The 57,017-nt window shown below is 71.6% G+C and carries 47 protein-coding genes and 3 pseudogenes (2 of these 50 running past the window's edge); 19 read left to right on the top strand and 31 right to left on the bottom strand.

Features of this window, described 5'->3' with window-relative positions; all coding sequences use genetic code 11:
* A protein-coding gene (locus ACZ4TR_RS27065; protein WP_465289561.1) for a hypothetical protein crosses the window boundary here: on the top strand, positions 1–91 show its 3' portion. Its footprint begins 125 nt before the window's first position; only the last 91 of its 216 coding nucleotides appear in the window; its start codon lies beyond the left edge, outside the window; it ends in the stop codon at positions 89–91.
* 230 nt (positions 92–321) lie between these two features.
* Here the strand turns inward: ACZ4TR_RS27065 and ACZ4TR_RS27060 are convergent, their stop codons facing one another.
* From ACZ4TR_RS27060 to ACZ4TR_RS27015, 10 genes and pseudogenes are all read right to left on the bottom strand, one after another.
* Entirely contained in the window at positions 322–1,122 is an 801-nt protein-coding gene (locus ACZ4TR_RS27060; protein WP_465289560.1) for an alpha/beta fold hydrolase, read from the bottom strand.
* A 16-nt stretch (positions 1,123–1,138) separates the two neighbouring features.
* Positions 1,139–1,789 (bottom strand): annotated as a pseudogene (locus ACZ4TR_RS27055) (alpha/beta fold hydrolase); the annotation flags it as partial.
* Between the two features lie 89 nt (positions 1,790–1,878).
* A complete protein-coding gene (locus tag ACZ4TR_RS27050) occupies positions 1,879–2,403 on the bottom strand; it encodes a YbhB/YbcL family Raf kinase inhibitor-like protein (RefSeq protein ID WP_465289559.1) in 525 nt (174 codons plus the stop codon).
* Positions 2,404–2,426: 23 nt separating this feature from the next.
* Positions 2,427–3,539, bottom strand: a complete 1,113-nt coding sequence (locus tag ACZ4TR_RS27045) for an enolase C-terminal domain-like protein (RefSeq protein ID WP_465289558.1) — start codon at positions 3,537–3,539, stop codon at positions 2,427–2,429.
* Positions 3,536–4,621, bottom strand: a complete 1,086-nt coding sequence (locus ACZ4TR_RS27040) for an L-dopachrome tautomerase-related protein (RefSeq protein ID WP_465289557.1) — start codon at positions 4,619–4,621, stop codon at positions 3,536–3,538. Before ACZ4TR_RS27040 ends, ACZ4TR_RS27045 begins: the two co-directional genes overlap by 4 nt.
* Before the next feature lie 16 nt (positions 4,622–4,637).
* Entirely contained in the window at positions 4,638–6,371 is a 1,734-nt protein-coding gene (gene poxB / locus ACZ4TR_RS27035) for a ubiquinone-dependent pyruvate dehydrogenase (RefSeq protein ID WP_465289556.1), read from the bottom strand.
* 106 nt (positions 6,372–6,477) lie between these two features.
* Complete coding sequence (locus ACZ4TR_RS27030) at positions 6,478–6,978, bottom strand: Dps family protein (RefSeq protein WP_465289555.1); 501 nt, start codon at positions 6,976–6,978, stop codon at positions 6,478–6,480.
* Between the two features lie 29 nt (positions 6,979–7,007).
* Positions 7,008–7,940 (bottom strand): NADP-dependent oxidoreductase, encoded by a 933-nt coding sequence (locus ACZ4TR_RS27025; protein ID WP_465289554.1) that lies wholly within the window; start codon positions 7,938–7,940, stop codon positions 7,008–7,010.
* Between the two features lie 3 nt (positions 7,941–7,943).
* On the bottom strand, positions 7,944–9,179 hold the full coding sequence (locus ACZ4TR_RS27020) for an LVIVD repeat-containing protein (RefSeq protein ID WP_465289553.1): 1,236 nt from the start codon (positions 9,177–9,179) through the stop codon (positions 7,944–7,946).
* A gap of 7 nt (positions 9,180–9,186) precedes the next feature.
* Complete coding sequence (locus ACZ4TR_RS27015) at positions 9,187–9,582, bottom strand: GlcG/HbpS family heme-binding protein (protein WP_465289552.1); 396 nt, start codon at positions 9,580–9,582, stop codon at positions 9,187–9,189.
* 198 nt (positions 9,583–9,780) lie between these two features.
* Here ACZ4TR_RS27015 and ACZ4TR_RS27010 point away from each other — a divergent pair, with 198 nt between their 5' ends.
* The gene (locus ACZ4TR_RS27010) at positions 9,781–11,418 is read left to right on the top strand and encodes an FUSC family protein (RefSeq protein ID WP_465289551.1); all 1,638 of its coding nucleotides are present in this window, start codon (positions 9,781–9,783) and stop codon (positions 11,416–11,418) included.
* Here the strand turns inward: ACZ4TR_RS27010 and ACZ4TR_RS27005 are convergent.
* The 5 genes from ACZ4TR_RS27005 to ACZ4TR_RS26985 all read right to left on the bottom strand — a co-directional run bounded on the left by ACZ4TR_RS27005 (position 11,390) and on the right by ACZ4TR_RS26985 (position 19,934).
* Positions 11,390–12,430, bottom strand: coding sequence for an NADPH:quinone reductase (locus ACZ4TR_RS27005; RefSeq protein ID WP_465289792.1), 1,041 nt, complete (start codon positions 12,428–12,430; stop codon positions 11,390–11,392). The two genes, ACZ4TR_RS27010 and ACZ4TR_RS27005, sit on opposite strands and share 29 nt — an antisense overlap.
* Positions 12,431–12,513: 83 nt before the next feature.
* On the bottom strand, positions 12,514–15,156 hold the full coding sequence (locus ACZ4TR_RS27000) for a LuxR C-terminal-related transcriptional regulator (RefSeq protein ID WP_465289550.1): 2,643 nt from the start codon (positions 15,154–15,156) through the stop codon (positions 12,514–12,516).
* A complete protein-coding gene (locus ACZ4TR_RS26995; RefSeq protein WP_465289549.1) occupies positions 15,153–17,852 on the bottom strand; it encodes a helix-turn-helix transcriptional regulator in 2,700 nt (899 codons plus the stop codon). The genes ACZ4TR_RS27000 and ACZ4TR_RS26995 overlap by 4 nt, the downstream gene beginning before the upstream one ends.
* A 314-nt stretch (positions 17,853–18,166) precedes the next feature.
* Positions 18,167–19,147, bottom strand: a complete 981-nt coding sequence (locus tag ACZ4TR_RS26990; protein WP_465289548.1) for a zinc-dependent alcohol dehydrogenase family protein — start codon at positions 19,145–19,147, stop codon at positions 18,167–18,169.
* Between the two features lie 193 nt (positions 19,148–19,340).
* Complete coding sequence (locus ACZ4TR_RS26985; protein ID WP_465289547.1) at positions 19,341–19,934, bottom strand: TetR/AcrR family transcriptional regulator; 594 nt, start codon at positions 19,932–19,934, stop codon at positions 19,341–19,343.
* Positions 19,935–20,033: 99 nt separating this feature from the next.
* On the opposite strand from ACZ4TR_RS26985, the gene ACZ4TR_RS26980 reads away from it, so the two are divergent.
* Together ACZ4TR_RS26980 and ACZ4TR_RS26975 are read left to right on the top strand one after the other, a co-directional pair.
* On the top strand, positions 20,034–21,692 hold the full coding sequence (locus ACZ4TR_RS26980; RefSeq protein ID WP_465289546.1) for a helix-turn-helix domain-containing protein: 1,659 nt from the start codon (positions 20,034–20,036) through the stop codon (positions 21,690–21,692).
* 10 nt (positions 21,693–21,702) lie between these two features.
* A pseudogene (locus ACZ4TR_RS26975) lies at positions 21,703–22,078 on the top strand (transposase family protein); the annotation flags it as partial.
* Positions 22,079–22,207: 129 nt separating this feature from the next.
* Here the strand turns inward: ACZ4TR_RS26975 and ACZ4TR_RS26970 are convergent.
* The gene (locus tag ACZ4TR_RS26970; RefSeq protein WP_465289545.1) at positions 22,208–23,020 is read right to left on the bottom strand and encodes a helix-turn-helix transcriptional regulator; all 813 of its coding nucleotides are present in this window, start codon (positions 23,018–23,020) and stop codon (positions 22,208–22,210) included.
* A gap of 118 nt (positions 23,021–23,138) precedes the next feature.
* Between ACZ4TR_RS26970 and ACZ4TR_RS26965 the strand changes: the two genes are divergently transcribed.
* The 4 genes from ACZ4TR_RS26965 to ACZ4TR_RS26950 all read left to right on the top strand — a co-directional run bounded on the left by ACZ4TR_RS26965 (position 23,139) and on the right by ACZ4TR_RS26950 (position 27,570).
* Positions 23,139–24,530: an aldehyde dehydrogenase family protein gene (locus tag ACZ4TR_RS26965; protein WP_465289544.1), complete on the top strand. Its 1,392-nt coding sequence runs from the start codon at positions 23,139–23,141 to the stop codon at positions 24,528–24,530.
* A gap of 68 nt (positions 24,531–24,598) precedes the next feature.
* A complete protein-coding gene (locus tag ACZ4TR_RS26960; protein ID WP_465289543.1) occupies positions 24,599–25,003 on the top strand; it encodes a nuclear transport factor 2 family protein in 405 nt (134 codons plus the stop codon).
* Between the two features lie 720 nt (positions 25,004–25,723).
* Positions 25,724–26,356, top strand: a complete 633-nt coding sequence (locus ACZ4TR_RS26955; RefSeq protein ID WP_465289542.1) for a TetR/AcrR family transcriptional regulator — start codon at positions 25,724–25,726, stop codon at positions 26,354–26,356.
* 134 nt (positions 26,357–26,490) lie between these two features.
* Positions 26,491–27,570, top strand: coding sequence for a winged helix DNA-binding domain-containing protein (locus tag ACZ4TR_RS26950; RefSeq protein ID WP_465289790.1), 1,080 nt, complete (start codon positions 26,491–26,493; stop codon positions 27,568–27,570).
* Between the two features lie 9 nt (positions 27,571–27,579).
* Here the strand turns inward: ACZ4TR_RS26950 and ACZ4TR_RS26945 are convergent, their stop codons facing one another.
* Positions 27,580–28,536 carry a helix-turn-helix transcriptional regulator gene (locus tag ACZ4TR_RS26945; RefSeq protein WP_465289541.1) on the bottom strand — a complete coding sequence of 319 codons (957 nt, stop codon included), beginning with the start codon at positions 28,534–28,536 and terminating at the stop codon, positions 27,580–27,582.
* Positions 28,537–28,636: 100 nt separating this feature from the next.
* Here ACZ4TR_RS26945 and ACZ4TR_RS26940 point away from each other — a divergent pair, with 100 nt between their 5' ends.
* Positions 28,637–29,095, top strand: coding sequence for a nucleoside deaminase (locus ACZ4TR_RS26940; protein ID WP_465289540.1), 459 nt, complete (start codon positions 28,637–28,639; stop codon positions 29,093–29,095).
* A 25-nt stretch (positions 29,096–29,120) separates the two neighbouring features.
* Positions 29,121–30,083 carry an isopenicillin N synthase family dioxygenase gene (locus ACZ4TR_RS26935; protein ID WP_465289539.1) on the top strand — a complete coding sequence of 321 codons (963 nt, stop codon included), beginning with the start codon at positions 29,121–29,123 and terminating at the stop codon, positions 30,081–30,083.
* Here ACZ4TR_RS26935 and ACZ4TR_RS26930 read toward each other — a convergent pair.
* A complete protein-coding gene (locus tag ACZ4TR_RS26930; RefSeq protein ID WP_465289538.1) occupies positions 30,076–31,371 on the bottom strand; it encodes a GGDEF domain-containing protein in 1,296 nt (431 codons plus the stop codon). The genes ACZ4TR_RS26935 and ACZ4TR_RS26930 overlap by 8 nt on opposite strands.
* A gap of 225 nt (positions 31,372–31,596) precedes the next feature.
* On the opposite strand from ACZ4TR_RS26930, the gene ACZ4TR_RS26925 reads away from it, so the two are divergent.
* On the top strand, positions 31,597–32,589 hold the full coding sequence (locus ACZ4TR_RS26925; protein WP_465289537.1) for a chitinase: 993 nt from the start codon (positions 31,597–31,599) through the stop codon (positions 32,587–32,589).
* Positions 32,590–32,789: 200 nt separating this feature from the next.
* Here the strand turns inward: ACZ4TR_RS26925 and ACZ4TR_RS26920 are convergent, their stop codons facing one another.
* The 4 genes from ACZ4TR_RS26920 to ACZ4TR_RS26905 all read right to left on the bottom strand — a co-directional run bounded on the left by ACZ4TR_RS26920 (position 32,790) and on the right by ACZ4TR_RS26905 (position 36,744).
* The gene (locus ACZ4TR_RS26920; RefSeq protein ID WP_465289536.1) at positions 32,790–33,284 is read right to left on the bottom strand and encodes a hypothetical protein; all 495 of its coding nucleotides are present in this window, start codon (positions 33,282–33,284) and stop codon (positions 32,790–32,792) included.
* A 126-nt stretch (positions 33,285–33,410) separates the two neighbouring features.
* Positions 33,411–35,192, bottom strand: coding sequence for a murein biosynthesis integral membrane protein MurJ (gene murJ / locus ACZ4TR_RS26915; protein WP_465289535.1), 1,782 nt, complete (start codon positions 35,190–35,192; stop codon positions 33,411–33,413).
* Between the two features lie 86 nt (positions 35,193–35,278).
* Complete coding sequence (locus tag ACZ4TR_RS26910) at positions 35,279–35,536, bottom strand: hypothetical protein (RefSeq protein ID WP_364517618.1); 258 nt, start codon at positions 35,534–35,536, stop codon at positions 35,279–35,281.
* Positions 35,537–35,700: 164 nt separating this feature from the next.
* Positions 35,701–36,744 (bottom strand): aldo/keto reductase, encoded by a 1,044-nt coding sequence (locus tag ACZ4TR_RS26905; protein WP_465289534.1) that lies wholly within the window; start codon positions 36,742–36,744, stop codon positions 35,701–35,703.
* Between the two features lie 111 nt (positions 36,745–36,855).
* Here ACZ4TR_RS26905 and ACZ4TR_RS26900 point away from each other — a divergent pair.
* A pseudogene (locus ACZ4TR_RS26900) lies at positions 36,856–37,672 on the top strand (helix-turn-helix transcriptional regulator).
* 8 nt (positions 37,673–37,680) lie between these two features.
* Here ACZ4TR_RS26900 and ACZ4TR_RS26895 read toward each other — a convergent pair.
* Genes ACZ4TR_RS26895 through ACZ4TR_RS26860 form a run of 8 tightly spaced genes read right to left on the bottom strand, consistent with a single transcriptional unit; the run spans position 37,681 to position 47,513 of the window.
* On the bottom strand, positions 37,681–38,283 hold the full coding sequence (locus tag ACZ4TR_RS26895; RefSeq protein WP_465289533.1) for a TetR/AcrR family transcriptional regulator: 603 nt from the start codon (positions 38,281–38,283) through the stop codon (positions 37,681–37,683).
* Entirely contained in the window at positions 38,280–39,116 is an 837-nt protein-coding gene (locus ACZ4TR_RS26890) for an SDR family oxidoreductase (RefSeq protein ID WP_465289532.1), read from the bottom strand. Before ACZ4TR_RS26890 ends, ACZ4TR_RS26895 begins: the two co-directional genes overlap by 4 nt.
* Before the next feature lie 60 nt (positions 39,117–39,176).
* Entirely contained in the window at positions 39,177–40,343 is a 1,167-nt protein-coding gene (locus ACZ4TR_RS26885; RefSeq protein ID WP_465289531.1) for an acyl-CoA dehydrogenase family protein, read from the bottom strand.
* Positions 40,340–42,289 (bottom strand): acetyl/propionyl/methylcrotonyl-CoA carboxylase subunit alpha, encoded by a 1,950-nt coding sequence (locus tag ACZ4TR_RS26880; RefSeq protein ID WP_465289530.1) that lies wholly within the window; start codon positions 42,287–42,289, stop codon positions 40,340–40,342. The genes ACZ4TR_RS26885 and ACZ4TR_RS26880 overlap by 4 nt, the downstream gene beginning before the upstream one ends.
* A gap of 7 nt (positions 42,290–42,296) precedes the next feature.
* Entirely contained in the window at positions 42,297–43,895 is a 1,599-nt protein-coding gene (locus tag ACZ4TR_RS26875; protein ID WP_465289529.1) for an acyl-CoA carboxylase subunit beta, read from the bottom strand.
* Positions 43,892–45,040, bottom strand: a complete 1,149-nt coding sequence (locus ACZ4TR_RS26870; protein WP_465289528.1) for an acyl-CoA dehydrogenase family protein — start codon at positions 45,038–45,040, stop codon at positions 43,892–43,894. Before ACZ4TR_RS26870 ends, ACZ4TR_RS26875 begins: the two co-directional genes overlap by 4 nt.
* A complete protein-coding gene (locus ACZ4TR_RS26865; protein ID WP_465289527.1) occupies positions 45,037–46,725 on the bottom strand; it encodes an acyclic terpene utilization AtuA family protein in 1,689 nt (562 codons plus the stop codon). Before ACZ4TR_RS26865 ends, ACZ4TR_RS26870 begins: the two co-directional genes overlap by 4 nt.
* Positions 46,722–47,513, bottom strand: coding sequence for a TIGR03084 family metal-binding protein (locus tag ACZ4TR_RS26860; RefSeq protein ID WP_465289526.1), 792 nt, complete (start codon positions 47,511–47,513; stop codon positions 46,722–46,724). The genes ACZ4TR_RS26865 and ACZ4TR_RS26860 overlap by 4 nt, the downstream gene beginning before the upstream one ends.
* Positions 47,514–47,670: 157 nt before the next feature.
* Between ACZ4TR_RS26860 and ACZ4TR_RS26855 the strand changes: the two genes are divergently transcribed.
* From ACZ4TR_RS26855 to ACZ4TR_RS26835, 5 genes are all read left to right on the top strand, one after another.
* On the top strand, positions 47,671–48,510 hold the full coding sequence (locus tag ACZ4TR_RS26855) for an enoyl-CoA hydratase-related protein (RefSeq protein WP_465289788.1): 840 nt from the start codon (positions 47,671–47,673) through the stop codon (positions 48,508–48,510).
* Positions 48,507–49,112, top strand: coding sequence for an acetoacetate decarboxylase family protein (locus tag ACZ4TR_RS26850; RefSeq protein ID WP_465289525.1), 606 nt, complete (start codon positions 48,507–48,509; stop codon positions 49,110–49,112). Before ACZ4TR_RS26855 ends, ACZ4TR_RS26850 begins: the two co-directional genes overlap by 4 nt.
* A 267-nt stretch (positions 49,113–49,379) precedes the next feature.
* A complete protein-coding gene (locus ACZ4TR_RS26845; RefSeq protein ID WP_465289524.1) occupies positions 49,380–52,316 on the top strand; it encodes a ribonucleoside-diphosphate reductase subunit alpha in 2,937 nt (978 codons plus the stop codon).
* Positions 52,317–52,330: 14 nt separating this feature from the next.
* Positions 52,331–53,404 (top strand): ribonucleotide-diphosphate reductase subunit beta, encoded by a 1,074-nt coding sequence (locus ACZ4TR_RS26840; RefSeq protein WP_364517590.1) that lies wholly within the window; start codon positions 52,331–52,333, stop codon positions 53,402–53,404.
* A 90-nt stretch (positions 53,405–53,494) separates the two neighbouring features.
* Positions 53,495–54,409, top strand: coding sequence for an alpha/beta hydrolase (locus ACZ4TR_RS26835; RefSeq protein WP_465289523.1), 915 nt, complete (start codon positions 53,495–53,497; stop codon positions 54,407–54,409).
* Positions 54,410–54,462: 53 nt separating this feature from the next.
* Here ACZ4TR_RS26835 and ACZ4TR_RS26830 read toward each other — a convergent pair whose 3' ends face one another.
* Positions 54,463–54,867 carry a pyridoxamine 5'-phosphate oxidase family protein gene (locus tag ACZ4TR_RS26830; RefSeq protein WP_465289522.1) on the bottom strand — a complete coding sequence of 135 codons (405 nt, stop codon included), beginning with the start codon at positions 54,865–54,867 and terminating at the stop codon, positions 54,463–54,465.
* A gap of 82 nt (positions 54,868–54,949) precedes the next feature.
* On the opposite strand from ACZ4TR_RS26830, the gene ACZ4TR_RS26825 reads away from it, so the two are divergent.
* Complete coding sequence (locus ACZ4TR_RS26825) at positions 54,950–55,861, top strand: AraC family transcriptional regulator (RefSeq protein ID WP_465289521.1); 912 nt, start codon at positions 54,950–54,952, stop codon at positions 55,859–55,861.
* Positions 55,862–55,949: 88 nt separating this feature from the next.
* On the top strand, positions 55,950–57,017 hold the 5' portion of the coding sequence (locus tag ACZ4TR_RS26820; protein WP_465289786.1) for a cytochrome P450. Its footprint extends 393 nt past the window's final position; 1,068 of the gene's 1,461 nt are visible here — the first part of the coding sequence; its start codon is at positions 55,950–55,952; its stop codon lies off the right edge, out of view.

The following is a 57,017-nucleotide window of genomic DNA, read 5'->3' as shown; positions in this document are numbered from 1 at the left end:
GGCCATGGCCAACACCGTCGTGCACGCCTACCCCACGGTCCCGGCACGTTCGCCCTGTACGCCTGCGCCCGCGATGGATCGTTCGCCGTGACGGTGACCGATCACGGCCAGTGGCAACCCGCCCCGCGCCGCCCAGCCTGCTGGGTGGGCGCGGGCGGCAGGTGACTGATCGACGTCCGGCCGGCCGGGCGGACCGCACCGCGGGATGAGGACGCCTTCGCCGGGACCGCCGAACTCTCGCCGCAGTGGGGCGGCCGGGCGCTGCGCCGTGAATGCGTGCGGTGGTCGTTCCGGCCCTGCGACCGGAACGACCACCTGCGGTCAGTGCCGGGAAGCGGCGCGTTCGACTACGTCCGCGACCGCGTCAGGGTGTGACGTGGGCAGGTCGTGGGATGAGCGCACCTCTACCGTCCACGCCCCGGCGCGGCGGGCCATGAATCGCTCGGCCGCCGGCGGGATCGCGTGGTCCTGGGTCGCGACCAGCACGTACTTCGGAATGGCCGCGGGGGCGGCCACGGTGGCCGGCTCGGTCGTCGCCGCCGCCGCGATGGGGCGTTGGGCGGCCGCGCTCAGCGCGACCTCGGCGGCCGGGCGGTCGTCGGCGAACACGGCGCGGAAGTCCGCCGGCTTGACGTAGACGTCCGTGCCGCCGGGGTAGTCGACCGTCTGGGTCGTCGCCGGGCCGAACAGCGATCCCGGGTACTGCGACACGAGTCCCTGCAGGCTCTCTCCCGGCTGAGGAAGCAGGGCGGCGGCGTACACCAGGCCGATGACGTCCGGCACCTGCGCGGCGACCTGGCTGATGATCATGCCGCCGTAGGAGTGGCCAACCAGCACCTTGGGGCCGGGTATCGTCTTCAGCAGGCTCGCGACGTACGCGGTGTCCGAAGCCACGCCGCGCAGCGGGAGCGCGGGCGCCACCACGGTGTATCCCGCCCGCTGCAGCCGGGCGGTCACCCCGTTCCACGCCGACCCGTCCTCCAGTGCGCCGTGCACCAGGACGACCGTGGCCTTCGCCGGGTGGCTGGTCGAGGGCGTCGGTGCCGCGGACGCGGCGGTCGTGGCGGCCACCGCGAGGGAAAGGGCCGCGACGGCGGCGGCGATGACTCTCGTCAACTTCACTTGAGGTCCTCCTGGTTCAGTGCGGTGGTGATGATGCGGGTGACCTCGTCCGGGTGCGCCACGGGCGCGAGGGGGCAGGACTCGGCTTCGACGACGGTCGAGCTGGCCCGTGCGGCCATGCCGCGCTGCGCCTCGGGGAAATGGCCTGGTCCCGGGTGCACACGAGGAACCAGCTCGGCAGCCGGCGCCACGCTGCGGCCCCGGCCTCCTCCGCGAACGCCGAGGCGAGGATCGGACGCTGCGAAACGGCGGCGGCCGCGGCGGTCGCGGCGGGCAGCTCGCCGGCGACGACCTCCGGGAACCGCGCCCGGTCCACCGACCGCCAGGTCTCCTCGGCTCCGCCGGTGCCGGGCAGCTGCTGCGGTCGCAACGGTTCGCCGAAGCCGTTGTCGGGGTAGCCGCCGAGCAGCCCCAGCGGGCTTTCGCCCTTCTCGAGGGCGAACGCCGTCACGTAGACCAGCCCCACGACGTTGTCGGCCTGTTCGGCGGCTTCGGTCAGCACGACACCGCCGTAGGAGTGGCCCACGAGGAGCACCGGTCCGCCGATCCGCCGGACCCGGGCGGCGAGGCGCGCGCCGTCCCAGGCGCCGCCGCGCAGCTCGACGGCCACCGCCGGCACCGGCACGTCCTGCCCCGCAGCCGGGCGGTCACTCCTGACCAGCTGGACGCGACGGCGAACGCGCCGTGCACGAGCACGACCGTCGTTCGGTCACCAGGCATGGTGTCTCTTCATTGTCTCGTTGTCGTCCCCGGCCGCTACAACGCGAACCGGGCGGTGATCACGGCACGCGCGAGCGTGTGCCCTGAGAGGGTGAAGCCCAGGAACGCCGGCGTGGCGGACCTTTCGAGGTCGAGCGTTTCGACATCGACCGCGTGTACGGCGATGTAGTACGTGTGGTCTCCGCTGCCCGGCGGCGGCGCGGCGCCCAGGTAGCGCTTCAGGCCCGCATCGTTGGCCAGCTGCCACGCCGGTTCCGGTAGACCAGCCCCGGCATCGTCGCCCGCGCCGGTGGGCAGTTCTGTCAGCGACGCCGGGAGGTCGGCGACCGCCCAGTGCCAGAACCCGCTCGCCGTCGGCGCGGTCGGGTCGTACATGGTGACGGCGAAGCTCTTCGTCTCCGCGGGGAAGCCCGACCAGCTCAGCTGCGGGGAGGTGTCGGTGCCGCCGGCACCGAAGATGCCGCTCGCCTGGGCGGTCGGGAGCACGCCGCCGTCCGGCACGTCCGTGCTGGTCAACGTGAAGGCGGGAACCTTGGCGATCAGGTCGTAGGGAGTTTCCACGGTGGTGCCTTTCGGGGTAGGGGTCAGAACGTGACGGAGTACTTGCGCACGGCGGCTTCGTCCCAGGCGACACCCGTGCCGGGGGTGTCCGGGGCGGTGAGGTGCCCGTCGGACGGCTGGATCGGCTCGGCGAGGACCGGAGCGGCCCAGTCGACCCATTCCAGCCAGTGCGCGGTCGGGGTCACCCGCATCAGGTGCGCCGAGATCTCGGGGTAGAGGTGGTTCGACAGCTGGGTGCCCGCGGCGGCGGCGAGCCCGGCCGTCTGCAGCCAGCCGCTGACCCCGCCGATGCGCATGAGATCGGCCATCGCGTACGGCACGCCACCCGCCCGCAGGAAGGTGAACAGGTCCCGCGGGCCGTAGTAGTTCTCACCCAGCTGCACCGGGGTCCGGATGCGCTGGGCGAGGCGGGTGTAGCCCTCGACGTTGTCGTAGCGGATCGGTTCTTCGAACCAGTACAGACCCTGCTCGTCGAGCTCGTGGCACCGGCGGATCGCGTCGCCGTACCCGAGGGCCTGGTTGAAGTCGACCATCAGGTCCACCTCGCCCACGCCGTCCCGGACCGCCTTGATCGCGTCCAGGTCGTGGCGCAGCGACGGGTCGCCGAGCCGCAGCTTCATCGCCGTGAAGCCACCTTCGTCCCGCAGCTGCGCGGCTTCCTCGGCGAGCGTGCCGATCTCGTGGCGCCACAGGCCGTTGCTGTTGTAGGCGCGCACCGGGCCTGGGGTGCCGCCCAGCAGCCGGACGAGCGGCAGGCCCGCGGCCTTCGCGTGCGCGTCCCACAGCGCCATGTCCACCGCGGACCGGGCGATCATCGAGATCCCCGCGATGCCGACGACGTTGAGCGCGCCGCCGAACTCGCCGAACGCGTCCAGCGGCGCGACCGGCTTGCCCCGCCACACCGCCGCCAAGTCGTTGATCTCCGCGACGATGGCGGGCATCGCCGCCGCCCGGTAGGGCGCGATGTACCCGCTGCCCACCACACCCGCGCTGGTTTCGACGTCGACCAGCACCATCGGCCACCGGTCGAACCGGCCGATGCCCGCGATGACCGGCCGCCGCAACGGCACGAGCACCGGCCGGGCCCGCACGGCACGCAGCGTCGCCGGCTCGACCACCACCTGCGCGGCGGTCACCGGCCCGGCTCCGTTCCGGTCAGCCGGATCGGCCGCGCGCCGACCCGGACCCGCACGATCCGGTACGGCGGCACGCGGTCGTCGGTGCCGCCGTTGAACAACGGGGTGCGCGGCAGCTGGTTCACGCTGACGTAGAGGTGGCCGTCCGCCGCGAGGGCCAGGGTGTCCGGCCAGAGCAGGTCCGGCCCGTGCAGCACGGTCGACCAGGTGCCGTCCGCGGCGAGCTTGAGCACGGCGCTGTGCTCGTAGGCGGTGGCGTAGAGGTTGCCGTCGGTGTCGGACTCCAGGCCGTCCGAAGCCCCCTTGTCCCCGTGGTCCACTATGGACTCGGCTACTTCGTCGTCGTTCAGCGAGCGGTCGACGAGCGCGGCGGTGTCCACACTGTACAGACGGCGGCCGGACAGCGGGCAGTAGTACAGCCGCGTTCCGTCGGCGCTGATGGCGATGCCGTCCGCGCCGACCTCGTAACCCTCCCGCACGACACCCTGGACCACCGCGCGGAAACCCTCGGTCGCGTGGGTGCTCTCGTGTCCGCGCAGTCTCGCCCAGCTCTCCCCCGACGCGAGGTCGATCACGATCAGCGCGCCCTCGGCCTGGGAATCGGTGACGTAGGCGTAGCCGCCCCGGCCGCGGGAGAAGTCGAACCGGATGTCGTTGAGGTAGGTCGTGGGCGTGACCGCGGCCGGATCGAGCCGGATGGTCCGCACCACCCGGTCGGTGGCGGGATCCACCTCCACCACCTTCGGGCCGTTCTCCAGCCAGGGTTCGAAGGAAAGACTCCCGGTGTCGAGCAGCCACACGTGACCGGCGGGGTCGGTGATCACACTCTGCACGGACACGAGGTGATCCGGCGTGCGCTCGGCGCGCCAGGCGTTGATCTCCGCGCTGGGGTACGGGACGGCCTTGCCATCCACCACCTCGGCCACGGTATACGGGACTTCGTCCCCCCAGCGGGGGAACGAGACGAAGACCCGGCTTTCGTCGGTGACGGTCAGGCCGGTCGGCATGAGGTCGTCGAACTCGGCGACGATCTCATAGCGGTCGGCGACCCAGCTGCCCAGCGGGGCGGCGCTTCCGGACATGGCGTTTCTCCTTCGGTTACCGCAGGATGCGGCGGGCGACGTTGGTGGTGACCAGATCGAGCAGTTCCTCCCCGCGGCCGGACAGGATGGTCCGGATCGCGTAGAGGGTGAACCCCTTCGCCTGCTCCAGCGTGATCGCGGGCGGCACGGACAGTTCCTGACGTGCGGTGAGCACCTCGACCAGCGCGGGCCCGTCGTGGGCGAAAGCCTCCTTGAGCGCCGGCTCCAGCTCACCGGGACGCTCGACCCGCCGCGCCCACAGGCCCGTCGCCGCGGCGACGTCCGCCAGGGGCGGGTTCTCCAGGTCGGTGCCGTAGTTGACGATGCCCGCCGCCTTCATCTCCAGCTCGACGAAGTTCAGCGAGAAGTTGTTGAACACCACCACCTTGACCGGCAGCCGGTTCTGCTTGAGCGTGAGCAGCTCGCCCAGCGACATGGTGAGCCCGCCGTCGCCGGCCAGCGCGACGACCTGGCGGCCCGCGGCCGCCGCCTGCGCGCCGACCGCGTGCGGCAGCGCGCAGCCCATCGAGCCGTGGTTGAACGACCCGAGCAGCCGGCGACGGCCGTTGAACCGCAGGTACCGCGCGGCCCACACCACCGGGGACCCCACGTCGGTGGTGAACACGGCGTCGTCGGCGGCGAGCTCGCTGACGGTGCGCGCGACGAACTGCGGGTGGATCGGCGTCCGCCCGTGGTCGTCGACCGCGAGCGAGTCCAGCGATTTCCGCGTCTTCGCGTAGTGCTCACGCGCGCGCTCGAGGTGGGTGCTGTCGCTCTTGGCGCGCAGCAGGGGCAGCAGAGCGGGGATCGTGTCCCGAACCGACCCGACCAGCCCGAGGTCGAGGCGGGTGCGGCGGCCGAGCTGACTGCCGCGCAGGTCGAGCTGGACGATCTTGGCGTGCGCCGGGTAGAACTGCCGGTACGGGAAGTCGGTTCCCAGCATCAGCAGGGTGTCCGCTTCTTCGATGGCCTTGTAGCCGGAGGCGAACCCGAGCAACCCGGTGAGCCCGACGTCGTAGGGGTTGTCGTAGGCGATGTGCTCCATGCCCCGCAGGGCGTGCACGATCGGGGCCCGCAGCTTCGCGGCGAGCCCGACCAGTTGGTCGTGCGCACCCGCGGCACCGGCGCCCGCGAGGATGGTGACCCGCTCCCCCGCGTTCAGCAGCCCGGCCGCCTCGTCCAACGCAACGGCGTCCGGGCGCACGACCGAACGCGCCGCCCGCACCACGGTGGGCGGCAGGTCCCGGGCGACCTTGCCGAGGAAGACTTCACCGGGGACGACGACCACGGCGACGCCACGCTGCTCGACCGCGGCCCGCATGGCCAGCTCGAGGATCCGGGGCGCGGACTCGGCCGTGCTCGCCAGCTCGCAGTAGACGCTGCACTCGGCGAACAGGTTCTGCGGGTGCGTTTCCTGGAAGTAGCCGGAGCCGATCTCGCCGCCCGGGATGTGCGCGGCGATGGCGAGCACCGGCACCCGGCTGCGGTGGGCGTCGAACAGCCCGTTGATCAGGTGCAGGTTCCCGGGTCCACAGCTGCCGGCGCAGACCGCGAGTTCCCCGGTCACCGCCGCCTCCGCCGAGGCGGCGTAGGCACCGGTTTCCTCGTGCCGCACGTGCACCCAGTCGATGCCGCCGTTGCGGCGCATCGCGTCCGTCAACCCGTTCAACGAGTCTCCCGAAAGCCCGTAGACCCGGTCCACGCCGCTGGCTTTCAGCGAATCGATGAGGTGATCGGCGATCGTGGCCATGGTTACCTCGCCTTCCTTCGGTGGTGAGCGGGCGACCGAAGTCCCGCCGCTCCGGCCCGCAGACCGCATCGGGTGAATGACTGCGGATGTTCTCCGCCGGCGGCCTTCACGGCCGTACCGTTCCGTTTTCCGCACCGACGAGCCAGGAGTACTGCTCCAGCTTCTGGATGGCCCCGTGCAGGAGGTCCGCGGTCGGCGGATCCTCCGCGTCGACCGCGTCGTGCACTTCACGCATGGTCGCCACCGTCGCGTGGAGCATGCCGGTCACCAGCTCCACCGTGCGGCGGGTTCCCTGCTCCCCCGGCGGATACGCGGGCAGACCGGTCGTCGCCGCCACCGTGTCGCTCCGGCCGTCGGGGACCGCGGCCAGTGCCCGCATCCGCTCGGCGATCGTGTCGGCGTACTCCCGCGCCACCACCACGATCTCGTCGATCTGCAGGTGCAGGTCCCGGAAGTTGCCACCCACGAGGGTCCAGTGCGCCTGCTTGCCCTGCAGGTGCAGCTCCACCAGGTCCGCCAAAACCCGCTGGAGGTGTCCGGCCAGCGCGGTGGAGGCGTGGAACCCGGCGGGCGCGGTGGCCCGGCGGGCGGAGTCCACAATGGTCATATCGGCCTTCCTGTCGTGGTTCGCCGGGGTCAGCCGCACCGCAGCACGAGCTTGCCCGTCGTGGCTCGCTTCTCACCGTGTTCGTGGGCCGCGGCCGCGTCGGCGAGGTCGAACGTGGAATCGAGCGCGATGTCCAGCCGCCCGTCCCCGGCAAGCGACGCCAGCTCGCGCAGCGCGCGCCCGTCCGGCTTGACGAGCATGGTGGTGACCCGCACCTCCGAGCCCGCCCCCAGTCCGCGGCCTCCCCCGTGCGCGACGTCGACCAGCACCCCGCCCGGGCGCAAGACGGCGAGCGACCGGGCGGCGTTGTCGCCGCCCGCCAGTTCGACGACGACATCCACATCGGACACCGCGTCCTCGAACCGGCGGGCCCGGTAGTCGATCACCTCGTCCGCGCCCAGCGCCCGGAGGAAGTCGTGCTTGCCGGCGCTCGCCGTGCCGATGACGTACGCGCCCTTGGCTTTCGCGATCTGCACAGCCAGGTGCCCGACACCGCCGGCGGCGGCGTGCACGAGAACCCGTTGCCCCGGCCGGAGCCGGGCCCGGCCGGTCAGCGCCTGCCACGCGGTGAGACCCGCCAGCGGAAGAGCGGCGGCCCGGGTGTGGTCCAACGCCGGCGGTTTCGGAGCCAGCTCGTCCGCGGGGGCGGTGACGAATTCGGCGTACGCGGCCGCCTGCGCGGGGAACCGCGGCATCCCGAACACCTCGTCGCCCACCGCGAACCCGGTGATCGCCGACCCCGTCCGCACGACCTCGCCGGACACGTCCCACCCGACGGTGAACGGCAGCGGTCCCATCCGCCGGGCCACCCCGCGACCGGCCCGGGTCTGCCAGTCCACCGGGTTGATCCCGGCCGCCCGCACCCGGACCAGAACCTCGTGCGGGCCGGGCTCGGGCACCGGCAGTTCGGCCGGTGTCAGGACGTCCGGAGCGCCGAAACGGTGTTGGACGACAGCGCGCATCGCTCACAGCTCCTCGTACTGGACGGCGTGCAAGCCGGCGTTGTAATCGGTGATGAACGCCAGCCCCGAGCCGGTGACCGTCACGTCCGCGGTCTGGATCACCCGTGGCCGGCCCGGACGCGGGTCGACGAGACGCTCGGGCGCGGCGGGAACGAAAGCGCCGGCCGCGACCGGGCGGTACGGATCGGTGATGTCGACCGCTCGCAGCCCGGCGTTCTGGTAGGTCGCGAAGATCAAGGATTCCGACACGAACGTGCCCGGCCGGTTTTCGTGCAGGTTGTGCGGCCCGAAGTGCCCGCCCTTGGCGCCGTAGGCGTCCTCCGAGGGGGTCGGGAAGGTCGCGATGCTCACCGGGTTGGCCGGCTCGCGGATGTCGAACACCCACACGTGCTTGAGCCCGTCGGCGAGTTCGTCGGCCACTGCCTCGTCGGCGACCACCAGCAGTTCCCGACCCGGCAGCGGCAGCGCGGTGTGCGTACCGCCGCCGAAGGGAGGCGACCAGTTGCGGTGCGCGATCAGGTGCGGCGCTTCACGGTCGCTGATGTCGAGCAGGGTCAGTCCGCCGTCGCGCCAGGAGGCGTAGGCGGTGTCCCCGTCGATGATGGCGTGGTGCAGGGCGTAGCGCCATTTTCCCGTGTCCCAGCCGGGCACTTCGCCCGCGGCGCTGTGCATGCCCGGCAGGTGCCAGGTGCCCGCCCACCTCGGGCGAGCGGGATCCGCGAGATCGACGACGGCGAACACGTAATCGGTGTACCCGTCGAACAGCACCGACGCGTACGCCCATCGGCCGCCGGGGTACCAGAGCCGGTGCACCCCGATCCCTTCGGCCGGCAGGAACGAGATCTGTTTCGGCGCCGCGGGAGAACTGATGTCGTAGATCGCGACGCCGGCACTCCAAGTCCGTTCGGCGCCCGCGAGGCGGGTACCGACGGAGCCGCCGTAGTAGGCCGACTCGTCCCGGAACTCCGCCCACAGGTCCTTCGCGTGGATGACCAGCAACAGGTCGTCCGCGGCCTGCAGGTGGATGTTCCAGGTGTCCGGCGGCGCGGGCTCGAAGTGCCGCACCGGCATCGACCGCGGGTCCCGCACGTCGAGCACGGAGAACCCGCCCGAGAACAGGTGCCCGACGTAGACGTGATCACGGTGGTACTGCAGCTGCATGGCGTCGGGACGCCCACCCTGGTCGGAGTGTCCGACGAGGGTGAACCCCTTGGCGTAAGCCGGCTTTCCGACGTTCACGGCGGACTCACAGCGCCGCGACGGCCGCGGCGGCGACCTCGTGGTCCTGGTCGGGAGTGCCGCCGCCGGCGCCGATCGCACCCACCAACGTCCCGTTCTCGAAGACCGGGATACCGCCGGGCACGAACGCCAGGGGGTCGCGGGTGCCTGCCTCGATCCCGAACAGCGGTGCCCCCGGCTGCACGGCCGGCACGAGGTCCTTCGTGGACTGGGCGAACAGGACGGCCGTGCGTGCCTTGGTGTGGCTCGTTTCCACCGCGGCGAGCGCCGCGCCGTCCACCCGGGCCGCCGCGATCAGGTGAGCACCCGCGTCGACCACGGTGACGGTGAACGCGACGCCCAGCTCGGCGCCCTTCTTCTTGCCGCTTTCGATGGCTTTTTCCGCAGCCGCCAACGTGATCACTTTCGTCCCCTTTTCCTGCGTTCCGCCGGTCAGTCCGCAGTCTTCCCGCGAGGGTCCGGTCGCTCCATCCGTCAGATGACTGTCCATCCACGCCGCCATCGGCGTCGGGGACCTGTCGCGCGGCCACCGGCGCTGTTCCTTCTGCTACACAGAATCGAGAGCACGGCACGAGGACACCTGCACGCGCGGAGGAGGCCCATGTCCCCGAAGACCACCCGGCGACGTGTGGTCCTGCCGCACTGGTTCACCGGGTCGGTGGCGTTCGCGCGGACCCCGGTGCCCTGGCGGGACGCTGTCCGCTCCGCGCTCACCCTCCCTTCCGTCGCGGGCGTGAGCTACGCGATCGCCGGTCCGGCGGTCGCGCTCTACGCGTCGTTGTCGGCGTTGCTCATCGTGTTGAGCGAGCGCGGGGGAACCACGGGGCAACGCACGCTCAGGTCGGGCTGCGGCCTGGCCGCGGGCACGCTCGCAATGGTTGCCGGTCCGCTCACCAGCGGCACCGGCGCTCGCCCCCTCGCCGCCGTGGTGGCTTTCGGGGTGCTGTCGGGACTGTTGAGCTGCCTGGGCTCGAGTCCGTCGTGGGCCGCCATGCAGTTGCTGGTCCAGATGGCGATCGCCGGTGGGATCCCGGTGGACCTCGGTTTGGGCGGCAAGCTCGCCGCCTACGTCGTCGGCGGTCTTGCCGCGCTCGCCGGGATGTGGCTGCAGAGCGGATTCGAGCGCACCGACCGGCTTTACGCCCTCGCGCTGGCCGGCGCCGTCCGCGCGCTCGCCGGCCAGTCCGGCGCCCCGGACGACCGCGAAGCCGGGCGGACCGCCGATGTCGCGCTCGGCACGGCCGCGGAGCTCGTCCTCACCGCCCGGCCGGTCCGGCCCGGACGCCGGCGGAGACTCGTGGTGTACCGCTCGATCCTGGGCACGACCGCCCTGCTGGCCACGGTCGTGCGCGCGCGAGGCGCTTCGGCTCAGGTCGCGCCCGCGCTGGCCGAGTATGCCGATCGCATCGCCGCACTCCCCCTCCGCGCACCCCGTCTCCCGCCGGTGCCTCCGGCGCTGGGCGAATTGCTGCCCTTGACGTCGCCGGGACCGCCACGGCCGGTCTCGCTGGGGCACCTGATGGCCGGCCGTCTGCGGGACGGGCGCTCCTGGTCGTTCACGGGACGGTTGTCGCTCTGCCTGCTCGTCGCCGAGGTCCTGCGGCAGCTCACCCCGTTCGGGCACGGGTACTGGATCGTCCTGACCGTCGCGCTGTGCCTCAAGCCCGACTTCGCGTCGGTGTTCTCGCGGACGCTGCAACGCGGCGCCGGCACCGTGCTGGGCGTCGTCCTCGGCTGGGTGGCGACGTTTTTCACGGCGGGCTACGGGATGCTGCCTGTCCTGGGGCTGCTGTGCGGGTGGATCCCGTGGGCGGTCCGCCGGAACTACTGGGCGTTCTCGGTGCTCATCACCCCACTGGTGCTGTTGCTGCTGGACTACGGCGGCCCAGTCGGCGTGAACGTCCTGCCGCAACGACTCGTGCACACCGTCACCGGCTGCCTGGCCGTCCTGGTGGTCGGCTATGCCCTGGTGCCCGGCACCTGGTTCCCCCGGTACGCGGGGGAGGCCCGGCGGCTGACCGAGGCAATGGAACGGCTGCCGCACATGGAGTCTCTTGTGGACGCTGCTCTGCAGCGCGCGGCGCTCGCGATCGAACTCGCCGCGCTGCGTGGCCGGGCGCGGCAGGCCGCTGCGGAGCCGAAGCCGCTGCGGGCCAGAGCGGGCGGTTGGGATCGAATCGCCGACGGGCTCGAAGAAAGACTGGCCGAGCTCACCGCCCGGATGGCGACGCGGACCTGACCGGGGCGACGTCGATCAGCACCTTGCCGACGGCGTGGTGCTCGACGGCGTCGTGCGCTTCCGCGGTGGCTTCGAGCGGGAACCTCGTCAGCGGCAGGCCGTGGTCCTCCCCCACACCGAAAGCACCGTCCCGCACCGCGGCGGCCACCGCGGCCACGGCATCGTCCTTGTGCCGCTTCGCCGTGGTGTAGGTGAGGATGAACGCGAGCTGGACATTCTTGACCATGCTCGGAACGGCGGGCACCGCGAGCGCCGGGTCGGGCCCGGGAGTGTAGACGGCGATGGTGCCGCCGGGGGCGAGCATCTCCAGATCGAGCCCGAGATTGGCGGCCGCCGCCACTTCGACGACGAGATCCGGGCCGTCCTCGGTCGCGCGGCGCACTGCGTCCGCGACATCGGTGGCTCGCCGGTTGACGACCTCGTCGGCGCCGGCGCGCGTCGCCAGGGCCGCCTTCGCCGCGCTGCCGACCGTCGCGAGCACCTGGGCGCCGGCCCACTTCGCGAGCTGGATCGCCGCGTTGCCGACTGCCCCGGCACCCCCGGCGACCAGCACGACTTTGCCCGCGAGCGCTCCAGGCCCCAGTTTCGCGGGTCCCCCGGCGGCACAGGTCAGCGCGCGGTGCGCGGTGAGCGCGGGGATGCCAAGGGCGGCGCCGACGTCGAACGAGACGCCGTCGGGCAGCCGGACCACCTGCCGGTGTGGGAGCACGAGGTACTCCTGCGCGGTGCCGTCCGAGCGCAGCCACGCCGCTTCCCAGACCCAGACGCGGTCACCGACGGCGAGGCCGGCGACGTCCGCGCCGACCGCGTCGACGTAGCCGGCGCCGTCCTGGTTGGGGACGTGCGGGCCGGCGATGCCGTCCGGCAGCCCGCGCCCGGACCGGGCGTCGACGTCGGTGGGGTTCACCGCCGACACGGTGACCCGGACGCGTACCTCCCCGGGGCCGACCACGGGCACCTCACGCTCGACGAGCCGCAGCACACTGGCCGGACCGGGTTCGGTGAACACCATCGCACGCACCGGAAGTCCTTTCCTCGCCGGACGGGTGGAGTGCTCGATCTTCGCGCGCCGGAGCAGCCGGGCCATCCGCCGTTCTACTGGTGCTGCCCGGCCTCCCGGTCTTGTGCGGGCAGCACCAGGCGGAGTTCGTCCCGGCGGCTGATGCCGAGCCGCAGGAAGACGTTGCGCAGGTGGCTGCTGACCGTACGCGGGGAAAGCTGCAGCCGGTCGGCGATCTCGTTGTTGCGCAGGCCCTGGACGGCAAGCCCCGCGATGTGCAGCTGCTGGGCCGAAAGGAGCGCCGCAGGTCCCCGCGCTTCGCCGAGGCTCTCCCCGCTCGCCTGCAGCTCGACGCGGGCGGCAAGGGTGAACGGACCGGCGCCGAGCTGGTCGAACACGGTCATCGCCGCGGTCAGCTCCGAGCGCGCCTCGGAAGGGCGCCGCCGGCGCCGCAGCCACGCCCCGTAGTGCAGGCGTGCCAGCGCCCGCTCCACCGGCCACTTTTCCGCGCCGGGACCGGAGATCGCGGCCCGGAACAGCTCCTCCGCCGAATCGTCGTCGCACAGCAGCGCGCCGGCGTGGCTGAAGGCCAGGCTCATCCGCGCGGAAAGCCGGGCTCCGGCCCGGTCCTGGATCCGCGCCAGGACGGGCCGGACTTCCCCGGTCCGCCCCGCGCGGGAGGCGGCGATCGCCAATCCCAGCGGATCCAGCCCACGGGGCGAGAACACCCCGGTCTGTTCCCCCAGCGCGTTCATCTCGAGGAAGTTGCGGGTCGCCGCCTCGTGGTCGCCCCCGGCGAGGGCGGCGAACCCCAGCGCACGCAGCAACCTCAGGTGAGCGTCGTGGTTGGTGCCGAGGTCGAGCAGCGGCCACGCCCCTTCCGCGAGCGAACGCGCGCCCGCGGGGTCGCCGCGGAAGGCGAGCAGCACCGCCCGCAGCGCGACGACCTTGACCCGCAGCAAGGTCAGTTCGTGCGTGTCGGCCAGCTCCGCGGCGCGGTCCAGGACCCGATCGGCCTCCGGCCATCGGCCGGCGGTGATCAGGTCACCCGCCAGCAGCGGCCACTCCTCGGGGAACGTGGGGGTTTCCTGCCCGGCGGCGGGCCCCATCAGCACACCCCACCGGAGTTCGACCGCCGTCTCGGGCGCGGCCGTCCCGTCCGCGAGCTCGGCGAGCGCGAGCCGATCGGCCGCGCCGCTCCCGGCCGCGCCGGCGGCCGAGCCGGGCACCAGGTGCCGGTAGACCGAGGCGCGGGCGGGGTCGAGCCGGGCCGCGGCCGCGGCCGCCTGCACCGCGGGAGCGGCGTGCGCGAGGACGGGCGCCGACGGCGACCCGAGCGGCAGGGTGTCGGCGCGGCGCAGCAGCCGGCCGGCGGTCGCCCGGTGCTCGCGGAGGCCGGACTCGGCGGCCACCATGGTCGCGCAGACCGCCAGTCCGAGCGCGGTCACCCGGTCGGCGGGCGGATGGCTGCGCGCGGCCCCGGCCAGGACCTCCATGGCTTCCCTCTGCAGTCCCTTGCGCGACAGGGCGAAGGCAGCCGGGATCGCGGTCGCGGCGCGCACGGCAACGCACTCGGTCCGTCGCAACGCCAGCCTGGTGACCTCGTCGACCCAATCCCCGTCCCCCGCCCCGGTCGCGGCGAGACCGGCCAGCAGATACGAGCGGGCGGCCTCGTGCCCGCCGGACCACAGCTCGGCGGCCCGGTGCGCGGCGAGCCCGGCCTGCCGCATCGATCGGCCGGCGAGGGCGCGGCCGCTCGCCGCTTCGAGCTCGGCCGCCGTCCGCGGGTCCGGACCCAGCGGGACCATGCCCTGGTGCATGGCCCGCTCGAAGGAGGGCCTGTCGATCGCCGCGGCGAAGTCGGCGTGCACCTGCCTGCGCACGACGGCGGGCGCCGAGTGGTACGCCGCCACCCCGGCGAGGGGATCCGGGAACGTCACGTCCTCGTCCACCGCCACGAGGGAGTCCGACACCGCGGGCGCCCAGAGCTCCGGTCCCGCGCCCGGCCGGCCGAGTGCCCGCAGCAGAACGTCCGGTCCCTCGTCACCCATCCGGGCCGACGCGTAGAGCAGCGCCCGGCCAGTGGCCTCGGGAAGGGCGGCCAGCCGCGCGCCGTACATGGCTCGGATCCGCTGGGTGTCCGGTCCGGCGTCGGTGGCGTAGGCGCGGCCCAGCTCGATCACGGCGCGTGGGTTGCCCCGGGCCCGCCACAGAATCTCGGCGGCCCGGCGGCCGGTCACCGGCGTGGTGAGCCCCCTGAGCAGCTCGGCGGCCTCCGCGGGAGAAAGGGGCGGGAGCCTGGTGTGCTCCGGTGCGCGGTCGTCCGGGCCGACGGCCACCGGGCCATCGGCGGTCAGCAAGAAGACCACCGGCCGGCCGCGCAGCACTTCCGTCATGCCGAGGAGCGTCGTCACGCACGCCGGATCGATCCGGTCCACGTCGTCGACGGTGTAGAGGACCGGCTGGACACGGGCCATCCGGTTCAGCCACCGGGTGGTCGCGGCGGTGCCGGGGTCGCCCACCTGACCGGCGAGCGGCGCCGCCGGTTGTGCCGGCTTCCCGTCGGAAGCCGACGCCTGCATGATCGCGTACCCGGCCGCGCGAGCCCGGGACACGGTCTCGCGCACCAGCCGGGTCTTGCCCATGCCGGGTCCGGCGGTCACGAGCAGCGCCCGGCCGTCCCGCCGACCGGGGACGACCAGGTCGGTGACCAGCCGATCCAGGCGCGCCGGGATCACGGCGCACCCGGGATGACGCCGTGCAGCTGGCGACGGCTGACGACGCCCAGCTTGGGATAGATCTGGTACAGGTGCGAGCCAACCGTGCGCGGAGAGAGCGCCAGCCGATCGGCGATCGCCCGGTTCGTCAGCCCTTCGGCCGCCAGCCTTGCGATGAACTGCTGCTGGGCGGTGAGCAACGCGAAGGCTTGCTCGTCCGGCGCGTCCCCCGATACTCCGGCGGCACGCAACCGCAGTTGGGCGTCCTGGGCGTCGCGCGCGGCGCCCAGGCGGACGAAGACGTCGCGCGCCGCGGACAGCAAGGGGCGCGCGTCGCGGAACCGCCGCCGGGCCCGCAACCAGTCCGCGTAGTCGACCAGCGCGAGGGCGTGCTCGTAGGGCCGTTCCCGGCCCTCCGGCGCGGTGGCCGCCGCCCGCAGCGCGGACTCGGCGTCCCGGTTCCCGTGCCCGGTCACGAGAGCCGCGGCCTGCTGGAACAGCGCGGCCCGCCGAGGTGAGCAGCCGGTCGTGGGTCTCATCTTGGCCAGCACGCGGAACACGGCCTCGTGCCGGTCCGCGCGCGCCGCGGACCGGGCGAACTCGGTGACGGCCCGGTACGACCACGCGAAGTGGAGCGGCTCGCCGCCAGGCTCGAACGTCGCCTCGAAGTGCTCACAGGCGGACACGTGGTCACCTGCCGCCGCGTGGGCCCGAGCCCACGCCTGGTGCACGAGGCAGTCGGTCATCCGCCCACCGGCCCCCTCCGGTTCCGGGCCCGATGCGGCCAGCCGCGCCAGCGCGGCCGACTCCTCGCCGCGGCGGATGAGCAGCGAAAGCGCTTGGGCCCGCACAGCGCGGCCGAGCACGGGAAGGCCGTTCGCCGCCGCCACGGCCTCCGCCTCCTCGGCCAGCTCGCCGGCCTCCCGCCACAACCCGCACTCGACAAGGGCGTCCACCAGCACCACGTAGGCGAACGGATGTGCGGTCACGGCGTTGGTCCCCCGGAGCACCTGCCTGACCCACCTGAGCTGGTTCATCGCCGCCGACGGCCGGTCCCGCAGCCATTCGCCGACGCCGAGCACCAACGGCCGGGCGAGGAAAACGTCGTCGGGGGCTGGTTCGAAGCTCGGGACGCCCGCGCTACCCGGCAGTTCGCCGGGTGGACAGGCGGCCCCGGCGGTTCGGAACACCGCTTCCTCGATTCCCGGAGCGCACAGTACCTCCGCGGAACGAGCGGAACGCAGGTCCGCGGCGGCGACGATCGCCCCCAGCCCGGCCCGGTGCGCCGGGTCGCCGCTGACGAGCACGTCCACTTCCGCGGCGAAGGCCAGTGCGAAAGCGACGTCGCGCGTGGCCAAGCCGCCGTCGAGCAGTGCGCGGATCTTCGCCGACGTGTCCGATCGGGAGTCGTGGAGCGGGCGGTGCGCGGCTTCGACCGCCAGCGCCGCGCCAAGGACGTCCGGATCTTCGGTGGCCGCTTCGACCCGGCTGCTCAGCGAGCGGCACCAGGCGTAGTCACCGGCCAGGGCGGCCTGCCGGGCCGCTAACGCGTACCGGTGGCCGGCTCGCGCGCCGCCGGACTGGGCCGCGCGCTCGAGCGCCGCGGCCGCGGCGGAATGGCCGCCCCTCGCGGCCGCCGCGGCCGCCGTGGTCTCCAGCGCGGCCACCACCTCGTCGTCCGGCCGCTCGGCCGCGAGCGCGAGGTGCCAGGCGCGCCGCTCCGCACCGGGCGGCAAGGCTTCGGCCAGCGCCCGGTGAGCTCGCGACCGGTCACCGGGCTCGGCACCGAAGTAGCAGGTGAGACGTACCGTCGGGTCCGGGAACCCGGCCCGTCCGCCGGTCACCGACAGCAGCCCGGCACGTTCGGCGGGAGCGCAGTCGGCCAGCTCGGCACCGGCGGCCGCCAGCACGGTCGCGAGGTCGTCGGCCCCTTCGGCCGCTGCCGCGCAGAGCAGGACCCGCCGGGTCACCTCGGGCAGCGCGGCAAGGTGCCCGGCGTGGGCCCGGCGCAGACGCGCCGGCACGGTCAGCCGGTCTCCGCCGGCGGCGGCCGCGGCGAGTTCGATCAGGACGAGCGGGTTGCCGCCCGCGTGCCGCACGACCTCGCCGCGCCACCATCCCGCCGGGACAGCGGACTGCCGGTCGAGCAGGATCGCCGCCTCCGATGTCCGGAGGGGGCCGACGTGCCAGGCCGGGACGTCGGCGTCGAGCCGGCTGGGCGGCAACGGCCCGCGGGCCGCGAACAGCAGCAGCACGCGCTCGTCGGCAAGCGCCCGGCTGAGCACGCTGAGCGTGTCCAGCGCGGCCGGGCCCGCCCTGTCCAGGTCGTCGGCGAGAATCGCCAGCGGCCGGTCCCGGGCGATGCGCCGCGCCACGGCCAGGAGCGCGGTGCCCCCGGCGACGGGGTCGGCGGTGCCGGCGACCAGTTCGGCCACCCGGTTCCGCAGTGGCTCGGGCAGCCCTCCCGGTACCGACAGCAGGGGACTCACCAGGCGGCGGACGATGCTGACGGAAGAGGCGGGCGCCGCGGCGCCCGAGCCGGTGACGACCCGGAAACCCTGCCGCCCGGCCAGCTCGGCGGCCACCGTGAGGAGGCGTGTCTTGCCGATCCCGGCGTCACCGAGCAGCAGCAGCTTCGCCGGGCCCCGCACGGCCTGCGAGACGAGCACGGCCAGGCGTTCGCGTTCCGCCGCCCGCCCCACGAGATCCGTGACCATCGCCCACCACCTCCCTTCCGCTCGTCCACCACCCAACCTCAGCGGGATGGCTTCGCACCATGCGGAATACAGGCAGGAGCGCGGTGACCAGTCATCCGACGGAAGGGCGGCGGCCCACGTGGCGGGCCGGCGGCGGGACTGTGCCGCCGCGCGCGAAGTGCTGGTAGGCGGACGGTGGGCCCGAGAACAGGCCCCCTGCCGGGATGATGACGGGGCACCGTCCGGAGTGGATCCGGGACACTCCGTTCACCGCACCTCGGCCACCGGCGAGCCGTACCCCGACCGTCCTTTCCGGACCGGTCGGGGCAACCGGCTCAAGCGACGTCGATGACCACCTTGCCCTCGGCGGTGCGTCCCGCCACGAGGGCGTGGGCGTCGGCGACCGTCTCCAGCGTGAACCGGCGCGGGTCGACCAGGGGCTTCAGCGCGCCGCCGTCGACCAGCGCGGCGGCCGCCCGGAGGATTTCGCCGTGGTGTTCCCGGCCACGGCCGGTCAACATCGGCAGCAGCGTGAACACCCCCGAATAGCTGGCGCCACGGAACGACAGCGGCGCCAGCGCGTGCGTGCCCCAGCCGAGGGAGCTGACCACGTGACCGGTGTAGTAGCGCGCCGCGGCGAAGGAGGCATCGAGCACGGGACCACCGACAGTGTCGTAGACGACGTCGAAGCCTTCGCCGCCGGTGTGCTTTTCGACGTACTCCTCGACCGGCACCGTGTAGTCGATGCCCGTCGCGCCGAGCCTCCCGATCGTGGCGAGCCGGTGCGGGGCGCCGGTCGCGAAGACCTCGGCGCCGCGCGCCCGCGCGATCTGGATGGCGACGTGCCCGACCCCGCCGGCGCCGCCGTGCACGAGCACCTTCTGCCCCGTCTCGACACGGGCCCGGTCGACCAGGCCCTCCCACGCGGTGATGACGACCAGCGGCAGCGCCACGGCTTCACGGAAGCTCAGCGACTTCGGCTTGGTTGCCAGCAGCTTCGCGTCCACCGCGGCGGCCTCGGCGAGCGAACCTTGAAGCGATCCGACCCCACCGGTGAGGCCGTAGACCTCGTCACCGGGCGCGAACCCGGTCACTCCCTCGCCGACAGCGTCGACGACGCCGGCGAGGTCCATGCCGAGGACCGCGGGCAGCGTCCGCTGCGCGTGCGCCGCCTGACCCAGCGCGATCTTCAGGTCGAGCGGGTTGACGCCGCTGGCCCGCACCCGCACGCGCACCTGCCCGGGGCCGGCCTCCGGCGTCTCGATCTCCCGCAGCCGCAACGGAGCACCGAACTCGTCCAACACCACCGCACGCATGATGATCACTCTTCCGTTCTGACGTTCTTCCCGCTTAATCGAACAGATTCGTTCGATTAATTAAGCCCGGCCGTGGTCGACGTCACACCGCCGGTCGCCGGCAACCCGCAGGAACGATCGCCCGCGCAAGCCGCGCTGCCGGATTCGAGCGTGCGGGAACGCCGGTCCCACGCCATCGGTCACATGACTGCGATCAGCGGACCCGGGACACAGGGCTGAGGTGACTGTCGACCAGTTGCCTGGCCGCCACCTTGGCATCGTCGACGACGCTGCGGTCCTGCAGGAGCCGCCCGGAAGCGAGCGCGCCGTCGATCAGCAGGCCGACATGGCGCGCGAGCCCGCGGGGATCCGGCGCGCCGGCTTTCCCGGCGAGTTCGGTGAGCCACGCCTGCCGAAGCCGTGTGTGCTCGATCGTGATGGCGCGCGCCTCGGAGTCCAGGTCCGTCTCCACCGCGGCGCTGATGAACGGGCATCCGAAGAAGCCGTGCCGTTCGTACGCGTCCAGGAGTGCGTCGAAGACGCCGACCAGCTGATCGGCCGGTTGCGGTCCGGCCGCCTCGGCCGCGGCCCGCAGGCGCCCCCGCCACGACACGTCCGTCCGGCGCAGGTACTCCCCCACCAGCTCTTCCTTGGTGCGGAAGTGCACGTAGAGCGTCGACTTGGCCACACCGGACCGCTCGATCACCTGCTCGATGCCGACGCCTCGCAACCCGCGCAGGTAGAACAGCTCGGCCGCGGCGGCGAGGATCCTGTCGACGGTTTTCGTCTTGCGCACCTGCGTCACCACGGCACAGCTCCCCGCCAGTCAGGCTCGAGCGCCAAATCGAACAGAACAGTCTGTACGATATCAGCGCAGCGCCGGAGCGACGGGAAAGGAGAGAGCACCATGACGCAGCCTGTGGAGCTGGGTCGGCTGGTGCGCGGATTCCGCCACGACTCCGGCCTGACGCTCGAAGACCTGGCCCACCATTCCGGGGTGAGCGTCCGGACGATCAGTGACATCGAACGCGGGCGCAGCCGGACTCCGCACGCGCGGACCCTGACGGCACTCGCCGACGCGCTTCGCCTGACCGATGCCGACCGGCAGCGTCTCCTTCGCGCTTCCCCGGGCGACCGGCCGGCACCAGCCCCCCTGTGCGAGCTCCCGCCGGACATCCCGGACTTCACCGGCCGGGCGGTGGAACTGGCCCGAGTGGTCTCCTGGCTGGCCGAATCCCTCGACACCGGAGTTCCGGTGGTGATTTCCGGTGCCGGCGGGCTGGGCAAGACCGCGCTCGCCGTGCACGCCGCCCACCTCCAGTGCGACGGCTTCCCCGACGGCAGGCTGTTCGTCGACCTCGGCGGCACCGGTGCCGAGCCGCTCGACTCCCATCTGGTCCAGTTCCGGTTGCTGCGCGCCCTCGGCGTCGACGTGGACGCCATTCCCGGCGGATACCCGGATCGCGGTCAGCTGCTGCGCCACGTGCTGACCCGGAGGCGCTCGCTGCTGATCCTCGACAACGCCGCCGACGAAGCCCAGGTGCGCGGGCTGCTGCCCGGCCGCGGGGCGACCTCCGTCCTGGTCACCAGCCGCCGGGCGCTGGCCGGCCTCGAACACCCGCGCCGCATCGCGCTGGGACCGATGACCGACGGCGACGGTGAAGACATGCTGCGCGCGGTGATCGAAGCCGGGGGCGCCACGGTCACCGACCCGGACCGGCTGGGGCCGGTGGCGAGGCTGTGCGGCAACCATCCCCTTGCCCTGCGGATCGCGGGGAACCGGGTGTCCAGCCGGCCGGGCTGGAACCTGCGCGAACTCCTGGCGCGCCTGACCGACGAGCAGAGCAGGCTCGACGAGCTGACCGCCGGGGACCTACGGGTCAGGTCCGCGTTCACGACGTCGTACCAGCAGCTCGATCCGGTCGCCCGGTTGGTTTTCCGGAGACTCGCCCTGGTCCCGGACACCGCCGACCCGCAGCTGGCCTCGCTCGTCAGCCGGTTGCCCGTGCGCGACGCCGCCCGCCGGCTCGACGAACTGGTCGAGCTCGGCCTGCTGGTCCCGGCTACCGAACAGCGCGCTGGGTTCCATGACCTGGTCCGTCTCTTCGCTTGGGAACAACTCCGGGCCGACGATGCGGCCACCACGATCGAAGACGCCACCGACCGGCTGATGTCCTGGCTGCTGGAGACGGCTCGCTCCGCCGGCCTCGCCTGCGCCACCGATGGCCACGCAAGGCCGGATCCGGATTTCGCCGATCCGGAGTCCGCGCGCCACTGGCTGGAAGCCGAGTCCGGCAATTGGCCGACCGCGCTCCAGCACGCGGCCCGTCTGGGCGACCACGCTGCTGTCGTCGAGACGGTCGACGCCCTCTGTACCTACTTCGACGAAACCTCGGCCCGGCACGGCTGGGCGGAGGTGTTCGGCCTGGCGGCCGACGCGGCCGGCGCCCTGGGCGACGCCCGCCGGGCCGACCGGTACCGCCGCCACCAGGCCGAACTGTCGGCGCTCGCCCAAGGGATGTCTCGTAACCCCAGTGCCGGGCGTGTGGGACGTTGCGGTACTTGATCATGTCGTGGTGCAGGTGATCACAGCGTCGAAGCCGGAGTGGATCCCCCGTTCACCGGGCTGGAGCCGGGCCAGTTCCGCAAGGTGGTGCGGCTGCTCGCGAAGCGAGGCGGGGACGGGATCGCGGACGGCCGCCCAGACCGGCAGTGGGCCTTGCCGCTGGCAGATCACGTGTTGCTGGTCGCGATCCATTGGCGGACGAACCTGACGATGCGTCAGATCGGGCCGTTGTTCGGGGTCTCGCATTCGCGGTCCACCGGGTGATCGACTCGATCGGTCCGCTGCTGGCACCGGCGCCGGTCCGCAAACGCCGGGTGGATGCGGTCGCGATCGTGGACGGCGCCCTGGTGCCCACGCGGGACCACCGGCTGGCGACACCGTCGAAGGCCGACTTTCCGATTGGGCCTGCGAGCAGTGGCCCGGACACGCCCACTCGCTCCCGGTACAGCTTGACCCTTCGGCCGACGGCTCTGCACAGACTCAGCCGCGCAGCCGGTACAGAACCGTGGTCATGGTCACGCTCGTACTCGGCCCAGAGCACGGAGGGCCTGCTCACCAGCGCTGCCCTCGGCCGCCGTGCCGAGAAGAAGCTGCTGCCCCGGCGCGTCCCGCACATCGAAGGTCTGGAAGGTCAGCTCCAACCTGCCGACCTGCGGGTGCCGGATGGTCTTCACCGTGCGGGCGAGCCCGTGCACGGAGTGATCCCGCCACAGCGCGCGAAACTCCCGAGAAGCCGTACCGACCTCAGCCACCAGCGCCTCGATTCGCGGATGGCCGGGAAACCGGCCGGCGTTGAGCCGCAATGCCTGCACGCTCGAACGAGCCATCATCGCCCAGTCACCGAAGAACTCGCGGGCCACCGGATCCAGGAACAGCATCCGCACGGAATTGTCCTTGTGCCGGAACGGGGAGAACAGCGCGTCGGCGACCGGATTCGTGGCCAGCACGTCGAACACCGGGTCGATCACATAGCCCGAGGCGAAGGGGAACGAATCCAGCAGCCGGCGCAGCGCGGGGTGCACCTGCTCGCCGGACTCGACGACGCCGGGCAGCAGTCGCGCGAGACGGTAGAGGTGCTCGCGGGAATCCGGCTCCAGCCGGAGCGCCTGCGCCAAAGCGCCGAGTACCTGCGGCGACGGATGGCGTTCGCGCCCTTGCTCCAGCCGGGCGTAATAGTCGGCGCTGACCCCGGCGAGCACGGCCACCTCTTCGCGGCGCAGGCCGGTGACCCGGCGGCCGGTTCCGCCGGGCAACCCGGCGTCGGCGGGCCGGACCCGCGCCCGGTGAGCACGCAGGAAGCCGGCGAGGCCGCTATCACCGTCTGTCACGCTGACCAGGATAGTCGCCACCCGCGCCGACCTGCTCCGTCGTCACCCAGCCTGGGTGTGGCACTCCTAGGCATCCGCGCCCTTCTCCGACACCGGTCCTCCCGGCACGCTCGAAACCATGAGCACCACCTTCACCATGACCATCCAAGGCTCCCCCGTCGACGGCACTTCCTTCTTCGACGTGATCGACCCCGCCGACGAAACCGTCGTCGCGACGGCCCCGAACGCCACTCCCGGGCAGCTCGACGCCGCCGTGGCCGCCGCGCGCGCCGCCGCACCCGGGTGGGCCGCACTGCCGCTGCCCGAGCGTGCGGGCTACCTGCGCGCCATCGCCGACACAGTTGACGAGCACCTCGGCGAGCTGCACCAGCTGATCACCGCCGAGCAGGGCAAGTCACCGGATCTGGCCGGGGACGAGGTCCGGGGCCTGAGTCACTGGCTCCGCGAAACCGCCACGCTGGACCTCCCGGAAACGGTCAACGAAGACAGCGAGGAACGCCGCTCGATCACCCGCCGGGTGCCGCTGGGCGTGGTCGCAGCCATCACGCCGTGGAACTACCCGCTCGGACAGCTGTCCTTCAAACTGGGCCCGGCCCTGCTTGCCGGCAATACCGTGGTCGTGAAGCCCTCGAACCTGGCCCCGCTGGCCGTCCTCCGGCTCGGCGAGCTGGTGCGCGGGGTGGTTCCCGACGGTGTGGTCAACGTCATCTCCGGCGACGACGCACTCGGCCCGCTGATGACGGCCCATCCCGGCTTCGACAAGATCAGTTTCACCGGCTCGACCCCGGTCGGACGAGCGGTGATGGTCAGCGCCGCGCCGGCCCTCGCCAGGGTCACCCTGGAACTCGGCGGGAATGATCCCGCCATCGTTCTCCGGGACGCCGACATCTCGGCGATCGCCACGCAGCTGTTCTGGGCGGCTTTCGCCAACGCCGGGCAGATCTGCCTGGCGGCCAAACGAATCTACGTCCACAGCAGCCGCTACGACGAGCTCGCCGCGGCGCTCACCGGATTGGCCCGCACCGTCGGCACGGAGATCGGCCCGGTGTCCAACCGCCGCCAGTACGAAGCCGTGCTCGACCTCATCCAGGACTCGAAAGACCACGGCCACACGTTCCTCACCGGTGGCATGCCCGGCGGCGGAAAGGGGTTCTTCCTCCACCCCACCATCGTGGGCGATCCGCCGGAAGGTGCGCGGATCGTCCAAGAGGAACAGTTCGGCCCGGTGGTCCCGCTCCTACGCTACGAGACCTTGGACGAGGTGCTGAGCCGCGCCAACGCCGTCGACCACGGGCTCGGTGCCTCGGCGTGGTCGGCCGACACGGCCGCCGCGTTGGCGGTGGCCGGGCAGCTGGAGGCTGGAACGGTCTGGGTCAACGAAGTGATGCACCTGTCACCTCTGGTGCCCTTCGGCGGGCACAAGCAGTCAGGCATCGGAGTCGAAAGTGGGAACGCCGGCCTGCTGGAATTCAGCCAGCCACAGACCATCACGGTGAGAAAGAGCGCGTAACCGGACTGCAGCACATCAGCAGTCGAACCGGACGTGATCAATTTGCATCGCAGATCAACGGAGGACGCATGAACGAGTCTCAGCAGAACAGGGCGCTGGTACTGGACTTCTACAGTGATCTCTCGGCCGGCAACCTCGAGAGGGCGATGAGTCGGCTGGACGAGAATCTGGAATATCGAATCGGGGGTCACTCCACCGAGTTCCCGCTGGCCGGGACACACTCCAAGTCGGAGCTGATCGAAGTTCTCGGCACGATCGGCGCAGCCATCCCCGGCGGCGTCCAAGTGGAAATCTTCAGCACTATCGCCGAAGGAAGCCAGGTCGTGGTCGAGTTCATCGCTCGCGGAGTCTCTGCCGGCGGTAAGACCTACGAGAACCGAGTGGCCTTCTCGTGTGAGGTTGTCGGCGGAAAAATCCGGAAAGTGCGAGAATATCTCGACACGCTCCATGCGAACATTGTCCTGATGGAATAATGGGCAACGAGGTCGCCGTCACCCGGGACCTCGGATGGATCTTCCGCGAGCAGTTCGTCGTCGACCCACCCTCAGGGCGCACTCCTCCTCCGGAGGCGCGGCAGCGCAACAATCATTCACAGAAGATCTCAAGTCAACGACTCGAGCCAGGGAGAGTCTCAGCCGCCTTCGGAGCCGCCTCAGTGACGGCCGGGAGAGCAGTTTCCCCGTCGTCGGTGCTTGCTCCTCGGTCGTTGTCAGCGTGCCTCATCCGAGTTCCTTGTGTGTTCCAGCGGTTCTTGGTGTCGCCAGTCAGGCGAGTCGACGAAAAGCGGCCGGCCGTGCACGCGCGGCACAGGGCTCTCGGCACTCTGCTCGTGACCGCCAGTACTACCGGTGTCCGGTGCGCCCCGCCTGCCATGGCGTAGCCCGGGGTCCGCGGTCCGATGTGCCGGTCGCTCGGGTCGCCCCGGAGGGCGAGGCGGCGCCGACCGCGCTTCCCCTGCGACCGCACTGCCGCGGAGCCGACGACATCGGATTATCGAACACTTGTTCGATAATCCGATGCCACTCGATTCAGGCTTGCCCGGGACGGCGCGCACCGCTGCAGTGGCGCTAGCCTGCTGGCATGACATCCCCATTTTGGGGACGTATCCCCAGATCCGCGGACAAAGCGCTCGCTTAGACTGGGCGCGACCGGAGCCGGCCATCCCGGACGGTGCGGTCTGGGAGGATCACCGGATGACGATGTCGCTGTCGGCCGAACTGTGGCCGGATGTGCAGCCCGAGACCGCGCGGCGGCTGATGCTGGCCGGGGTGGAAGCCTTCGCCAAGCGCGGCTACCACGCCACCACCACGCGGGACATCGCCGGTGCCGCCGGGATGAGTCCCGCCGCCCTCTACGTGCACTTCCCGTCCAAGGCCGCGCTGCTGTTCGCCATCAGCCGGTACGGGCACGAGCAGACCCTCGCCCTGGTGGAGAACGTCGTCGCGAAGGCGTCCGATCCGGTCGAACGGATCCGCCTCATCGTCGAGGACTTCGTCGCCTGGCACGCGCGGCGCCACACCGTCGCCCGGGTCGTGCAGTACGAGCTGCAGGCCCTGCCCGAGCAGGAGTTCGAGGTCGTCGCCGAGCTGCGGCGGCGCATCGAGCGGATCGTCCGCGAGGTCATCGCGGAAGGCGCCGAAACCGGGGTCTTCACCGTTTCCGACGCGCACATCTCGGCCCGCGCCGTGCTCTCCCTCGGCGTCGACGTCGCCCGCTGGTACACCGAACGCGCGCGTCAGACGCCCACCGCGCTCGGCAAGGAGTACGGCGGGCTCGTGCTGCGGATGCTCGGCGCGTCCCAGCCTGAGACGCCGGTCACAGACTAAGCGGTCGGTCGACCACGGGAAAAGCCAATTCGATCTTGTCCCGAGTAGCGGACACAATCTGTCCGCTACTCCTGACATGGTGGTTCCATGACCCACCTCCTCCGCGAGACACTCGACGGCCGGAAGCCGACGTGATGGTGCTGGACAACCGGGCGCTCAACCGCGCGACGCTCGCCCGGCAGCTGCTGCTCGACCGCGCCGCGCTGCCGGTGCACGACGCCGTCGCGCACCTCGGCGGCCTGCAGGCGCAGGAGCCGCAGGAGCCGTTCACCGGGCTGTGGTCGCGGCTGCGCGCGTTCGACCCGGCCGCGTTGTCGGACCTGCTCACCGGGCGGCGCGTGGTGCGGACCCACCTGATGCGCCGGACCGTCCACCTGCTCACCGCCGAGGACGTCCTCGCGTGGCGGGCGCGGTTCGACGCCATGCTGCGCCAGCGTGTCCTCGGCACCTACCGCCGTGAGCTCGAAGGGGTGGACCTCGACGAGCTCGCGGCGGCGGGCCGGGCGGTGCTGGCCGACGGCGAGCCCCGGTCGATGGGCGAGCTGGCCCGGGCGGTCGCCGACCGGTGGCCCGCGTGCGGGCCGCGGCCGCTCGGCGAGATGCTCGTCGCCGCGCTGATCCCGGTGGCGCAGCTGCCGCCCCGAGGCCTGTGGCGCACCAAGGGCGGGGTGCGGAACCTGCCGCTCGCGGCGTGGCTGGACCGGGAGATCGATCCGCTCGACCCGGACGACGGGGTCGGGCGGGCACTGGTGAAGCGGTACCTGGCCGCGTTCGGGCCGGCGGCGACCGCGGACCTGCGCGCGTGGTCCGGCCTGGCCGGGCTGCCGGCGGCGGTGAAGGCCGTGCGCGAGGAACTGGTGGCCTTCCGCGACGAGCGGGGCCGGGAGCTGCTCGACCTGCCGGACGCGCCCCGCCCCGACCCGGACACGCCGGCCCCGGTGCGGTTCCTGCCGGCGTTCGACAACGCGATCCTCGGCTACGACGACCGGACTCGCGTCATCGACGACGCCCACCGCGGGGTGTCGGTCGCGGGCGAGCGGGTGGTCCTGGTGGACGGCCGGGTCTCGGCGACCTGGACGGTGACGGCCGCGGAGGTGGTGGTGCGCCCGTTGCGGCGGCTGACCGGACCCGAACGCCGCGAGGTGGCGGCGGAGGGACGCGAGGTGGCGTCCTTCTTGAGCGACGGCGGAAGTGACCGGGTGACGGTGGGCTGAAGGTGCCCTTCAGCCGACCGCCCGGGCGAAGCGCTCGGCAACCTCCCGCAGCCGCTCCACCAGGCCCGGCGGCGCCTCCTCCACCACAAAGTCGTAGCCCCACTGGGCCAGGTGGTACGGGACCGTGTCCAGGGTGCTCGCCCCGGTCCGCACCCGGCAGCTGCGCTCGTCGATCGGCTCCACCGCGCCGCTCGCCGGCGGGATCCGGCGGGACAGCTCCGACGCCGGCGCCGCCACCCGCAGCACGAACTGGTGCGGGTAGGGCGCCGACGAGATCTGGTGCGACACGTACGCCGCCAGGTCCTCCGCCGGGGGTTCGCGCGGCGTGAAGCGGAAGCTCGGGGACGGCACACCCGTGATGCGGTCCACGCGGAACGTGCGCCAGCCGGCGCGGTCCAGGTCGAACGCCACCAGGTACCAGCGCCGCCCGGTGTGGACCAGGCGCAGCGGCTCGACCTGCCGTTCCGTCTCCGTGCCCGCGCGGTCGCCGTAGGGGAACCGCAGCCGCTCGTGGTCGCGGCAGGCGGACGCGATCACGGTCAGCACCGACGCGTCGACCGTCGGGCCGCCGCCCGGCAGCGACATCGTCGCCGCCTGCAGCGCGCCCACCCGCGGTCGCAACCGGGCGGGCAGCACCTGCTCGAGCTTCGCCAGCGCCCGCACCGACGTCTCCTCGATGCCGCTGACCGTGCCGCTCGCCGCCGTGCGCAGGCCGACCGCGACCGCGACGGCCTCGTCGTCGTCCAGCAGCAGCGGCGGCAGCGCGGCACCCGCGCCGAGCCGGTAGCCGCCGGCGACGCCCGGTGTCGCGTGCACCGGGTAGCCGAGGGAACGCAGCCGTTCGATGTCGCGGCGGATCGTGCGGACGTCGACCTCGAGCCGCGACGCGAGGTCCGCGCCCGGCCAGTCGCGCCGCGCCTGCAGCAGGGAAAGCAGCCTGAGCAGGCGTTCCGAAGTGCCGTACATGGCACGCAGTGTGCCAGACATCGAGGACAGTTCCGGTCCGCGATCCACCCGAGGTGGTCAAACACTTGCCACGGACCGCGCCGGGCGGAAAGAGTGACGCATGCCGATCGACCCTGGCGCCCTGCTCGCCGTCGCCCGTGAAGAAGCCGAGCTGGGCCAGGCCGAGGGCGGCGTGCCGATCGGGGCCGCGCTGTTCGACACCGCGGGCACGCTGCTGGGCCGCGGGCACAACCGGCGCGTGCAGGACGACGACCCCTCGATGCACGCCGAGACTTCGGCGTTCCGCAACGCCGGGCGCCGCCCGCACTACCGCGACACGATCATGGTCACCACGCTTTCGCCGTGCTGGTACTGCAGCGGGCTCGTCCGTCAGTTCGGGATCGGGCGCGTCATCATCGGCGAGGCGGCGACGTTCCACGGCGGGCACGACTGGCTCGCGGAACTCGGCGTGGAGATCACCCTGCTCGACGATCCCGCGTGCACCGCGCTGATGACGGAGTTCATCGCCGCGCGCCCGGACCTGTGGTTCGAGGACATCGGGGTCGAGAAGTCCGGATAGGACAGTGTTTCACCGAGGAGCAGGCATGCCGTCAACCGTTCCGCTCGTGGACCTCTCACCGTGGTTCGCGGGCACGTCCGAAGGTCGCGCCGAGGTGGCCGGGCAGGTCGACCACGCGCTGCGCGAGTCCGGCTTCCTGCTGGTCACCGGGCACGGCGTGCCGGACGACCTGCGCCGCCGGACGCGTGAGCTGGCGCGGGAGTTCTTCGCGCTGCCCGAGGACGTCAAGCAGCGCTACGCCGTCACCGTCGGCGGCCGCGGCTGGCTGCCGCCGGGCGTCGAGGCCAACGGCTACGCCGAGGGCACCGAGACACCGCCGGACCTCAAGGAGTCGTACTCGGCGGGCGCCGACTTCGGCGTCGGCGTCGCCGAAGTCGACGGGTTCTGGTTCCAGCCCAACGTCTGGCCGGACGAGGTGCCGGGGCTCGCCGAGACGGCCACGGAGTACATGCGCCGGATGCGGGCGCTGTCGGACCACCTGCTCGAGATCTTCGCCGCGGCGCTCGGCCTGGCCGCGAGCCACTTCACGCGCCACACCGCGCAGCCGACGTACACGTTCAACATCAACTGGTACCCGCCGATGACCCACGTCGGCGCGCCCGAACCGGAGCAGTTCCGGATCGGCCCGCACACCGACTTCGGCACGGTGACGGTGCTCGACCGCCAGGCCGGCGTCGGCGGGCTGCAGGTCTACACGGACGGCGGCGAGTGGGCGGACGCGCCGTTCCACCCCGACGCGTTCACGGTCAACATCGGCGACCTGATGGCCCGCTGGACGGGCGACCGGTGGCGTTCGACGCGCCACCGCGTCCTGCCCCCGGCCGCTTCGGCCCCCGACGAGGACCTCGTGTCGCTGATCTTCTTCTACGAGACCGATTACGACGCGCGGATCACGTCACTGGCGCCGCCGCTGGGCAAGCGGACGTACCCGGAAGTGATCGCGGCGGACTACCTGCGGGAGAAGCTGAACGCGATCACGGTCACCTGAGGCGCGAGTCGTCGGGGTCGGCGCAGATCGTGCGGTTGCGGCCCGCCGCCTTCGCGCGCAGCACCGCCGCTTCCGCCGCGAGCAGTGCGTCCGCGAGCAGCCCGTCCGCGCAGCCCGCGACGCCGATCGACACCGTCACGCCGACGAACTGGGGCCCGTCGCCCGAAACCTTCAACGCCACCAGCGTCGAGGCGACCTTCAGCCGGATCCGCTCGGCGATGGCCATCGCGTCGAAGCGGCCGGTGCCGGGCAGCAGCACCGCGAACTCCTCGCCGCCGGACCGGCCCACGAGATCGGCCGAGCGGACTTCGTCGCGCAGGGTGTCGGCGACCGCGCGCAGGACGGCGTCGCCGACGCGGACGCCGTAGCGGTCGTTGAGCTGGCGGAAGTGGTCGAGGTCGAGCAGCAGCACGGCCTGGCCGGGGCCGTGGCGGCCGAGCCGGGTCAGCTCGGCTTCGGCGGCGCCGCGCCACGACGCCGCGGTCAGCACGCCGGTGCCGGGGTCGAGGGTGACGTGGTCGCGGCGGCCGCGGCCCAGCCCGCCGCGGTGCAGCACGACGGTGGCGCCGGCCAGCAGCGGGACCAGCAGCGGCGCGGCTTGGACGGCCCAGGCGAGCGGCAGGGCGGACGCCGTCATCGCGGCGTCGAAAGCGTGTCCCGGAAGAGCTTCACGGGGCCGGCGGGGACCGTCCGCGGCGGTCACGAGCGCGGCGTTCACCGCCAGGAACACCACGCCGGCGACGGTCAGCAGGACGACGGTGCGGGCGTCGAGGACCTCGCCGAGCGGCCGGACGCGGGTCGCGGTGAGGAACGCGCCGGCGACGAGGCCGGCCAGCGCCGTCGCGGCGGCGCCGAACACCTGCCGGTACACGGGTCTTCTGCGGACCCGGAACCACTGGTGCAGCGCGGAGAGCACGACCAGCGCGACGGCGAGGCCCGGCCGGAGCACCAGTACGCCGGCGAAGATCCACGGGGTGTCGACGCCGGGGCCGAGGAGCGTCTCCTCGCGGTGGCGTTCGACCGCTCGGGCGAGCTCGGCCGACACCAGCATCCCGCCCAGGAGCAGCGCGAACGGCGCCAGCATGGTGGCGAGCGGCGGGAACCGGAGGGCCGCGAGCACGGTGGCGGCGACGGCGAGGACGTCGATCGCGACGAGGTAGAGAACCTGGCCGCGGCGCGGCAGCCGCCACAGTGCCCACCGCCGCAGCGCCCAGCGTCGCAGGACGACGGCGGGCAGGAACCGGCCCGGGCGGCGTCCCCCGCCGGCGGCGACCGAATCCCCCACCATTTCGGCAAAGTAGCCGGAATGCGGGGCGCTGTCACTCCGCCTTCAGGGGAATCTCACGTCCCCGACGCTGAGGAGCCGCGTACGCACGGTGAGTCATATTCCGGCCCTCGGAGGGTTGACATTCAACATTGGTCTAGTCCACTGTGTGGTGGCACAGCGCTCCTCCCGGGATGATCCCGCCGCCTCAAACCGGAGGTGCTCCAACCTGCTCGCTTGGAGGACCCCATGCTGCACCGTTCATCGTCGACCCGACCAGCGTCGAGCCGCCTGCGCCGGCTGGTGACCCTCGCGGTCGCCGCCGGAGCCGCGATGGCGACGGCGGTCGGCCTCGCCCCGCAGGCCATGGCCGCGGTCGACCCGGTGCTCGCCTCGCCGTACCTGTACCAGTGGGGCGGGCAGACCAGCCCGGCCGCGGCGATGTCGGCCACCGGTGTGAAAGCGTTTACCCTCGCGTTCGTCCTGTCCGACGGCACCTGCAACCCGAAGTGGGACGGCAGCCGCTCGCTGACCGGCTCGGACAAGACGATGATCCAGAACATCCGCGACGCGGGCGGGGACGTGATCCCCTCCTTCGGCGGCTGGTCCGGCACGAAACTGGGCTCGAAGTGCACGTCGGCGTCGGCGCTGGCCGGCGCGTACCAGAAGGTGATCGACGCCTACGGCCTCAAGGCGATCGACCTCGACATCGAGAACACCGACGAGTTCCAGAACAACACGGTGCAGGACCGCATCCTCAACGCGGTCAAGCTGACCAAGCAGAAGAACCCGAACCTGAAGGTCGTCATCACCATCGGCACCACGACGACCGGCCCCGACTCCTGGGGCAAGCGCCTGATCAACCAGGCCAAGGCGATCGGCGCGGGAGCGGACGTCTGGTCGGTCATGCCGTTCGACTTCTCCGACGGCGGTGACATGGCCGCCATGACGAAGTCCGCGGTCGACGGGCTGAAGAACCAGCTCAAGACCACGTTCGGCTGGAACGACGACACCGCCTACCGGCACAGCGGCCTCTCCTCGATGAACGGCAAGACCGACAACGCGGGCGAGACGGTCACGGTGGCCAACTTCACCTCCATCCGCGGCTACGCCACGAGCCACCACCTGGCCCGCTTCACGTTCTGGGCCACCAACCGCGACTGCAGCGGCGGCGGCGAGTGCAGCGGCATCACGCAGGACAAGTACGCGTTCACGAAGATCGTCGCCGGGTACGCCGGCTGACGCGAGACCCGTAGTGGGGCTGTCGAAGACCCTCTCACCGGCATCGGGGCCGGTGAGGGGGTCTTCGCGGGTTCCCGGTCGGCGAAACCCGTTCCGGTCACCGGGAACCGGGTTCGGCGAGCCGAAACGCGGTGAATGACTCATTCCCGGCGTCCGGCGCGGTGAATGACTCATTCCTGGCGTTCGGGCACGCTCCGGCGTCAGCGCACCGGCGTGCCGTCACGGCGGCAGCCGTAGGGGTAGCACCGGTAGTCCGGGTAGCCCGGGGTGAACTTCGGGAGGGTGACCGTCGTCGTCGGGGACGGCGGCAGGTCGACCGTCACGGTCGGCGTGGGGGTCGGCGTCGGCGTCTGGCGTGCGTGCATCACCACCGGCGACGGTGTCGTGGTCCGGGTCGGCACGGCGATCACGCTCGACGTCGGGCCGCCGGTGGCCGGCTGCAGCTGCGGGAACCGCGTGGACCCCGGGACGGGGTCGCTCCGCGTCGCCAGGACGAGCACGAGCCCGCCGAGCACCACGATCACCGCCGACGCCAGCGCGAACCGGCCGGCCGCACCGCGCGGCTCGTCCTCGGGGTCACGCCGGGCGGCCGCCTCGGCCGAGCGCGAACCGGGTTTGCGCGGCCGCGCCCCGGCCTTGTGCAGCAGTTCGTCGACCGTGACCCGGTCCCGCCGCCTGCGCGCCCTGCGCGTCATGCACGACCTCCACCCCATCGCTGATCCCGTGGATCGTAGAAAGCCGCGCGGCAAATGTAAACGCGCTGATCGCAGCGGTCTCGTTACCGGTTCGAGACATTCGGATCGCGCTCCCGGCCGTAGTCGTCAACGAGGCGAGAGCCGCCGCAGGAGAGCGCCCGCGCGCCGGGTCACGGGCGTGAACTCCGGGAGCTTCAGCAGCGCCAGCAAACCGAACGGGACGGCCATCCCGAGCAAGGTCTGGACCGGCAGTTTCACCCAGGCGGCGGGGATCGTGCCGAGCGAGCCGGGCACGGCGTAGCCGGCGAGCACCGCGGCCCCGACGCCGAGGGCGCTGGCGGAGAGGGTGATCAGCCCGACCCGCAGGGACCGCTTGCTGCGCAGGTGCCCGAGCCGCACCCACAGCCAGACCTGGCCGAGGACGGCGCCGACGACGAACCCGGCCCCGTTCACGAGCATCACGCCGAGGACCATGTGGTCGCCGTCGAGCAGCCCGCGGCAGAGCAGCAGCAGCGGGATCTTCACGGCGGTCATCACGAGCATGATCAACGTGGGCGTGCGCGCGTCCTTCATCGCGTAGAAGACCCGCAGCTGCAACATGACCAGCGCGAAGGGCAGCAGCCCGACCGCGGAGACGGCCAGGGTCTGGCCGAGCCGCTCGGCGTCGTCGAGGGTGCCACGGCCCCACGTGAAGATCGCGATGCCGACCGGCGTGCCGACCACCGCCAGCACGGCGGAGATCGGCACGAACAGGACCGTCGAGATGCGGGAGGCGAGCGAAAGGTCGCCGACGAGCGAACCCGTGTCGCCGTCCGCGGCGGCGCGGCTCATCCGCGGCATCAGGGCGGTCAGCAGCGAGACGCCGAGGATCCCGTACGGGAGCTGGAAGAGCAGGGACGCGTAGCTGTAGGCCGTGACGCCGCCGCTGGTCCCGTAGGTCAGCACGCGGGTCGTGACGACGAACCCGACGTGGCTGACCACGACGTAGCCGAGGATCCACGCGGCGAGCCCGCCGAACTCCCGGATCCGCGGGTCGAAGCCCCAGCGCCAGCGGAACCGGAACCCGGTGCGCCGCAGGGCCGGGATCAGCACCAGCGCCTGCACGACGATGCCGAGCGTGGTGCCGAGGCCGAGCACCAGCAGCTTCGGGTCGCTCATCCGGACCGGGTCCAGCGTCAGCTCCCCCGGCACGACGGCGAACACGACGAGCGTGGCGGTGACGACGACGTTGTTCAGCACCGGCGCCCAGGCCGGCGGGCCGAAGACGTTCTGGGCGTTGAGGATCGCCGAAAGCAGCGCGAAGAGGCCGTAGAACAGGATCTGCGGCAGCAGCAGGTACGCGAGCGCGGTGGTGAGACCCGGATTGGCCGTCGGAGACGATTTGTCGACGTAGAGCGAGGTGAACAGCGGCGCGATCGCGACGGCGACGGCCGTGCCGACGGTGAGCAGCACCAGCCCCATCGTGATCAGCCGCTGGGTGTAGGCGCGGCCGCCGTCCGGGTCGTCCTGGGAGCGGACGAGCAGCGGCACGACGACGCTGGCGAGCACACCGCCGAAGAGGAGCTCGAAAACGATGTTGGGCAGGGTGTTCGCGACGGTGAAGGAGTCGTTGACGACCCGGGTGCCGACCACGGCGGCCAGCAGCAGCTTCGCGACGAACCCGGTGATCCGGCTGACGGTCGAGGCGACGGCCATCCGCCCGCTGGAGCGGGCCAGCGACGAGCCGGCGCCTTCGCCGCGGCCGGCCGAGACCGGCGACGCGGGCGGCCGCGCGACGATCTGGGTGGCGAACTCGTCGTAGGGCCGCCGGGAGACGTCGGGGTCGCGGGTCGGCCAGTGGGCACCGCGCAGATCGCTGGGGAGGAAGACCGTCGCCTCGTCGTCCACCGGTGGTGGGGGTTCCGCCATGGCTCAAGCCTGCCAGGTCGGGATCGCGCACGGGATGCCGAACACGTGTTCGGAGCCGGGACGCTCCGTAACGCGCCTGCGGCTGCTCAGGCGGCCGCGGTGATCTCCAGCGCGGCACGGCCGGCTTCGGTCAGCTCAGCCGTGACGCGCCCGGCGGCGACCTCGACGGCGGGACGCAGGTAGCCGCCGTGGGCCAGCGCGTGGGCCGTCATCTGATCGCAACAGGCGAATCCGTCGATGAAGAGATCGGGCTCGCAGCTGCACGACATCTGAGCACGGCCTGCTGCCACCGCCTTCAGCATCGCCATCGCGCGGTGGGTGAGCTCGACTCCTGAACCGGACACCGGACTGCCTTCCTTCGAAAATCGCTACTACCAGTCATTCGCCCATTGGGCCGATTGTGTTACTTACGGCACTATGACGTTTCGGAGCCGGTCGGGGTTCCGATGGGTCGCGGTTCTCGGTGAGCGGTTCGGCGGTCACGGTGAGCGGTTCAGGCGTCCCGCGGTCACCGGCGTGGTTCGAGCTTCAGGTCGCCGCGCATCACCGCCCGGATGTGGTCACCGGCGAGCAGGTCGTGCGGGTAGCCGAGGTCGATCGCACTGGCCTCGTCGAGCCGGACCAGCTGAGCCTCCGTGAACTCGACCTCCAGCGCACCGAGGTTTCCCTCCAGCTGCTCGGGCGTGCGGGCGCCGATGATCGGGGCCGTCACGCCCGGGTTCTGCAGCGTCCACGCCAGCCCGACCTGCGCGGGGGTGTGGCCCAGCTCGGCGGCGACCTGCGTCACGACGTCGGCGATGGCGAGGTTCCGTTCGGTGACCATCCCCAGGCCGGCGTTGAAGCTCCGGCGGGTACCGGCCTCCGGCGCGGCGTCGCGGTACTTGCCGGTGAGCAGGCCGCCCGCCAGCGGCGAGAACGGTGTCACCCCCAGCCCCATCGCCCGCGCCATCGGGATCAGGTCGCGTTCCGCGGCGCGGTTGATCAGGTTGTACTCGACCTGCAGCCCGACCAGCGGCGACCAGCCGCGCAGGTCGGCGATCGCCTGCATGCGCGAGATCTCCCAGGCCGGGGCGTTGGACATCGCGACGTACAGCACCTTGCCCTGGCGGACGAGGTCGTCCAGGCCGCGCAGGATCTCCTCGACCGGGGTCGCGAAGTCCCACACGTGCAGGTAGAGCACATCGAGGTAGTCCGTGTTCAGGCGCGTCAGGCTGGCTTCCACGGACGCGAACAGGCTCTTGCGGTGCGAGCCCGCGGAGTTCGGGTCGCCGGGCCGGCGCAGCGTCGTGTACTTCGTGGCCAGCACGAGGCTCTCGCGGCGGTCGCGCGCGAACTCGCCCAGCTGGCGCTCGGCACTGCCGTCCGTGTAGGTGTTGGCGGTGTCGATGAAGTTGCCGCCGCGCTCGACGTAGGTGTCGAACAGCTTGCGCGCCTCGGCCTTCCCGGCGCCCCAGCCCCACTCGGTGCCGAAGGTCGCCGTGCCCAGCGCCAGCGGGGAGACCCGCAGCCCGGAGCGGCCCAGCAGCCGGTAGCTGTCCAGGGTGAGCGACATGGAGTCCTCCTTTGATCCGTTGTCGACAGCGAGTCTCCGATCGCCGCGCGCCCGGGGTAAGGGAAGGAGCTTCCTGGGAACACGAGTCCCACTCCGGCGGTTGCACGGATCATGACGACCCCGACCGTGGAGCTGGGCGCGTTCCTGCGGACCCGGCGCGAACGCCTGGACCCGCGGGACTTCGGCCTGCCGTCGCGCCGGCAGGCCCGGCGGACTCCGGGACTGCGCCGCGAAGAGGTCGCCGAGCTGGCCGGGGTCAGCGTCGACTACGTCGTGCGGCTGGAACAGGCCCGCGGGCTGCGGCCCTCCGCCGACGTGGTGGAGGCGCTGGCCCGGGCGCTGCGCCTGGCCCCCGACGAGCGCGCGTACCTCTTCGACCTGGCCGGGCAGCGCCCGCGCGACACCGACAAGCTCGTCACCGCCCCGGCGCCGCCGCTGGCCCGGCTGGTCACCGATCTCGCGCCCCTGCCGGCCATGGTGCTGAACCACCGCTACGACATCCTGGAACGACGAAATGGCCGGGCTGCTGGTGGATTTCGGCACGCTCGCCCCGGCGCAGCGCAATTCGATGTGGCTGTGCCTGATGCACCCGCAGGTCCGCGAGTTCTACCTCGACCGCGAACGCGTGGTGCGGGAAGGGATCGCCCACCTGCGCGCCGCGTGGGCCGCCCACCCGGACGACGACGCGCTGACCGGCCTCATCGCCGAATTCACCGACGGCGACGAAGAGTTCGCGCGCCTGTGGGCCGAGCGGGACGTCAAGGTCAGCGGCCGCGGGCACAAGGTCATGCGGCACCCCGAAGCCGGGGTGCTCACCGTCCAGTTCGAAACGCTCCGGCCGCTGCAGGACCCGGACCAGCTGCTGGTGATCTACCGCGCCGCGGACGAGCAGAGCCAGGCGGCCCTGGACCGCTTGCGCGCGGGCTGAGCGGTGGCTCAGCCGTCCGCCAGGCGCAGCTCCAGCGTCCGGGCCCACTCCCGGACGATCTGCCGCCGCCGGCGGGTGTCGTCGGTCAGCAGGTTGGCCAGGCCCAGGCCCCGAGCGAGGTCGAGGGTGGCCTGGACCAGTTCGCGCACGCCCGGCCGGGACTCGTCGACGCCGAGGAGCTCCACCGTCACCCGGTGCGCCTCGCGCCCGACGCGCGCCTCCAACGGCACCAGCACGTTCCGCAGTGCCTCGTCGGTCGCCGCCACCGACCACAGCTGCAGCGCCGCGCGGAACAGCGGCCCGGTGTAGAGGTTCAGCACCATCTCGACGACGCGCTCGATGCGCGACGCCCCGCTCGGCAGGTCCGCGGCCTGGGCCCGCAGCTCGTCGATCTGGGCCTCGCCCAGGAGGTCGACCGCCGCCGCGACGAGGTCCTCCCGCGTCGGGAAGTGGTGCTGGGCCGCACCACGCGAGACGCCGGCGCGTTCGGCGATCCCGGCCACCGTGACGCCGTGCCAGCCGCGCTCGCCGAAGCCGTCGAGCGCGGCCTCGATCAGCCGCCGCCGCGTCGTGCGGCTGCGTTCCTGCTGGGGTTCGCGGACGCCGGTCAAGCCGGATCGACCCAGAAATCGAGCTGGAGGTCCTCTTCCGCGGTGTCGCCGGCGCGGTACTTCGCGAAGTCGGTGACGCCTTCGGCTCGCAGCACCTCGTCGTCGAGGTAGAAGTTCCCGGTCGCCTCGCGGCTCGGCTTGGTGAGGATCGCGTACGCGGCGTCGGCCATGATCTCCGGCGTCCGGCTGCGCGACGCCAGCTCGGCGCCGACGACGTTGCGGATCGCCGCCGTGTCGATGGTCGTGCGCGGCCACAGCGAGTTGACCGCGACACCGTCCTTCTTCAGTTCCGCCGCGAGCCCGACGGTCACCAGGCTCATCGAGTACTTCGCGATGCTGTAGGCGAGGTGCCCGGCGGTGAACCACTTCTCGTCGAGGCTGATCGGCGGCGACAGCGTCAGGATGTGCGGGTTCACCCCCCGGCGCAGGTGCGGGATGGCCAGTTTGGACAGCAGGAACGTGCCGCGCGCGTTGATGTCCTGCATGAGGTCGTAGCGCTTCATGCTGACCTGCTCGGTCGGCGTCAGGTCGATCGCGCTCGCGTTGTTCACCACGATGTCGATGCCGCCGAACTGCTCGACCGTCTCGGCCACGGCCGCCGCGACCCCGTCGTCGTCGCGGACGTCGCCGAGGATCGGCAGCGCGTGCCCGCCGGCCTTCTCGATGGCTTCCGCGGCGGTGTGGATGGTGCCGGGCAGCTTCGGGTGCGGTTCGGCGGTCTTGGCCAGCAGCGCGACGTTCGCGCCGTCCCTCGCGGCCCGCAGCGCGATCGCCTCGCCGATGCCGCGGCTGCCGCCGGACATGATGATGGTCCTGCCCGTCAATCCAGCCATGTGAAACCTCCGTGAGGCGATGCATCTTTCCTAGGGAAAGTGACGCTTCGGGGTCGGTAGTCAGTAGGACTTCGGGAGGCCGAGGCTGTGCTGGCCGACGAAGTTGAGCACCATCTCGCGGCTGACCGGGGCGATCCGGCCGAGCCGGACAGCGGTGACCAGCGTGCCGAGGCCGTACTCGGTGGCGAGACCGTTGCCGCCGTGGGTCTGCACGGCCTGGTCGGTCGCGCGGATGGCGACCTCGGCGGCGGCGTACTTCGCCATGTTGGCCGACTCCCCCGCGCCGAAGTCGTCGCCGGAGTCGTAGAGCGACGCCGCCTTCTGCGTCATCAGCTTCGCGAGCTCGAGTTCGATCTTGATTTCGGAAAGCGGGTGCGCGAGGCCCTGGTGCGCACCGATCGGCGTGCCCCACACCTGCCGCTGGTTGGCGTAGGAGACGGCCTTGGAAAGCGCGTACCGGGCGATGCCGAGGGAGAACGACGCACCCATGATGCGCTCCGGGTTCAGGCCGGCGAACAGCTGCGCGATCGCCGCGTCCTCCTCGCCGACGAGCGCTTCGGCCGGGAGCTTGACGTCGTCGAGGAACAGCGAGAACTGGTTCTCCGGCGCGATGATGTCCATCGGGATCTTGGTGTACTCGAACCCGGGGGTGCCCGTCGGCAGGATGAACAGCGCGGGCTTGAGCTTGCCGGTCCGGGAGTCCTCCATGCGGCCGACGACGAGCACCGCGTCGGCCTCGTCGACGCCGGAGATGTAGACCTTGCGTCCACTGAGGACCCAGCCGTCGCCGTCGCGCTTGGCGGTGGTGGTGATCTTGTGCGAGTTCGACCCCGCGTCCGGCTCGGTGATCGCGAAGACCATCCGCTTGGTGCCATCGGCGATGCCGGGCAGCCACTGCTTCTTCTGCTCTTCGGTGCCGAAGCGGGAGATAACGGTGCCGCAGATGGCCGGCGAAACGACCATCAGCAGCAGCGGCGAGCCCGCGGCGGCCAGCTCCTCGAGGACCGCGGCGAGGTCGGCGATGCCCGCGCCCCCGCCGCCGTACTCCTCGGGGATGTTGACGCCGAGGTAGCCCAGCCGGCCGGCCTCGTCCCACAGTTCGTGGGTCTTCTCGTCCGCACGGGCCTTGCGCGCGTAGTACTCGTGCCCGTACTTGGCACCGAGTTCGGCGACGGCCTTGCGAAGCGCGATCCGCTCCTCCGGCTCGACGAAGTTCATCGCGTTCATTCTGCTTCTCCCACCACCGCGAGGATCGTGCCCACTTCGACCTGCTGTCCCACCGTCACCGGCAGCTCCGCCACCACGCCGTCGGCGGGCGCGGCGATCCGGTGTTCCATCTTCATCGCCTCGAGCCACAGCAACGGGTCGCCCGCCTTCACCGGGTCCCCGGCCTGCACGGCGAGCCGGACGACCGTGCCCGGCATCGGCGCGACCAGCGACCCCGCGGCCAAGGCCGCGTCCGGGTCCGCGAACCGCGGCGCCGCCGTCAGCGCCACCGAGCCGAGCGCGGAGTCCACATAGGACACGCCGTCGTGGCGGGCGACGTCGAAGGCCCGCCGCACCCCGGCGACGTCCAGGACCACCCGGCCGGGCTCGGCGGTGACCAGCTCGGCCCCGAACCCGTCGGCCTTCAAACCGTCGCGCGTCAGCGAATAGACGACCTCGTACTCGCGGTCCGCGATCGAGAAGACCTTCCGCTGCCCGGAAGAACGGACGTTGCGCCAGCCGCTGGGCAGCCTGCCCTGCGTGGTCGCCGAGGCCCGGTTGCCCGCCGCGTCCGCCAAGGCTGCCGCGAGGGCGGAGAGCCGTTCGGTGTCCACAGTGGCCAGCGGCGCGGCGAGGGTGTCCAGGCCGTGCCGGTCGAAGAACGCGGTGTCCGTCTCGCCGGCCAGGAAGGCGTCGTGACGCAGGATGTTCACGAGGAGATCGCGGTTGGTGACCACACCGTGGATCTTCGCCGCCGCCAGGGCCTTGGCGAGCCGGCGGGCGGCTTCGGCGCGGGTCGGGGCCCAGGTGATCACCTTGGCCAGCATCGGGTCGTAGTGCACACCGACGACCGAGCCGCTGACGAACCCGGAGTCGAGCCGCAACCCGGCGCCTTCCGTGAACTCACGGTCCACATCGAGCACTTCGATGGTGTGCAGCGTGCCGCTCTGCGGCTGCCAGTTCGCCGCCGGGTCTTCGGCGTAGAGCCGGACCTCGATGGAGTGGCCGACGGTCGGCGGCGGGTCAGCCGGGAGCCGCTCGCCCTCGGCGATCCGCAGCTGCAGCGCGACCAGGTCCAGCCCGGTGACGTTCTCGGTGACCGGGTGCTCGACCTGCAGCCGCGTGTTCATCTCGAGGAAGTAGAACCGGCCGTCGGGCCCGGCGAGGAACTCGACCGTGCCCGCGCCGACGTAGTCGATGGCCTTGGCGGCCTTGCGCGCGGCGTCGAACAGCTCCTCGCGCATCCGTGTGTCGACGAACGGCGACGGTGCCTCCTCGACGACCTTCTGGTGCCGGCGCTGGATCGAGCACTCCCGCTCCCCCACCGCCCACACCGTGCCGTGCCGGTCGGCCATGACCTGGACTTCGATGTGGCGGCCGGTCTCCAGGTACCGCTCACAGAACACCGTCGGGTCACCGAACGCCGACCCGGCTTCCGCACTGGCGCCTTCCACCGCCTCGGCCAGCTCGTCGAGCGACCGGACCACGCGCATCCCGCGGCCGCCACCCCCGGCGGAGGCCTTGACCAGCAACGGCAAGTCACCGGAAGTGACCGACGCCGGGTCCAGTTCGGACAGCACGGGCACGCCCGCGGCCGCCATCAGCCGCTTGGACTCCACTTTGGAGCCCATGGTCTCGATGGCCTCCGGCGGCGGGCCGACCCAGGTCAGGCCGGCGTCGAGGACAGCCCGCGCGAAGGCAGCGTTCTCGGACAGGAAGCCGTAGCCGGGGTGGACGGCGTCGGCGCCCGTGTCGGTCGCGGCCTTCACCAGCAGCTCGGCCCGCAGGTACGTCTCGGACGGCGCGTTGCCGGGCAGCCGGACGGCCGCGTCGGCTTCCAGCGCATGAGGCGCGGCGGCATCGGCGTCGGAGAACACGGCGACCGTGCCGATCCCGGCGTCGCGGCAGGTTCGGAAGACGCGGCGGGCGATCTCGCCGCGGTTGGCGACCAGCAGGTTCTGGATCATCGCTCACTCACATCCGGAAGACGCCGAAGCCCTCGGCGCCCTTCACTGGTCCATTGTGGATCGCGGACAGGCTCAGCCCCAGCACGGTGCGGGTGTCGCGCGGGTCGATGATGCCGTCGTCGTAGAGCATGCCGGAGAGGAACATCGGCATCGACTCGGCTTCGATCTGGCCTTCCACCATGGCGCGCATGGCCTTGTCGTGCTCCTCGTTGTACTCCTGGCCGCGGCTTTCCGCCGCCGCGCGGGCCACGATGGACAGCACGCCGGCCAGCTGCGCCGGGCCCATCACCGCGGACTTCGCGCTCGGCCACGCGAACAGGAAGCGGGGATCGTAGGCGCGGCCGCACATCCCGTAGTGCCCGGCGCCGTAGGACGCTCCCATGAGGACGGACAGGTGCGGCACCTTCGAGTTCGACACCGCGTTGATCATCATCGCGCCGTGCTTGATGATGCCGCTCTGCTCGTACTCCTTGCCGACCATGTACCCGGTCGTGTTGTGCAGGAACACCAGCGGCGTGTGGATCTGGTTGGCCAGCTGGATGAACTGCGCGGCCTTCTGCGACTCCTCGCCGAACAGCACGCCCTGGGCGTTGGCCAGCACGCCGACCGGGTAGCCGTGGATGCTCGCCCATCCCGTCACGAGCGACGAGCCGTAGAGCGGCTTGAACTCGTCGAAGTCCGAGCCGTCGACGACGCGGGCGATGACCTCGCGCGGGTCGAAGGGCACCTTGAGGTCGGTCGGCACGATGCCGAGCAGGTCCTCGGCGTCGTACAGCGGCTCGGCGTAGTCGGGCTTCGGCGTCGGTCCCTGCTTGGTCCAGTTGAGCCGCTTGATGATGTTCCGGCCGAGGCGGATCGCGTCCTGCTCGTCGACGGCCAGGTAGTCGGCCAGGCCCGAGGTCCGCGCGTGCATCTCGGCGCCGCCGAGCGACTCGTCGTCGGACTCTTCACCGGTGGCCATCTTGACCAGCGGCGGCCCGCCGAGGAACACCTTCGCGCGCTCCTTGACCATCACGACGTAGTCGGACATGCCCGGCAGGTACGCCCCGCCCGCGGTGGAGTTGCCGAAGACCAGCGCGACCGTCGGGCAGCCCGCGGCGGAGGCCCGCGTGATGTCGCGGAAGATCCGACCACCGGGGATGAAGATTTCCTTCTGCGTCGGCAGGTCCGCACCGCCCGACTCGACGAGGTTGATCGACGGCAGCCGGTTCTGCGCGGCGATGTCGGCCGCCCGGAAGCTCTTCTTGGTGGTCCACGGGTTGCTGGCGCCGCCCTTGACCGTCGGGTCGCTGGCCGAGATCAGGCACTCGACGCCTTCGACGACCCCGATACCGGTCACCAGGCTCGCGCCGACGCGGTAGTCGGTGCCCCAAGCCGCCAGCGGCGACAGCTCAAGGAACGGCGAGTCCTCGTCGAGCAGCAGCTCGATGCGCTCGCGGGCCAGGAGCTTGCCGCGCTTGCGGTGGCGTTCGACGTACTTCTCGCCGCCGCCGGCCACGGCCTTGGCCTGCTCGGCGTCGATCTCGGCGAGCTTCTCCAGCATCGCCTCGCGGTTGGCGCCGAACTCGGCGGCCCGCGTGTCCACTGTGGACCTCAAGGTAGTCACGAGGTGTATCCCAATCGCTTCGCGGCCAGGCCGGTGAGGATCTCGGTGGTGCCACCGCCGATGCCGAGGATCCGGACGTCGCGGTAGTGGCGCTCCACTTCGGACTCGCGCATGTACCCGAGCCCGCCGTGCAGCTGGACGGCCTCGTTGACCACCCACTCGGCGGCCTCGACGGCGGTGTTCTTGGCGAAACAGGCTTCGGCGATGACCTCTTCGCCCGAGACGTGCCGGATCGCGGCCTGCCGGGTGTAGGTCCTCGCGACGTCGGTCTTCCGCGCCATCTCGGTCAGTTTGTGCTGCACGACCTGCCGCGAGATGAGCGGGCGGCCGAACGTCTCGCGCAGCCGGCACCAGTCCAGCGTCAGGTCGAGGGCGCGCTGGGCGTGCGCGTACGCCTGCACGGCCAGGGAAAGCCGTTCGGTGACGAACTGGGTGGCCACCTGCGCGAACCCGCTGTTCTCGGTGCCCACCAGGTTCTCCACCGGCACCCGGACGTCCACGTAGAACAGCTCGGCGGTGTCGGAGCAGAGCCAGCCCATCTTCTCGAGCTTGCGCGACACCGTGAACCCGGGTGTCCCGCGTTCGACGACGATCAGCGAAAGCCCGTGCGCGCCTTCGCCTCCGGTGCGCACGACTGTCGTCACGAAGTCCGCGCGGCAGCCGGAGGTGATGTAGGTCTTGGCACCGTTGATGACGTACTCGTCGCCTTCGCGCACGGCGGTGGTCCGGATCCCGGCTACGTCCGAGCCGCCGTCCGGCTCGGTGACGGCCAGGGAGCCGATCTTGTCGCCGGTCAGCGTCGGGCGGACCCAGCGTTCGAGCTGGACCGGGTCGTTCGCCTCCGCGATGTGCGGGACGGCGATGCCGCAGGTGAACAGCGACGCGAACAGCCCGCCGGAGCCGCCCGCGTAGTGCATTTCCTCGGCGACGACGAGCGCGTCGAGGTAGTTGCCGTCGCCGCCGCCGATCTCCTCGGGGAACGCGACCCCGAGCAGGCCGAGGTCCCCGGCCTTGCGGTGCAGGTCGCGGGGCAGTTCGCCGGCGCGCTCCCAGTCGTCGAGGTGCGGCAGGACCTCCTGCTCGACGAACTTCCGCACGGTCTTGCGCAGTTCGGCCCGCTCGGGCGTCCGGAACGGATCGGTCACAGGAGCACCTCGGGAACATCGATTTCGCGCGAGCGCAGCCACTCGCCCAGCGCCTTGGCCTGCGGGTCGAACCGCGCCTGCGAAGCGACACCCTCGCCGAGGATGCCTTCGACGACGAAGTTCAGCGCCCGCAGGTTCGGCAGCAGGTAGCGCGTCACCGGCAGGTCGGCCGTCTCGGGCAGCAGCAGCTTGAACTCGGCGACGGTCAGCCGGTGCACCAGCCACCGCCAGGCCTCTTCGGACCGCACCCAGGCGCCGAGGTTGGCGTTGCCGCCCTTGTCCCCGCTGCGGGCACCGACGACGGTACCCAGAGGCACGCGGCGCACCGGCCCGTGGTCCAGGGGTTCGGGCAGGGCGGGCTCGTCCACATCGGACAGGTCTTGAGTGGACACCGAGGGCGCTATGTCGACCCGCATCCCGTCCGGCAGCACCGCGACGTGCGGCACCTTCCCCGCGTCCACATAAGCCGCGGTGTAGACGCCGTACGGCGAGGCGTCGGACGGTGGTGCGGTGACATGGAACCCGGGGTAGCTGGCCAGCGCCAGCTCGACGGCGGCGCCGGTGAACGCGCGCCCGGCGACCTTGGGATCGGCGTCCTTGACGGCGACGTGCAGGAGCGCACTCGCGGCCTGCTCGGTGTCCGCGTCGGCGTGGTCGGTGCGCGCGAGAGTCCAGCGGACGTCGGCGGGCGGCCGGTCCTTCAAGGACGCTTCGAGTTGTTCTCGCACCAGCGCGGCCTTCGCCTCGATGTCGAGTCCGGTGAGGACGAACGTCGTCTCGTTGCGGAACCCGCCGAGGGTGTTGAGCGCGACCTTCAGGGTCGGCGGCGGAGCTTCGCCGCGGACGCCGGAGATGCGGACGCGGTCGGGTCCGTCTTCGGTCAGCGAGAGCGTGTCGAACCGCGTGGTCACGTCGGGTCCCGCGTAGCGCGCGCCGGTGATTTCGTACAGCAGCTGCGCGGTGACCGTGCCGGTGTTCACCACGCCCCCGGTGCCGGGGTGCTTGGTGATGACGCTGGAGCCGTCGGCCTCGATCTCGGCGATCGGGAAGCCCGGCACGCCGAGGGAGTGCTCGGTGAAGAAGGCGTAGTTGCCGCCGGTGGCCTGGGCGCCGCATTCGATGACGTGCCCGGCCGCGACCGCGCCGGCGAGGGCGTCGAAGTCGTCGCGCGCCCAGCCGTAGTGCGCGGCGGCCGGCCCGACGATCACCGAGGCGTCGGTGACGCGCCCGGTGACGACGACGTCCGCGCCCGCGTTGAGGCATTCGACGATGCCCCAGGCGCCGAGGTAGGCGTTGGCGGTCAACGGTTTCCCGAGGTCCAGCTCCTCGGCACGGGCCACCAGGTCGTCACCTTCGACGTGCGCGATCTTGACGTCGAGACCGAGGCGACCGGCCAGCTCCCGGAGCGCGTCCGCGAGCCCGGCGGGGTTCAGGCCACCCGCGTTGGCGACGATCTTGACGCCCTTTTCCTTCGCCAGGCCGAGGTTCTCCTCCATCTGGCGCAGGAACGTCTTGGCGTAGCCGCGGTTCGCGTCCTTCATCCGGTCGCGGCCGAGGATGAGCATGGTCAGCTCGGCCAGGTAATCGCCGGTCAGGACGTCGAGGGGCCCGCCGGTGAGCATCTCGCGGACTGCGGAAAAGCGATCACCGTAGAAGCCCGAAGCGTTGCCGATGCGATAGGTCATGCGAACTGCCCCGGCTTACGGCCTTCTCCGGGTGGCCCGGCGAAGGCCTGCGCGATGGTCAGCCACTCTTCGACGTCGGCACCGTGGGCGACCAGGTCGGTGTCGGCCGGGTGCCGCCGCTGCGTGACGACCAGGCAGAAGTCCAGCGCGCTGCCGGTGAGTTTCTGCTCGGCCTCCTCCGGGCCGAACGCCCAGGTGGTGCCATCGGGCGCGGTCAGCTCGACGCGGAACTCCTCCGCCGGCGGGGCGAGCGAGCGGGTCAGGAACGCGAAGTCGCGGGTGCGTGTGCCGAAACGCGCGATGTGCCAGAGGCGCGCGGTGGGCTCGCGGGTCAGGCCGAGGGCGTCGAAGACGTCCTGGCCGTGCGCCCAGGTCTCCATCAGCCGCGCGGTGACCATGGAGGCCGCGCTCATCGGCGGGCCGTACCACGGCAGCTTCTGCCCGTCCGGCACGGCGGCGAGCGCGGCGGCCAGCGCGGCGCGCCCGGAACGCCAGTCTTCGAGGATCTCGCGCGGCGGGCGCTCGGCCCCGGCCGCGGCGCCGTCGTCGACGTAGGTCTCCCCCGCTTTGAGCAGCTCCTCGACCTCGGCCTGCCAGTCCTCCGGGTGAGCCGCCGCGATCAGGGCCTTCCGGTCGGTCCAGGCCAGGTGCGCGATCTGGTGCGCGATCGTCCACCCCTCGGCGGGCGTGGCCCGCGCCCAGTCCGACGCGGGCAGGTCCGCCACCACGTCGTCGATCGTCCGTGTCTCCGCGTCGAGATCCCCGAGGATCACGCCGAGATCCGCCATCCGCCGCCTCCTTGCGTCCTGGCGCCCAGCGTCGCACCGGCCACCGGAAAAATCAAGCACGCCTGATTGTTTTGCCTGGGGCAGCGAGCGCACTTTCACGTGAAAGTGCGCTATTGACATCTTGCCAGTAGTGGCCGGCTCCAATACGTTCCTCACCATGGCCGACTACGCCGAGATCACCTACGCCGTCGCGGACCGGATAGCCACGGTGACGCTGAACCGCCCGGAGGCGCGCAACGGCTACACGATCCGGATGGCCGACGAGCTCGGCGCCGCCATGGACCGCGCGGACCGCGACGAGGACGTCCGCGTCGTCGTGCTGACCGGCGCGGGCCCGGACTTCTGCGTCGGCGCCGACCTGTCGCAGGGCGGCTTCGACTTCGACCCGGCGACCGGGCCGGACGCCGCGTGGCAGGAGCCCGCCGGCCGGTGCTCGAAGCGGATCTTCACGATGAACAAGCCGGTGATCGCGGCCCTGCACGGCGCGGCCGTCGGCGGCGGCGTCACGATCACGCTCTCGTGCGACTACCGGCTCGCCTCGGAAGACTCACGCTTCGGCTTCGTGTTCACGCGGCGCGGCATCTACCCCGAAGGCGCGTCGGCGTGGTTCCTCCCCCGGCTCGTCGGCATGGGCACCGCGCTGGACTGGATGATCAGCGGCCGGGTGTTCCCCGCCGCCGAAGCCCTCTCAAAGGGACTGGTGCACCAGGTGTTCCCGACCGGCACCGTGCTCGACGAGGCGTACAAGCTGGCGCGCGAAATCGTGGAGAAGACCGCGCCGGTGTCGGTCGCGGTGACCCGCCGGCTGCTCTACCGGATGGCGAGCGCCGAGTCGCCGTTCCCGGTGCACGAACTCGACTCCCGTCTCATCGGCGGGCTGGGCGCGAGCCCGGACGCCGTCGAAGGGGTCATGTCGTTCCTGCAGAAGCGGCCGCCCGCGTTCGGCATGCGCGTCGACAAGGACCTGCCCCCGTATCTCCCCTGGTTGGAACAATGAGCCTCTACCCGCCGCAGCCCTGGAACCTGACCGCCGACGCGCACGTGTCGATCTGGCGCGTCCCGCCTTCTCGGCTGCCCGCGTTGCCGCCCGGCACCGAGCCGTTGCGCGTGGCCGGCCACGCGTCGGTGTTCACGGCGTGGATCGACTACACCCCGCCCGGGCAGATGGCCTACCACGAACTCCTTTCCGCGGTGGCGATCAAGGCCCGGCGGGTGTCCTGCTCGATCACCGAGATCTGGGTCGACAGCGAGGCATCCCTGGCGGGCGGCCGCGAGCTGTGGGCGATCCCGAAGGACCTGGCGACCCTGGACTTCACCGGCGGCCGCACGTTCCAGGCCACGGCGGCAACGGCGGACGACTGGATCGCGACGGCGGCGTTCAAGCCCCGGCCCGCCTTGCCGCTGCGCGTGCCGACATCGTTCGAGGTGGTCCAGGAACGCGACGGCCTCCTGCGCACCCCGGTCGGCGCGAAGATCCGGCCACGCCCGGCGTCGGCGGACTGGAGCTTCAACCCGGACGGCCCGCTCGGCTACCTCGCCGGGCGCCGGCCGGTGACGAGCCTGGAGCTCCCGAAGTCGGAGCTGCGCTTCGGCTCCTGACCGGCTGCGAAAACCTACCCGCGGAACCCCGCAATCGCGCGTTGAAGTGCTTCTCTGGGTGATCACGCAATCCCGTCAGAGTGAACTCGCGACACGCCATCTGGGGGCCCGTGCGGGCGGGCACCCCTACATGTAGTCTCTGGGAACCGGCAGGCCCCAGCGACGGGGAGACCGCTGCGCAAGACCTGCCAAGCAGCCTGGAAAACACCTGCGCACGGCCTCATGACGCCGTGTGGCGATCGAACGCGCCCAAATTTGGAGACACGCATGTCAGTCGAAACCGGTCAGCGGCCCTCCGCCGCCGACACATCCACCGCGATCCGGGTCATCCGGCGGGACGGCAGCGTGTCGCCGTTCGACGCCGGGAAGATCTCGGTCGCGCTGACCAAGGCGTTCCTCGCGGTCGAGGGTGGCGACGCCGCCGCGTCCTCCCGCGTGCACCACGTCGTCGCGGAGCTGACCCAGCAGGTGGAGACCACCCTGCTGCGGCACGCCGGCCCCGAAACCGCCCTGCACATCGAGCAGATCCAGGACATCGTCGAGCTCGCCCTCATGCGCGGCGAGCACCACAAGGTCGCCCGCGCGTACGTCCTCTACCGCGACGAGCGCAGCAAGGCCCGCGAGGCCGCCAAGCCCGCCACCACCGAGGTCGCGCTGAACGTCAAGGGCGCCGACGGCGTCCTGCGCCCGCTCGACTGGGCCCGCGTGTCCCACGTCGTGGGCGAGGCCGTCGCCGGCCTCGAAGACGTCAGCGCCGAGCCGGTGCTGGCCGAGGCCAAGCGCAACCTCTACGACGGCATCAGCGCCGACGAGCTGGCCCTGGCCCAGGTCCTGGCCGCCCGCGTACTGGTCGAGCAGGAGCCGAACTACTCCTACGTCTCCGCCCGGCTGCTGCTGGACAAGCTGCGCGGCGAGGCCCTGAGCTACCTCGCGAAGAAGCCGCGCCAGGCCAGCCAGGACGAGATGGCGGCGGAGTACCCCGCGTACTTCCGTGCCTACCTGCGCCGCGCGGTCGAGCTGGAGCTGGTCGACAGCGAGCTGCTCTCGTTCGACCTCGACAAGATCACCGCCGCCATCGAAGCCAAGCGTGACCTCGACTTCGGCTTCCTCGGCCTGCAGACGCTCTACGACCGGTACTTCCAGCACCACGACGGCACCCGCTTCGAGCTGCCGCAGGCGTTCTTCATGCGCGTCGCGATGGGCCTGGCGATCCGCGAGGACGACCGCGAAGCCCGCGCCATCGAGTTCTACGAGCTGCTCTCGACGTTCCACTTCATGGCGTCCACCCCGACGTTGTTCAACTCGGGCACCACGCGCGCCCAGCTGTCGTCCTGCTTCCTGACCACGGTGGACGACGACCTGGACTCGATCTTCCAGGCGTACAAGAACAACGCGCTGCTGGCGAAGTACTCGGGCGGCCTCGGCAACGACTGGACCCCGGTCCGCGGCCTCGGCGCGCACATCAAGGGCACCAACGGCCAGTCGCAGGGCGTCGTGCCGTTCCTCAAGATCGCCAACGACACCGCGGTCGCGGTCAACCAGGGCGGCAAGCGCAAGGGCGCGGCGTGCGCGTACCTCGAGACCTGGCACGTGGACATCGAGGAGTTCCTCGACCTGCGCAAGAACACCGGTGACGACCGCCGGCGCACCCACGACATGAACACCGCGAACTGGGTGCCGGACGAGTTCCTCCGCCGCGTCGAGGCCAACGCCGAGTGGACGCTGTTCTCGCCGAACGAGACCCCGGACCTGCACGACCTCTACGGCAACGAGTTCTCCGCCCGCTACCGCGAGTACGAGGCGATGGCCGACCGCGGCGAGATCAAGGTGTTCCGCCGGATCCGCGCGGTGGAGCTGTGGCGCCGCATGCTCACCATGCTGTTCGAGACCGGCCACCCGTGGATCACGTTCAAGGACCCGTGCAACCTGCGCTCGCCGCAGCAGCACGTCGGCGTCGTGCACTCGTCGAACCTGTGCACCGAGATCACGCTGAACACCACCACCGACGAGGTCGCGGTCTGCAACCTCGGCTCGGTGAACCTGCTCAAGCACGTCACCCCCGAGGGCCTGGACACCCAGCGCCTCGAGAAGACCGTGCGCACGGCCGTCCGCATGCTGGACAACGTGATCGACATCAACTTCTACACGATCCCGGAGGCGCGCCGCTCCAACCTGCGCCACCGCCCGGTCGGCCTGGGCATCATGGGCTTCCAGGACGCGCTGTTCGAGATCGGCGTCCCGTTCGCCTCCGACGAGGCCGTGAAGTTCGCCGACGTCTCCATGGAGCACCTCTCCTACTACGCGATCTCGGCGTCGACCGACCTCGCCGAGGAGCGCGGGCAGTACCAGTCGTTCGAGGGATCGCTGTGGAGCAAGGGCATCCTGCCGATCGACTCGATGCAGCTGCTCATCGACGCCCGCCGCGGTGACGGCCTCGACGTCGACCTGTCGTCCACCTTGGACTGGGCGCCGCTGCGCGAGCGCGTCAAGACCGTCGGCATGCGCAACTCCAACGTGATGGCGATCGCGCCGACCGCGACGATCTCCAACATCTCCGGGGTCGGGCAGTCGATCGAGCCGCTGTTCCAGAACCTGTTCGTCAAGTCGAACATGTCGGGCGACTTCACCGTGGTCAACCCGCACCTGGTCAAGAGCCTCAAGGCCCGCGGCCTGTGGGACGAGGTCATGGTCAGCGACCTCAAGTACTTCGACGGCAGCCTCGGCCGGATCGACCGCGTGCCGGACGACCTGAAGGCGCTGTACGCGACGGCGTTCGAGATCGAGTCGAAGTGGATCGTCGACGCCGGTTCGGTGCGCCAGAAGTGGATCGACCAGGCGCAGTCGCTGAACCTCTACATCGCGGCGCCGAGCGGCCGCAAGCTCGACGAGCTGTACCGCTACGCGTGGCACAAGGGCCTCAAGACCACGTACTACCTGCGGGCGCAGTCCGCGACGCACGTGGAGAAGAGCACCCTGCGCGGCACCGACGGCAAGCTGAACGCCGTCTCGGCCACCCCGGCCCCGGCAGCTCCCGCGGCGGCTCCGGCTCCCGCGCCGGCGCCCACCGCCGCGGTCCCGGCCGTGCCGGCGACCCCGGCTCCGAAGCCGGAGTCCAAGGAACTGCCGAAGATGGACGTGGACTTCGTCGCCACCGAGGGCGCCGCCTGCCGCATCGACGACCCCGACTGCGAATCCTGCCAGTAAGGAACCTGAGGAACATGACCAACGTGGAGACCACGGACGCGACCGGCCTCGGGGAGATCGAGGTCGGCGCCGCCCGGATCAACGTCGACGACAAGCGCATGATCAACGCGCGCGCCGACGTCAACCAGCTGCTGCCGATGAAGTACACGTGGGCCTGGGAGAAGTACCTGGCCGGCTGCAACAACCACTGGATGCCGACCGAGGTCGCCATGCAGGCCGACATCGCGCTGTGGAAGTCGAAGGACGGCCTCACCGAGGACGAGCGGCAGATGCTCAAGCGCAACCTGGGCTTCTTCGCGACCGCGGAGTCCCTGGTGGCCAACAACATCGTGCTCGCGGTGTACCGGCAGATCACCAACCCCGAGTGCCGCCAGTACCTGCTGCGCCAGGCGTTCGAGGAAGCCGTGCACACGCACACCTTCCAGTACATCTGCGAGAGCCTCGGCCTGGTCGAGGGCGAGCTGTTCAACATGTACCGCGAGGTCCCGTCCATTTCGGACAAGGACGCGTGGGCGCTGAAGTACACGCAGCACCTGGAGGACCCGGACTTCAAGACCGGGACGCCGGAGGCCGACACGGCGTTCCTGCGTGACCTCGTCGCGTTCTACGTGATCTTCGAGGGCATGTGGTTCTACACCGGCTTCGCGCAGATCCTGTCGCTCGGCCGCCGCAACAAGATGGTCGGCATCGCCGAGCAGTACCAGTACATCCTGCGCGACGAGTCGATCCACCTGAACTTCGGCATCGACTGCATCAACCAGATCAAGATCGAGAACCCGCACCTGTGGACGCCCGAGTTCCAGGAAGAGGTCCGCGGGATGCTGAAGGAGGCGTGCGAGCTCGAGGTCAAGTACGCGCGCGACACGATGCCCCGCGGCATGCTCGGCCTGTCGGCGCAGCTGTGCGAGCAGTACATGCACTTCATCACCGACCGGCGCGCGCAGCAGATCGGCCTCCAGCCGATCTTCGGCGAGACCGAGAACCCGTTCCCGTGGATGTCCGAGGCGATGGACCTGAAGAAGGAGAAGAACTTCTTCGAGACCCGCGTCATCGAGTACCAGTCGGGCGGCGCGCTCGACTGGGACTGATCTCCCGATCGAGTTCCTGCCTGGGAAGGATTCTTCCCAGGCAGGAACCCGCGGCTTTTGCCGGTCCCATCCCGGGTCGATGGTGGAGACATGACCACCACCGTCACCTTCACCAGCGCCGGCATCGACATCGCCGCCCACCTCTACGTTCCCGACGGCGCCGACGGCCCGCTTCCGGCCCTCGTGGTCGGCCACCCCGGCACCGGCGTCAAGGAGCAGACCTCCGGAACCTACGCGAGCCTGATGGCCGAGCGGGGCTTCGTGACCCTCGCCTTCGACGCCGCCCACCAGGGCGAGTCCGGCGGCCTGCCGCGCGGGCTGGAGGATCCCGCCCAGCGGATCGAGGACTTCAAGGCCGCGGTCTCCTTCCTCACCACCCGGCCCGAGGTCGACGCCGGCCGGATCGGCCTGCTGGGCATCTGCGCCTCCGGCGGCTATTCGCTCGCCGCCACCGGCGGTGATCACCGGGTCAAGGCCGTCGCGACGGTCTGCACGGCCGAGCCGGCCCGCCAGTTCCGCTACGGCGCCGACGGCACCCAGGACCCGGCCGTCTTCCAGGGGCTGCTGGACGCCGCCGCGCAGGCACGCACCGCAGCCGCCCGCGGCGAGGACCCCGGCGTGCTGACGATGTTCCCCGAGACCGCCGCGGAAGCCGGCGCGCTCGGCGGGCAGCACGGCATCGAAGGCTGGGAGTACTACTGCGGCGCCCGCGGCCACCACGAGCGCTCGGCGAAGTTCCTCACCTGGGACAGCGTCGACAAGATGGCCGCGAGCGACGTCTTCCACGCCGTGCCGCTGATCGGCCCGCGCCCGATCCTGCAGATCCTCGGCGAGCGCGCCGTCACCGCCTGGATGGGCCTGGAAGCCCACCGGCGCGCCACCGGCCCGGCGGAGATCCACTGGATCGAGGGCGCGAGCCACGTCGATCTCTACGACAAGCGCGAGTACATCGACCTCGCGGTCGGCAAGCTCACCGATTTCTTCACCGTCGCCCTGGACAAGTGACCCCGCCTCGGGCCCGCTGCCTGTCAGCCACCCCCGCGCCCGAAAGCCGTAGGTCAGTAGGCGTAGCGGTGGACGGTTTCCGGGTGCAGGACCAGGCGGACCTGGTCCACCGCCAGGATTCCGGCCAGGTCCGCGGCCCGGGCCGGGTCGTCGAGGTCCCAGTAGCGCGCCGCCAAGCGGGACGCCAGGTCGTGCGCTCCGTCGGGTTCCACCGTGACGCGGCCCGCGACCGAAACCCACCGTTCGCGCTCCCCCACCGGCGCCGCGACCACCAGGGACGCGCGGGGGTCGCGGCGCAGGCGCCGCACCTTGGGTGCGTCCGGTTCGGTGAACAGCTGGATCGTGCCGTCGGTCGCGGCCTCGAACCACACCGGCCGCGGCTGCCCCGCCGCCACGGTCAGGAACCCGTGCAGGGGCCGCCGGAGGAACTCGAGGTCCTGATCAGTCAGAACGGTCATGACGTCGAGTCAACCCGATCGGCTCGGACGCGCCCATGGGCGAGACCCCGGAATGCCTGCGTGATCGTCTAATCTCGGGGACGTGGACGCGTTCGGTGACCTGCGGGCGCACGGCTCGCTGTTCGGCAGCTCGACCCTCTCGCCGCCTTGGGCGCTGCACTTCGTCGACGGCGCGCCGCTCACCTTGTGCACCGTCCTCACCGGGGGCGGCTGGATCGTGCCCGAGCACGGCGCGCCGGAACCGCTGCGCGCCTACGACACGGTCGTCGTGCGCGGACCGGAGACCTTCACCTTCGTCGACGAGGTCGGCACCCCGGCCGAACCGGTCGCGTGCGGCGAGCACTGCGCGGCGCCCGAAGAGGGCGGGACCCGGCACCGGCGCGGTTGGCACGACCCCGGCGACGGCGCGACGACGCTGATCGTCGGCGCCTACCCGGCCGGCGGTGAGGTCGGCGCCCGGCTGCTGGACGCGTTGCCCGCCGTCCTGCGCGTCGGCGGCGGGGGCACGGGGGACGCCGTGCTGGACCACCTCGCCGCCGAGGTCGCCGTCGACGCGCCCGGTCAGCAGGTGGTGCTCGACCGGCTGCTCGACTGGATGCTGGTCTGCACGCTGCGCGAATGGTTCGACCGGCCGGGCGGCGAACCCCCGGCCTGGTGGACCGCCCAGCGCGACCCGGTGGTCGGCCACGCGCTGCGCCTCCTGCACGCCGACCCGGCCGCGCCCTGGACGGTCGGGAAGCTGGCCGGCCACACCGGCGTGTCCCGGTCGACGCTGGCCAAGCGGTTCGCCGACCTGGTCGGCGAACCGCCGCTGACCTACCTCACCCGCCGGCGCATGGCGCTCGCCGCCGACCTGCTCGCCGAGCGGGAAGACCGGACCGTCGCGGAGGTCGCCCGCACCGTCGGGTACGCCGACGCCTTCGCGTTCAGCGCCGCGTTCAAGCGGGTCCGCGGCACGAACCCGAGCGAGTTCCGCCGCGCCGCAGCGCGCTGAGAAGCCACCCGAAAAGAGGACACCCGAACCTGTTGTCACATCGTCAACAAGGGTGCATCGTGAAGGGGTCACCGATCTCAGCGGGGAGATGGTCACTTTGCCGGGCACCGTGAGCCGAGCCACCGAAGCACTGCGCGAACGCGTGCCGCCGCTGACTTCGCTCCCCCTCCCCCGGCGGGTCGACGAACGCTGGCTGCACTCGCGCTGGCCCGTCAAGGAGCTCGCGACGCCGCCCGCCGGCAGCGGCCTCAAGCCCGTCCTCGGCGACGAAGGGCCGCCGGTCGTCGGGCACATGCTCGAGATGATGCGCTTCGGCCCCGCGTTCGGCCTGCGCCGCCACGAGCTCTACGGCCCCGTGTCGTGGACCGGCGGCTTCGGCCGGAAGATCGTCGCGCTGTCCGGGCCGGAGGCGACGCAGATCGCGCTCGTCAACAAGGACAAGGCGTTCTCGCAAGAAGGCTGGAAGTTCTTCATCGAGAAGTTCTTCGAGCGCGGCCTGATGCTGATGGACTTCGGCGAGCACCACCTGCACCGCCGGATCATGCAGGAGGCGTTCACCCGGCAGCGGCTCATCGGCTACGTCGGCGAGATGGGCCCGGCGCTGCGCGAAGGCGTCGCGAGCTGGGGGTCGGCCGAGCGGCCGCGGCTGTACTGGGCGCTCAAGCAGCTGACCCTCGACGTCGCGACGCGCGTGTTCATGGGCATGCGCAGCGGCGCCGACGCCCACCGGATCAACCGCGCGTTCGTCAGCTCCGTGCGCGCCGGCACCGCCCTGGTGCGCTTCCCCATGCCCGGCGGGCGCTGGTCGGCGGGCCTGCACGGGCGGAAGGTCCTCGAGCGCTACTTCAGCGAAACCCTGCCCGCCAAACGGAAGTCGGACGGCGACGACCTGTTCACCGCGCTCTGCCACGCCACCACCGAGGACGGCGACCGCTTCACCGACACCGACATCGTCAACCACATGATCTTCCTGATGATGGCCGCGCACGACACGACGACGATCACCAGCAGCGCCATGGCGTACTACCTCGCCAAGCACCCCGAGTGGCAGGAACGCGCCCGCGAGGAGTCCCTCGCCCTCGGCGACGACCTCCTCGACATCGACGCCGTCGACCGGCTGGAAACCCTCGACCTCGTCATGAAGGAAGCGCTGCGG

The organism is Amycolatopsis sp. NPDC028719, from assembly GCF_055565395.1.
This window is presented reverse-complemented; position numbering and strand designations above follow the sequence as displayed.

Bases quoted from the DNA above. Each gene is read 5' to 3' on its own strand.
- ACZ4TR_RS27040 (WP_465289557.1), bottom strand. From the start codon at position 4,621: ATGTCCGGAAGCGCCGCCCCGCTGGGCAGCTGGGTCGCCGACCGCTAT.
- poxB (WP_465289556.1), bottom strand. From the start codon at position 6,371: ATGGCCACGATCGCCGATCACCTCATCGATTCGCTGAAAGCCAGCGGC.
- ACZ4TR_RS27030 (WP_465289555.1), bottom strand. From the start codon at position 6,978: ATGACCATTGTGGACTCCGCCCGCCGGGCCACCGCGCCCGCCGGGTTC.
- ACZ4TR_RS27025 (WP_465289554.1), bottom strand. From the start codon at position 7,940: ATGCGCGCTGTCGTCCAACACCGTTTCGGCGCTCCGGACGTCCTGACA.
- ACZ4TR_RS27010 (WP_465289551.1), top strand. From the start codon at position 9,781: ATGTCCCCGAAGACCACCCGGCGACGTGTGGTCCTGCCGCACTGGTTC.
- ACZ4TR_RS27005 (WP_465289792.1), bottom strand. From the start codon at position 12,430: ATGGTGTTCACCGAACCCGGTCCGGCCAGTGTGCTGCGGCTCGTCGAG.
- ACZ4TR_RS26995 (WP_465289549.1), bottom strand. From the start codon at position 17,852: ATGGTCACGGATCTCGTGGGGCGGGCGGCGGAACGCGAACGCCTGGCC.
- ACZ4TR_RS26990 (WP_465289548.1), bottom strand. From the start codon at position 19,147: ATGCGTGCGGTGGTGTTGGACGAGTTCGGTGCTCCGTTGCGGCTGCGG.
- ACZ4TR_RS26980 (WP_465289546.1), top strand. From the start codon at position 20,034: ATGACGCAGCCTGTGGAGCTGGGTCGGCTGGTGCGCGGATTCCGCCAC.
- ACZ4TR_RS26965 (WP_465289544.1), top strand. From the start codon at position 23,139: ATGAGCACCACCTTCACCATGACCATCCAAGGCTCCCCCGTCGACGGC.
- ACZ4TR_RS26960 (WP_465289543.1), top strand. From the start codon at position 24,599: ATGAACGAGTCTCAGCAGAACAGGGCGCTGGTACTGGACTTCTACAGT.
- ACZ4TR_RS26955 (WP_465289542.1), top strand. From the start codon at position 25,724: ATGACGATGTCGCTGTCGGCCGAACTGTGGCCGGATGTGCAGCCCGAG.
- ACZ4TR_RS26950 (WP_465289790.1), top strand. From the start codon at position 26,491: ATGGTGCTGGACAACCGGGCGCTCAACCGCGCGACGCTCGCCCGGCAG.
- ACZ4TR_RS26945 (WP_465289541.1), bottom strand. From the start codon at position 28,536: ATGTACGGCACTTCGGAACGCCTGCTCAGGCTGCTTTCCCTGCTGCAG.
- ACZ4TR_RS26940 (WP_465289540.1), top strand. From the start codon at position 28,637: ATGCCGATCGACCCTGGCGCCCTGCTCGCCGTCGCCCGTGAAGAAGCC.
- ACZ4TR_RS26935 (WP_465289539.1), top strand. From the start codon at position 29,121: ATGCCGTCAACCGTTCCGCTCGTGGACCTCTCACCGTGGTTCGCGGGC.
- ACZ4TR_RS26930 (WP_465289538.1), bottom strand. From the start codon at position 31,371: ATGGTGGGGGATTCGGTCGCCGCCGGCGGGGGACGCCGCCCGGGCCGG.
- ACZ4TR_RS26925 (WP_465289537.1), top strand. From the start codon at position 31,597: ATGCTGCACCGTTCATCGTCGACCCGACCAGCGTCGAGCCGCCTGCGC.
- ACZ4TR_RS26920 (WP_465289536.1), bottom strand. From the start codon at position 33,284: ATGACGCGCAGGGCGCGCAGGCGGCGGGACCGGGTCACGGTCGACGAA.
- murJ (WP_465289535.1), bottom strand. From the start codon at position 35,192: ATGGCGGAACCCCCACCACCGGTGGACGACGAGGCGACGGTCTTCCTC.
- ACZ4TR_RS26905 (WP_465289534.1), bottom strand. From the start codon at position 36,744: ATGTCGCTCACCCTGGACAGCTACCGGCTGCTGGGCCGCTCCGGGCTG.
- ACZ4TR_RS26890 (WP_465289532.1), bottom strand. From the start codon at position 39,116: ATGGCTGGATTGACGGGCAGGACCATCATCATGTCCGGCGGCAGCCGC.
- ACZ4TR_RS26885 (WP_465289531.1), bottom strand. From the start codon at position 40,343: ATGAACGCGATGAACTTCGTCGAGCCGGAGGAGCGGATCGCGCTTCGC.
- ACZ4TR_RS26880 (WP_465289530.1), bottom strand. From the start codon at position 42,289: ATGATCCAGAACCTGCTGGTCGCCAACCGCGGCGAGATCGCCCGCCGC.
- ACZ4TR_RS26865 (WP_465289527.1), bottom strand. From the start codon at position 46,725: ATGACCTATCGCATCGGCAACGCTTCGGGCTTCTACGGTGATCGCTTT.
- ACZ4TR_RS26860 (WP_465289526.1), bottom strand. From the start codon at position 47,513: ATGGCGGATCTCGGCGTGATCCTCGGGGATCTCGACGCGGAGACACGG.
- ACZ4TR_RS26855 (WP_465289788.1), top strand. From the start codon at position 47,671: ATGGCCGACTACGCCGAGATCACCTACGCCGTCGCGGACCGGATAGCC.
- ACZ4TR_RS26850 (WP_465289525.1), top strand. From the start codon at position 48,507: ATGAGCCTCTACCCGCCGCAGCCCTGGAACCTGACCGCCGACGCGCAC.
- ACZ4TR_RS26845 (WP_465289524.1), top strand. From the start codon at position 49,380: ATGTCAGTCGAAACCGGTCAGCGGCCCTCCGCCGCCGACACATCCACC.
- ACZ4TR_RS26840 (WP_364517590.1), top strand. From the start codon at position 52,331: ATGACCAACGTGGAGACCACGGACGCGACCGGCCTCGGGGAGATCGAG.
- ACZ4TR_RS26835 (WP_465289523.1), top strand. From the start codon at position 53,495: ATGACCACCACCGTCACCTTCACCAGCGCCGGCATCGACATCGCCGCC.
- ACZ4TR_RS26830 (WP_465289522.1), bottom strand. From the start codon at position 54,867: ATGACCGTTCTGACTGATCAGGACCTCGAGTTCCTCCGGCGGCCCCTG.